The sequence below is a fragment of the Weissella sp. ESL1139 genome, from assembly GCF_058506735.1.
In genome coordinates, this window is the sequence record NZ_CP196375.1 from 1,384,115 (window position 1) to 1,441,785 (window position 57,671).

Here is a 57,671-nt window from a genome sequence, read left to right on the forward strand (position 1 = left end):
GATAACCGCAATCAATAGTGATACTGGTACTAAGATCAATGATGCTGAAAGAACAGCTTCTTGACCGACAGCTAGAGCTGAGTCCATTCCGATGTATAAGTTACGTCCTGGGAACTTCTTTTGAACCATCGTGTTAGCTGCTTCTGAAATTGGTGACAAACCTTCCATCAAAATAGCAACCATACGTGGCATCAAAATAAGAACGGCTGAGGTTGTAATTCCAAGATTCAAAATCTTGATTGAATCATATTGTGCCAAAGCACCAATAACAATTCCAATAATCAGTCCCATTACGGCTGAATCTCCGAAAACACCCAACTTCTTTTGAATTGTTTCAGGTGTCCAGTGAATATTCTTAACACCGGGAATGCGATCTAGTAACCAATTAATTGGCAAGGCCAATACGAATCCGGGTGCTGATGCACCTTGGGGGAATGAAATACCTTCCAACCCATAGTGCTTTTGAATCGTTGGGGCAGCCAAATCAGCTAAGAAGTAAATCCACATTGCGTGAACAATCATCGTGAATAGACCTAATCCAAAATTATGTGTAGCTGCGTAAACCAATGAACCTGAAAAGGCAATGTGCCAGTAGTTCCACAAGTCGACATCCAATGTTTTCGTTAAGCCAATTACTAGTAGCACAACGTTCAAGGCCACACCAATTGGAATGGCTAAACTTCCTAATGTTGTTCCGTATGAAATAGCTGATGCTGCTGGCCAACCAACATCAATAGAATTCAATGATAAGCCGAAGTGCTTAACCATTGCTTGTGCTGCGGGTCCTAAGTTATCAGTTAGTAAACCAATAATTAGGTTCAAACCAGTAAATCCAATTCCAACCATCAATGCGGCTTTAAAGGCTTTACCTGGCTTAATCCGTAAAACTAATCCAAAAACAAATAGTAATAGTGGTAAAAATACGGTTGGACCAGCATCCAATAACCAGTTTATTACTGCCATGATTTTTCTCCTTTTATGCTATTCCGGCATCTTCTAAAATTTTCACAACCGCATCAGCATCTGTTGCGGCTAATAATTGCTGTATTTTTGTTTCATCTTGAATTAATGCAACTAATGTTTGTAACATATCTAATTGAGCATGAGCTTCCTTCAAAGCAAGCATAAAAATAAATTTAACTTGAATTTTAGCGCCATCCCCCATTTGTAAAAACTCAACCGGTTCACGCAATCGCATGAAACCAATTTGATCATAATTAACGTGCTCTGCATCAGTATGCGGCATTGCGATGCCAATACTATCAGTAGCCAAGCCCGTTGGAAAATCAACTTCACGTTTCAAAAGCGCTGGTTTATAAGTATCCTTAACCACCCCACTTTCAAATAATTGATCAGCGACTTTCCCTAAAGCATCCTGACCATCTTTTGCTACTGCATCTAACAGAATAACTTTATCTGATAACATGCTCGTTCACCTCCTTGATTAAGGTATTTAATTCTTCTTGTGACGATACTTGTTTTAATTTAGCTAACACTGGTTCAACTAATAAATTAGTTAATAATGCAACTAATTGTTCATCTGGTTGCACACTATCGATAATTAAAATCAATACAATTTGTTGCTGATTGGTTATCAAAAACAGTCCTTGTATCGCAACATTTGGTAATTCAACGTGAGGCATAAAAATATCAGTCGCAATCATTGTGCTGCCTAACTTTTCCCGTGCGCGCATCGTTGCTTGCACATCTGCTGTCACTAAATCAAAATGTTGTGCTACCAATTGTGCCATTGCAGTGGCTTCTGGGATTTCGTTCACTGATAGAAAATCAATTTTAACCATATAGCATTTCCTCCACTCGTCGCCGGTCACCTTCGTTAAACAAGGCACTGACTTGAATGACTGGGGATGCCGGTTGAAAATGAATTGCAACTGTCGAAATGACTAAATCAACTTGTTCATACTGCTTTAAATTCATTTCATACTCACGAGCTGAAACCGTCCCGACAATTTCAAAATCTGGAAATGTCCGTCGTACCCGGCTCTGCAATAACTGTGCAGTTCCAACACCAGTTGAACACATCAACAAGACGCGTTTACGAGCACTTGCTTCTTCCAAAGCACGTACCACATACAAAGTTAGAAAACCAACTTCATCCTCCGAAACCCGATAATTAGTACCAGCTAAAATTGTTTTAACTTGATCAAATGTCTCTTGATAACTGAAACGAATATCATTCAATAACGGATTAACAATTAATATGTCCTCTTTCATGCGGTGAATCATCGGCCGAACATGGCCAATCAACGCTGTTTTCAGATTTTCAATATTAACGTGGTCCGGTAATGATAATGCATCAACCAAATAATTAACTAACTGACGCGCTTCATCTTCTTGACTATTATCAAGTGTCCGGTCATAACGTAAACCAACTAAATATAAAACAAGATTATCAACTTCTTGTGTATTGATTGCCACATGGGCATACTCACTAATATTATTAATTACTTGTCGGGCAACACGTAATAACAATTCATCGTATTGAACACTTACTAGTTCATCAACGACGACCTCACTATTATGTTGTCGAACACGATTCAATAAAATGTAGAGATGTGAAAAAATATTAACAGTATAGGGATCCAATATTTCAACATCGAGCTCTTTTTCAATCAACGTCATTTGTGAACTAATAAATGTCTTATCCCGTTCGGTGATATTTGGAAAGATACCCGCTAACCCTTCAACAACTTGTTGTGTAACGGTATTTTCTAACAAATAATAATTCAACGCCTTGCGAACTTGTGCTTCTGTACCAACAACTTTATTACTACCAGCAGATCGATCAATACTGATATGAAACTGTGAAAACACCTTATTTAAAGCATTTAAATCACGTTGTAGTGTTGATTCAGAAATATACAACTTCTCCAAGAGACGCCAAGTACTTAAACTATGTGGAAATGAATGCAATAAATTAATTGCTAAATCAATTTGCCGTTGTTCATCTTGTTCGGTGGTAGCTGTCGAAACCTTGTTCTCGAGCAAGCGATAGCCACGACCTCTTTGTGATTCAACAATCAAGTCTGGTTGATTTAATTTATTAATTGTGCGATACACTGTCTTTTTTGACACATTAAAAGTCTGTGAAATAGTTTGGGCATCAACAAAATCAGCTTGTTGTCCTAAAAACATCAATATTTTATTATCTAAATTATTGCTGCTCATTCTTTCACTTCCTTTCTACACTGATTATTATAGCCTCATTTATTGTAAGCGGTTTCTTATAAAATGACCATAGCAATGGCCATTTACTCAGTCCGTTGCAATATCTACCATATTCACAACATCTGTTGTAAAATATGGCTAATCATATTTATACGGAAAGGGATTCTAATGGGAAAATTACAGTATATTAGTAGAGCTGCAAAAGTTGCCGCTCCCTTTGTGATTAAAGCGGCACCAGCAATCATGGATCAGATTAATAAAATCAATGCCCAACAAAAGGAAAAGAAAAAAGATTATATCAAAATTCCTGACGTTGTCTCATTGCCTGTTGATGAAGCAACTGAAGTATTAACCAAATACCATTTCAACTATTCATTAATTAAGTTACCGGCAGACAAAAAATATGCGATGCAACTTGCAAATACGATTGTGAAAATGACGCCTAAAGGTGGTTCAAATGTTGATCCAACGACCTTTATTAAAATCTACTACTTGGATGAAGTTGCCATTGATCAGAGTTTACAAGACCATCAGGCAACTATGAATGAAAAATCAGCCAAAAAAGCCAAGCATAAAGAACAAATTAAAAAAGTAGCTGGTAAAGCAAACGTATTTTCAAAGCACTAAAAAAATTCCTAGATACATCATGTGGTGTACCTAGGAATTTTTGCCTTAAAAAAGGCCGATACCAAAGTACCGACCTTATAAAATTAAAGCAATTAAGCCTTAAAAGCTTCATCAATTGCCTTGTATTCTTCATCTGACAACTTAACGTCTAATGACTTAGCCAAATCCTTAGCTTGCTCAGCATTACGAGCACCAGGAATAACCAAACCAATACCAGGATTTGCCATGTACCATGCTAAAACAACATGCGTCATTGAAGCATCATGCTTAGCAGCAATGTCCTTGATGACATCAAGTCCCTTAATAACTTGATCAAACTTTGCATCATCTAGACGATCAAACTTTGCACGATCTTCAACACCGTAACGTCCAGTCAACAAACCTGACTCTAGTGGGAAATATGGCACAAACTTGATACCATTTTCCTTCAAATAATCAAAGCGTTCTGCTTCCTCATCACGATGAGCCAAGCTGTAGTAGTCTTCATCAAAATCAACCTTACCACTGGCATTAGCTTCCTTTAATTGATCAAAGCTGAAGTTTGAAACACCAATCGCACGAATTTTACCTTCTTGCTTCAACTTATCCAAAGCTTCCACAGCAGCTAGCTTATCTGAATCATCATCTGGAAAGTGAATAAAGAAGATATCAATATAATCTGTCTTCAAGCGCTTCAATGATTCTTCAACTGTCTTAACCAAGAATTCAGGACTGTTATCTGGCTCTAAATCGTTATCAGGATTTTGAGCACCCTTCGTTGCAATAATAATCTTACTACGGTCGTAATCTTGGATAACATCCCCAATGATTTCCTCAGAACGACCAACCCCATATACGTAAGCTGTATCAATGACGTTAATACCTGCGTCTAATGCAGCACGAACTAAGTCATAACCATCTTGTTCATCTAAGTTATCAAATAGATTATGACCACCAACTTTGTTTGTTCCTAAGGCTAACTTATTTGCAAATTCTAATGTCATATTAGTACTCCCTCAAATTTTTAATTGTGAAATATAGCTACATTTCAGTTTTATGATAACATACTTTTCTAAAGTTAGTAAAAAGCAACGCCTAGCCCAATTAGTCACACTTATTCATATAATACTGACTAAGTCTGACTACTGTACTCTCCAATGAACGTATACCGGTTTTTTCTAACATAACGGCAATTAGCATATATTTGTAATGTTCTTTATTCAAACAATAACTAACATTTTTAGGCCAAGATAACCACGGTAAAACATTTTTTTCACTCCGTTCACCATGGCCGTACACATACTGTGTTAGCCATAAACTAACCACCTTTGTCGCAATAAGTTGCTTAATAAATTTATCGCGATACTTAGCAAATTTTATAATCGTACCATCCAATAAAATCACGCATGTCTGTTTTCCCCGTGTTTGGACGTCTTTGATATGGCGGACATTAATCCAAGTAGTTGGACCAGCTTTGTAACTTGTAACTGGCACAAAACCATGATTTTGCATCACCCAACTCCGCATTTGCCCACGAAATTCAGCCGGCAATAACCGATAGCAAGCTTCAATCTGTTCATCACGTGCATAGCCAGTCTTTGCTTCAAGTTTTGCGATAATCCGACTGGTCGAATCCAAATTCACTGCTGTACTACCATCAATATAATATAACTGTGATCGTACTTGCTGATTCTGATTATGCACAGCAACAATTAACATGGTGTCATGTAGGCAAACGTCACTATCACTAGCCATGTCGGTAACCTCATCTGTACTATAACCCTTATCCGATATTGTAATAATCTTTGGCATTATCTAGCCTCCAATAAAATTATTTTAGGCATAACGACTTGCATGAATCGTCTGCTGTAATAATTTTAATCGGCGATTGTAAGTTGCACGATGTATTTTTAATCGATCACAACGATTCGTAACCAAATCATCTGGGTAATGAACAAAATCCAATAATAATTGGTGTAAAACTAAATGCTGTGGGCGCTGACGAATACCTTTTTCAAAGCTTAAAACCCATTCAAGATGCGCAAAATGGTTTTGCTCATCAATATTCTCAATCACCTCGCCCGCAAACTCATGCCGTAATGAATAACGTTGATTAACCTTCTGTAAATCACGCAAACGCCATAATAACCATTTAAATAATTGTGGGTTATGTTGGGTTGCTAATGCTTCACCAGCTAATAAGCGCTTTAAAATCAGTAAGCGTAATTCTTGACGATAATCTTCATAATTTTCATTACGGCGATAAATACCACCAGCTTTTAAAACACCACCAATCATTAATTCGTAACCAGCCAATGCTGTATCGCATGACTTTATCATCTTTAATTCCTCCAGTTGTTTGATGACGTTACCATATCATCAACCGCTGGGCTGCATGACCAGCCGAATTAGCGATTCTACCAGCATATTTTAAATTAACTTGTTATTACCACGATTATTCAGCCGTTACGACCAGATTTTTAGGCATTTTTTATGCGAAAAAGGGGTAGACACCAATAATTGTCTTAATTTTTAATGCGAATTGACATATATCATCGTCAAAATTCACATATTAAGACCATTCTTCAACAGCTTCGATACTGTAGTTTTCGCTACCACTCAACAACTGCGATACACAGCAACGTTGTTCTAATTCTGGTAGCAATCCTTTAGTTTGTACCAAAGTGAATCCAGGCACACGAACTTGTGCATGCACCAAGAATTCAAAGCGACCACCCTTACCTTTAACGTAAGCAATCTTAGCGTGAGCTTGTGGCTTCAAATCCAGCTTACGCGCCTTTAATAGTGCTTCCATTGTTGCTACCAAACACGTACACAAAGACATCCCCAGCAACTGTTCTGGGTTGGTACCTGGTCGATCATCCAACGGACTACTTGTTTCTACTTTAATACCATCTGCAACATAAGCATGTCCCAATAACCCTTCATCATTATAGGTATTTGTGGTATACAACGCTTGATCCCAACGAACATCATTTTTCATTTTTCTGTCTCCTTAAAGTCTATTCACATTAATTGTAAGCGTTTTCTAAATAAGTGCAATCAGTAACCCTTACGCTAATAAAAAAATAATAAATTTATTTAACCACCTTACTATTTAGGGTCACTTCATGTCATAATAATAGCTATGAAATAAATTAATATTGGGAGATTGATATGCTAAGTATGAATGAGCTAATACAACAATTACAAGACATCAAGGCGGCTTCATCAGAAGTGACAAAGGTTCCTGGTGCAAAAACGATTTATCTAGGTGCCGGTTGGTTTTCCGATCAACAAATCGACACCCTACTTGCTTCATATAAAGCATTAAATAATAATTCAACTATCAGCTACGTCCACGTCCCTTTGCTTAACCAATTCGGTGGTCAAGCCTTTGACGAAAATGGTGACTTCGACCCTGATTTTGAATGGGCTGTCGCAACGTACAACGCTGACATTACTGCCATTCAAAATTCTGATGTCACTTTGGGTGTTATCACAGCTGGTAATGAAGATAGTGGTACTGCCTTTGAATTAGGTTACGCCAATGCACTTGGTCGCCCAACGGTTGCCTTCTTTGATGGTGATTGGAATGCCAAGCCAATCAATTTGATGCCAGCCATTGGACCATCATCTTACGTGCGTTCAACCGATGAGTTAGCAACCTTCGACTTTATGAGCATTGCCTCACGTATTTACGAAGGAAAAATTATTTAATTAAATTATGGCACAAAAAAATCGTGAAGTTGAATTTTATCAACTCCACGATTTTTTATATCGCAATTATTCTATTATTAATCGTCACCCTTCAAGATGTAACGGTTGATCAAGAATGCGACAATTGAACCTACAAGTGGTGCAAAGATGTAGACCCATAGTTGTTGTAATGCCAAACCACCAGCGAAGATAGCTGGGAAGATTGAACGAACTGGGTTCATTGATGCACCAGTTAAGTTACCAGCAACGAAAACCAATAGCGCGATGGTCAAACCAACTGCGATAGGTGATTGTAGGTTGTAAGTATCTGTCTTTGAATCATTCAAGACCAAGATAACTAGCAACAATACTGTCGTCAAGATAACCTCAACTAGGAATGCAGTCCCGGCAGAAATATTTGGGAACACTGTTGAGTTCAAGTGGTTCTTTGCAACTTCAGTAGACCACTTCAAACCTGATCCATCTAGGTAAGCAGCGTATACGAACTTCAATACGAAACCACCGATTAAACCACCAATTAATTGAGAAACAACATAGATTACTGCTTCAGCAGCACCCATTGTCTTGTTCAAGAATTGCATGAATGTTACGGCTGGGTTAAAGTGTGCTCCTGATAATGGTCCAAACGCATAAACCAAAACTGCTAGCAAAACACCCCATCCAATTGATGGTCCCAATAAGTTGTCATAGCCACCACTCATGATGACCAATGCTGGTCCGAAAAAGACTAGCAACGCACTTCCAAACATTTCACCAAAGATTTTCTTCTTCATTTTTTTTACCCCTCAACGGCATCATTAACCATGCTCAAGAATGCAGCTGGTTCAAGAGATGCTCGTCCTATTAATAACCCATCTATATCTTCTAAGCCAAGGATTTCTTTTGAATTTTCAGGCGTAACTGAGCCACCGTATTGGATACGAATCTTATCAGCAACTTCTTGTGTAAACAAGATTGCCAATGAAGTACGGATAACACGTGCAGCATGTTCAATTACTTCCAGTGAAGGAGCTTCACTTGCACCGATTGCCCAAGCCGGTTCATAAGCAATTACAATGTTTTCAGCTCGTGCACGGTCGACACCAGCTAGCCCAACTGCAATTTCTGTCAAAGGAGCCATGTCTTCATCATCTGGATTATAACGTGTTGCGTCCTCGGCAATTGCGACGATTGGCACTAATCCATTACGAAGAGATGCAGTTACCTTTAATCCAACTGATCCATTAGTCTCTTTAAACATCTTACGACGCTCATAGTGACCAATAATTGAACCTGAAACTTCAATGTCAGCCAAAGCTGCTGGTGATGTTTCACCAGTATAAGAACCTTCATCAGCCCAGTGAATATTTTCAGCGAATACATCTACGGGGATGTCTAATTCTTTACTTTGCTTAACCATTTCATGTAGGTAAATATCCTGTGCAGCAATACCTACTTGAACCTTTTTTGGATCAGGCAATTGCCCTTGGATTTCTTGTAAGAAATCGTAAACCTCGGCTACTTTTTTGTTTGTTTTCCAATTTCCAACAATTAAGGGAACTCTCTCTGACATTTTACTTTGCCTCCTCTTTCAACGCTTTCAATTCTGCTTCATCGCGTAAACGTGTGTACTCTTCAGTCATTGCTTGCTTTGTCTCATCAGACCATTCAAGAATCTTAGCCATTTCGTCGATGACAGGCTCTTCAAGACGCTCTAAATCTTCTGACTTAAACAATAGATAGTTTGTACGACGCAAGAAGTAATCAATTGGACGCAAAACAAATTCTTTATCAATTGCATAATGCAACATACTTGTCTCGGCTACAGACAACTTAGGTGCTGAAACGCCTGTCTTAATGTATTCGATTATTTCAGGTGTGTTAGAACCATACAAGTTGGCAATTTCCTTAGCCTTAACATCATTTACTTCATACTTTTCTAATTCTTCAGCATACTTCTCAAGTTCTTCATCAACATTATTTGGATCAAAATGACCACCTGATACAGGATAACTAGTTGAATCAACTGGTGTAATTTCCTTACCAAACTTGTCTGCGAAGATCTTAGCTAATTCAGTCATTGTCTCTGATGCCATCAAACGGTAGTCAGTTAACTTACCACCTGATACGTTGACAATGCCGTTTTCTGACTTAACTTGGAATCCACGTGACACACTTGATGCACTCTTACCACCACTTGTTAGGGTATCCAATTGGTCATCAATTTCTTGACGGTCAATTTCATCGTTAAAGTACTTGTTTAGATTTTCATCTAATTCGTGTAATGTCTCATCAGAAGCTGACTTCTTAGTAGTGTTACCGTTGTAATCGCCACCACCACCAATTAGTGGACGCAATCCAGCCCAACTTGATTGAATATCATCAATCGTAATGTTGGCATTAGGGAATCGATTATTAATGGCAGTTAAAAGATAATCGACATCGGCTTGCTCAACCTTTGGATGCAAGTAATCACCCTTGTAGTCAGTATCAGTTGTTCCAAAGTACGTCTTATTAGCACGTGGAATAACGAATAACATACGACCATCGTGGAAACCAGAATCAAAGTATAGCGTGTTTGGTACTGGCAAACGATCTTGATTAATAACTAGGTGAACACCCTTAGTTGGACGAATTGTATCCTTAGTTGTTTCATCAGCAAGTTCAGTAATGGTATCGTGCCATGGACCAGCTGCGTTAATGACAACCTTACCTTGGATATCAAAGATTTCTTTAGTAAAGACATCTTCAACACTAACCTTCTTACCCTTGCCTTCTTCAACAACAGAAGTTGCCTTTAAGTGACTTACTGCAACCGCACCATCACTAACAGCCTGCTTGATGTTTTCAATCGTCAAACGTGCGTCATTGTTTTGGTAATCTAAGTAAATTGCCAAACCAGCCAAACCAGTGTGATCTAACATTGGTAGATAATCACGAGCTTCTTCAGCTGACAATAGACGGTGAACGAACGGACTATCAGCAGGAACTTCAGCCAACTTATCATAAATTTCCATTGCAATTTCAGCACTCATAGGTGTGAATGTTGCTTCTTCTTCATCATAAAGTGGCATCAACATGTGTGATGGACGTGGAATATGAGGTGCAATTTGTTGAACACGAGCGCGTTCACTAACAGTATCAGCGACAACATCTACATCAAATGTCTTTAGGTAACGGATACCACCGTGCACAAGCTTTGTTGAACGGCTACTTGTTCCTTCGGCAAAGTCTTGCATATCGATAATGGCTGTCCGCAACCCTGATGCAGCTGCTTGTAGCGCAATACCTGCTCCAGTAATTCCGGCACCTATAATAACAACATCAAAATCTGTATCTTTTAAATTTTGAATCGCTGCTATTCGCTGATCACTCTTAAATTGCATTATTTTGTACCTCTCTCCTTTGGCTTGAAGACACGAGTTGCTTCAACAGCCTTAGTCCAACCATCGTATAGCTCGTCAGCACTTGCTTCGGCCATCTCTGGGTTAAACTCTGTTGGTTGTTCAACCATTGACTTCAATTCATCTGTATCCTTCCAGAAGCCAACTGCTAATCCAGCTAAGAATGCTGAACCAATAGCAGTTGTCTCAACGTTAGCTGCACGTAACACGTCCGTTTGTAGCAAATCTGATTGGAATTGCATTAGGTAGTTGTTACGTGAAGCACCACCGTCAACGTGCAACTTAGCAATATCAATACCAGTATCACTGTGCATTGCGTCAACCACGTCACGGCTTTGGTAAGCTAGTGATTGCAATGTTGCCTTAACAAAGTCTTCACGTGTAGTTCCACGAGTCAAACCGAATACGGCACCACGAGCTTCTGAATCCCAGTATGGTGCACCTAATCCAGTAAAGGCTGGTACAACATATACTTCGTCTTCGTCTTCAGAAGCATAAGCCATCTCTTCACTTTCTGGACTTTGTTCGATGACACGCATACCATCACGCAACCATTGCAATGCTGAACCAGCAACGAAGACTGATCCTTCAAGTGCGTAAGTTACCTTACCATCCATTCCATAAGCAATGGTTGTTAATAGACCATTCTTTGAAATCATTGGTTCTTCACCAGTGTTCATAACAACGAAGGCACCAGTTCCATAAGTGTTCTTAACATCACCCTTGTTAAGAGCTAATTGACCGAACAAAGCTGATTGTTGGTCACCGGCGATTCCGGCAATTGGTACTTCAGCTCCGAAGAAGTGAACAGGAATAGCTGTTCCATAAACTTCTGATGATTGGTGAACCTCAGGCAACATCTGTGATGGGATGTTCAATAGATCTAATAGTTCTTGATCCCACTTCAAGTCCATGATGTTGAACATCATTGTACGTGATGCGTTAGTGTAATCAGTAACGTGAACTTGACCACCAGTTAGCTTCCATACCAACCATGTATCAATGGTACCGAATAGCAACTCACCGTTTTCAGCACGGCTTTGAGCACCACTTACTTGATCCAAGATAAAGCGAATCTTAGTACCTGAGAAGTAAGCATCTGGAATCAATCCTGTCTTTGATTGAATCATATCTTGGTAACCATCAGCAATTAACTTTTCAGCAATTGGTGCGGTTTGACGTGATTGCCAAACAACAGCGTTGTAAATTGGCAAACCTGTTTGCTTATCCCAAACAACTGTCGTCTCACGTTGATTAGTAATACCAACTCCAACAATATCTGTAGGTGCAATACCTGATTGAATCAAAGCTGTTGCGATAACAGCTTGAACGTCGATCCAAATTTCATTGGCATCTTGCTCAACCCAACCTGGTTCTGGATAAACCATAGTAATTTCACGTTGTGCTGAAGCAATTACCTTACCTTGCTTGTCATAAATGACAGCACGTGTACTAGTGGTTCCCTCATCAATTGATAGAATATACTGTGACATAATAATATCCCCCCATTGGATAAATAAATCTGCTTATTAAAACTACATTTAAAAACATTTAAAATGAAAGCGGTTTCTTTCAACACATAAAGTGTATAACGAATACAAAAAATTCACAATGCTTATTTTTTCTTCAAATTAGCATATTACAAAATTCACAAAATCTTCTTATTTTGATTCGTCACTACTATTTTTTAACTGATTAATAATCTAACTCGGTTGCCTTAGCATGCCAACAAACATTGCTTATACCGCCGCATGAAATATTTTTACATTTTTTATCAGCTCTTTTTTCATAGAATGTAAGTAATTAACAAATGAAGATAATCTTTTTTCACAAAAACATTTTTTCACAAATCCTTTTTTTAGGACAAATCGTTTAAATACATATTTTTTATTTTATTTTCACCAAAAAATTTGATGTTTTTACAAAACAAATAGTTTCTATTAAATATTGATTTATGTAAAATCAACAATATTTACTAAAAAACCGCAGTAGTTTTCGCCTACTGCGGTTTCAATATTGTCATTTTCTTACTATATAGTAGCTTTTATTCTATTATCCCAAAAAGCTGGTAATTTTATCAGCGTCCAGATCCTTCAAAATAGCTACTGTTAAGTCTACAGCATGTTGATAATCATCCAATGATGTCCAATTATATGCCGTATGCTCATAACGAACGGGAATACCAATCACAATTGTTGGCGCACCATTCCAATATTCAATAGCGGCACCGTTCACACCACCACCTGTTCGAACTGAACGTGTATAAGGAATTTCATTCTCATCAGCAATTTTAGCTGCATATTGCTCAAACAATGGATTCGCAATAAATGATGTATCCATATCACGCAACATTGGCCCACGCTTTAAACCTGTTTGAATTAACCAGTCTTCCTCAAAGGTATCATCACATGGACAACCTTCAAACACAATTGACAAATCTGGTGAAATCTTATTAGCAGTTACCTTGGCACCACGTGTTCCGACTTCTTCTTGTGTTGATAATGCGACGGCTACATCAACATCTAAAGTTGCACCATGCACTTGATCCAACACATCAACTAAAGCGGCTGATCCAACACGATTGTCAAAGTCTTTACCAAAGAACAATCGCGTTGATGGGTAATATTCACAATCGACATCAGGGAATATTGGACAACCCGTATCAATTTTGAAGTCATGCAATGTTTCATCACGACTAGTTGATCCAACATCAATTGACATTTCAGCAATCTTTGGCACTTGCTTCTTCTCTTCCTCGGTCATAAAGTGCGGTGGCTTACTAGCAACCACCCCTTTGATATATTGACCATCCTTGTTACGCACTCGCACACGAGTCGTTGGTACGTTAGTTGGTGCCCAACCTCCCAAAGTCACAAACTTGATTAACCCATTTGGTCGAATCGCTTGTGTAATGAAGCCAACCGAATCCGCATGTGCATCAATTTGCACAACTGGTCGCTGTCCATTATTTTCTGGTCGCTCAACATAACTATTGAAAATACCATCACGGGTTACTTTTCCATACGGTGTTGCCCGCTTTTCAAAATATTGCGCCACTTCAGTTTCAAATCCTGGCACGCCATTTAAATTGGAAAAGTCTTTAATAAGTTCAATTTGTTCTGGTTCTTTCAAAATATCTCCCCCTATTTATACCCCTATAAATTTATTTGTCAGCTAAATAAGCTGTCTTGTAACTATAATGACCATTAACTTGATTGTAGTTAACTCCCTTCAAACGTGGATTAACTAGGTCTTCATTGTTGGTCTGATAAATTGGTGTAACAACTTGATCCTTCATCAAAATCTTCTCAGCCTTTACCAAATCATCCCAACGCGCCTGCTTGTTAGCCGCATTCTTATTTAGAGAATCGTCAATCGCTTGGTCATATGCATCATTTTTCCAACCGGTGTGATTTTGCGCACTATCACTTGGGAAAATCTGCAAGAAGGTATATGGATCCGCAAAATCTGCTGACCAACCTTGGAATGAAATATCAAAGTTTCCTTCATTAACTGATGCAATACGACTCTTTTGTGGGACCTTTTGCAAAGTTAAGTCCAGTTTTGGTAGATTCTTCTTTAATTGATCTTGAATGAAGACAGCAACTTGTTCAGAAGCACTGGCGTCGGCCGTGATCATCTTAACGTTAATCTTATCCTTACCAACCTCCTTTAGACCCTCAGCAAATAATTTCTTCGCTAACTTTGGCTTATACTCGGCCGTATTTGGTACCTTTGAGACTTTGTAAAAGTCTTTACCGGTCTTTGGATCCGATGCAATCTTGCGAGGCACGAAACCATTAGATGGCTGTGAACCATTCTTTAAGATTCTTGATGTTAATTGTTTACGATTAATTGATAATGAAATGGCCTTACGAATCTTAGCATTCTCTAGTCCCGTATTGTTCTTCAAATTGTATTGCAAATATGATGTTGCGGCCAAATCACGATTAACAACATCTTTATTCTTTGATAATTGTTGGGCTTGCTCACCCACCAAAGTCATTTGATCTAACTTCTTTGTTTGATACAAATTATAAGCAGTTGATGGATCTTTAACGACTGAATACTCAATCTTATCTAGCTTGACATGCTTCTTATCCCAATAATTAGGATTCTTCTTTAATGTCCAGCTAGTCGTTGAACCCGACCAACCCTGGCTAACAAAAGGTCCGTTATACAATGTCGTCTTTGATGACGTACCATACTTATCACCTTGTTGTTCAACGAACTTTTGGTTTAATGGTGCTAATGTTTCACGCGCTAGAATCATTTTGAAATATTCTTGCGGTGCAACTAATTTAACCTGTAATTCATATTTACCCAGTGCTTTAACGCCTAAAGTGCTGGGGTCCTTTTTACCGTCCTGGATATCTTTAGCATTTTGAATGTTATCAAATAAGTACGCATATTCACTCGCTGTCTTAGGATCAACAGCACGTTTCCATGAAAACTCGAAATCTGCCGCGGTAATCGGATCACCGTTACTCCACTTAGCATCTTTACGAATATCAATGGTATAAGTCTTTTTGTCTTCAGAAATGCTGGTCTTCTGCGCCAACGCTTTTTTAGGTTGTCCCTTACTATCGTAAACATATAGTCCTTCAGTAACATTGTCTAACTGAGTAAACGCATTTAGCTCAGTAGCTTTTGCCACATCCAGTGAAGAAATTTCCGTATTTGAATATGTACGAATGACTTGCTTTGTTTTTGCGTCTATCGTCTGCGTAGTAAAACTAATCCCACCAATCATGGCTGTTGTTAAAACAGCCACTTTCACCCCTAATTTATTAATGCCCATATTGATGCCCCCTAATCATTTAGTAACTACTCATAACTAAACTACATTAAAATTGGATTAAATAATTATAATAAATCGATTATATATGACAATTTTCATTAACGCAAGTATCACAATTGTAATTCGTGATTTCTATATAAAACCCTTAATATATTTCTTTAATTAACATTTAAAAAAAGGTATTATAATTAAATTTGTAAGGCGTATTTTAATTTTTAATACAATAAGGAGACGTGCATGTCAAAATTTGATTTATCGTTTGTAAAAGGTTTAACTATTGAAGAAAAAGCCAGATTAGTGAGTGGTCAAGATTTTTGGTTCACAGCATCTAATAAAAAGCGTAATATCCCATCAATCATGGTGACAGATGGACCTTCTGGGTTACGTAAGCAAGCTGAAGGGGCTGATGCTTTAGGATTAAATCAAAGTGTCGAAGCCATTGATTTTCCAGCTGCTGCACTAACCGCAAGTTCGTTTAATGTTGATATGTTACATCAATTAGGAAAACATCTTGGTACCGCATCTAAAGCAGAAAACGTTTCTGTTCTACTTGGACCAGGTGTTAACATCAAACGTTCGCCATTGGCTGGTCGTAATTTTGAATACTTCTCCGAAGATCCTTACCTAGCTGGTGAATTAGGTACAGCCTATGTTAAAGGTGTTCAACAACAAGGCGTTGGTGTCAGTGTAAAGCACTTTGCCGGTAATAATCGTGAAAGCCAACGTTTTACATCATCATCAAATATTGATGAACGGTCATTACGAGAAATTTATTTAGCTGCTTTTGAAAAGATTGTTAAAGAAGCCCAACCGGCTACATTGATGTGCTCATATAACGCTATCAACGGTAAATTAAGTTCACAAAATTTCCGCTTACTAACACAAATTCTACGTAACGAATGGGGATTTGAAGGCCTTGTGATGTCTGATTGGGGCGCTGTTGCCGACATCATTGCTGCACTAAAAGCCGGATTAGATTTGGAAATGCCCGGTAATGGTGATTATTCCGTTGATCGGATTGTGACAGCCGTACGTAACGGTGACTTAGAAGAATCTGTCCTAAATACAGCTGTTTTGCGTGTACTCCACCTAGTTGAAAAATTCCATATCGCAGCCGATAATGACAGCACATATGATAAGGATGCACAACATGAGTTTGCCCGCAAATTAGCAGCTGATAGTATTGTACTATTGAAAAACGATACATCAGTTTTGCCACTACAAAAAGAGGACAAAGTTGCTCTTATTGGTGAATTAGCTGAAACACCACGTTACCAAGGTGGTGGAAGTTCGCACGTTAATGCTTATAAGGTTGTCACACCATTACAAGCAGCAAAAGATAGCCAACAAGATGTTCGTTATGAACAAGGTTATCGCATTACTGACACAGTTAGTGATGCAGAACTTGAAAGCGCTGCGGTTGCTACTGCTAAAAACAGTGATAAAGTCATTGTATTTGCTGGTGTTCCTGAACGTGACGAATCAGAAGGGTTTGATAAGAAAACCATTGATTTGCCTGATAACCAGATTGCACTTATCAAAAAGTTAGCTGCCGTTAATGAACATGTCATTGTTGTCTTGCAAAACGGTTCAGCTATTACAATGCCATGGCAAGACGATGTGCAAGCTATTGTTGAAACATACTTAGCTGGTGAAGCAGTCGGTGAAGCCACTTGGGATATCCTAACTGGTCAAACTAATCCATCTGGAAAGTTAGCTGAAACCTTCCCAATTAAGATTCAAGACACACCAACTTACGGTACCTTTGCTGTCAGTCGTCGTGAAGAAAATTATCATGAAGGTATCTTTGTTGGTTACCGTTATTATGATTTGAAAGAACGTGAAGTTAACTATCCATTTGGTTATGGATTAAGCTACACAACATTCAAGTATGATGATTTAGATATCGATAGTAATAAAGATGCCGTTACGGTCTCATTTAACTTAGCCAATACAGGTAAAGTGGCCGGACAAGAAATCGCGCAACTTTATATTAATAATCAAGCGAGTGATGTCGAAACAGCTGTTAATTCATTACAAGCATTTAAGAAAATTGCCCTTGAACCAGGCGAAACAAAACGGGTAACATTCGAATTAGAGTCACGTAATTTTGCTTGGTATGATGTACAACGCAGTGCTTGGACAATCGATAACGGTGATTATATTATCAACATTGGTAGTTCATCTCGCGATATCAAACTTAGCGAACATGTTAATGTCACATTAGGTGCTGATATTCTAGCTCCGATAACTGGTGATACTTATATTAGTGATGTCGTTAAGCGAACTGACGTGCAAGACGCCATTAAAGAATCTGGTTTAGATAAGACCATCGATTACATGATTAGTGGTGATAATATAGAAGTATTCTCAAACATGCCTCTTCGTGCACTAATCATGGTTGGTGCAGATCCAACACAATTGGATAACTTTTTATCACTTGTAAATAAATAATAATTAGGCGTTATTAACGCACTAAAACTTAAAACGCTCGTAGGATAGTTTGGAACTATCTTACGAGCGCTTTTATATTCTATTTATTTTGGAAAATCAAACGTTAACTTAGCTTTGGGATTTGTTGTTGAAACCAGGTTACGATAAAAGTCTTTCGTTGATTGTTGCAACAAATCATTATACTTTACAACGTACTTTTGCTTTGACTTCGAATCTAATACCTTATTAATCATCTCTGTTTCATCAATATCTTTTGTAAACGAACTAAACACACCATTATGCTCATCTAATACTTTAAAGTTTGGATGATTATAGCCGATAAAAATGAACTTTTTAATCGCTATATTATAGGTGTTATCACCTGTTGCAGTAACCTTAACATCTTTACCATCAACACCTAGTTGAGCATCAAACGAAGCCTGCATAATTTTTTGTCGATTCGTTCCGAAAATATTTTGTCCAAATAACTGAGTAGACCGTTTCTCATTCAGAATCTCAGATAAACCTAGATTCACCATGACAACTTTCTTTTCTTTCGTCAATGATCGAACAGTCAATGTTTCTTGTGATACTTTTTTCGTCTTGGGAGCCAGACTACTATGTGTATTATTGTGAACAACACGATATGACACGAAAGCTACCGTTCCTGCGACAATTACACTAATAATAATTCCTACTATAATGCCAAATATAACTGGCCTTCTAATAAATCTTTTCCGCAACTAAATTCACCCATTTCTAATCTCATTCAATTCATTATATAAAAATTGGTGAATAAAAGCATCTTTTGTATGCCAAAATTGGGACTGATTTATTGCAAATACTCACGAGCAATTTCTTGATAAGCATCAATCAAATGCAAGTAACTACTAATCGTTGTGTACTCATTAAGTTGGTGAGTCACCGCATCCCCATCAGGTCCAAGAATAACCGTTGGCAAACCAACATTATTCTTCACAAACACACTGGCATCTGTTGCACCGTTCATGGTAATCAAATCAACCTTACGATCATCAAAGAACTTTTGAGCAGACTTTTGAACCGTTTGAATAAAGTCATTATCCTTAGCTGATTCAACTGGCTCAAAATTATGAATGATTTCTAGCTTAAGCTCAGCATCATATAAATCATTTAATTGATCAATTGTTTCTTGAATACGTTGAATAACTTTGGCATTATCAAATACTTGGGTTGGACGAATATTACCACGTAATTCAGCTTGTGCTGGAATGGTGTTAACCTGCTCCCCACCTTTAATAACTGTAATACTGTGTTGTACCTTGCCTAGATATGGGTCTTCAGGTGCATCATCAAACAAGCTTTTTTCTAGATTAATGTAATTTACCAACCCTTGAATGGCATTAATACCACGCTCTGGTGTTGAACTGTGCGCCGCTTTACCGGTACTTGTAATTCTGTAATTGAAACTACCTGAATGGGCAAAAATAACCTGACCGTCAGTTGCTTCACCAATTACCAAGGCATCCGCATCGTCAATTGCGTGTTGTTCATTCAAACGATAAGCACCTTGCGCACCATATTCCTCACCAGTAGTAATAATCAAACGTAACGTACCATTCAACTCGACATCGGGATTTTCATGTAATTCAATGGCCGCAATCACCTCAGCTGCCAAACCACTCTTCATGTCCGCTGCACCACGTCCATATAGCTTGTCGCCATCAATGTAAGCTTCAAATGGATTGTGCTCCCATGCTGATTCATTATCGATAGCGACCGTATCTTGGTGACCAGAGAATACAAGAATCTTACCTTCCCCTTCTGGTTTACCAATCTTGGCTTGTAAGTTGGCACGATTCTCCCCAAATTCATCAATGTTTGCTTCAATCCCATGATCAGCTAACAATTGCTTTAAATACTTAGCAACTTCAATTTCATTACCATTAACCGTGTTGATATGAATTAAATCTTGTACAATCTTGATTTTCTCTGCTTTTTCCATAATAAATGCATCCCCTAATTCTAAATATTGACAATTAAAACAATTAAAAAAGCTTCCACACCTTTTAAACAAAAGGGTGAAAGCTTCACTGTACCACCTTAAATTTGTACTTTTCTCACGAAAAGCACCTTAATAACTTATATCATGCATAAGTCAGACGATAACGTGTCCCTCCGTAATAGTTACTTGCATAACTATTAGTACTCCAAGCTCATTTTCATTCTTATTAACTTGTGGTTTTCTCAACAACCAACCTTCTCTGTACAAGTTAATTAAAAATTACTCTACTCTTCACAGTCTATTTCTAATTATTATTTAATAAAAATGGTACTCGGTTTGATGGGGTTTTGCAAGGGGAATAAGTAACTACTAAGATAATTTCTATCAGAATTCACAAGAATCATAATGATTGGCCAAAGCTTTTTTATCAGGATAGTTTTTTACATCTTCTGGTAGATACAAGGTTACACCATCAAATTTATTGTATACTGTACTTTTTAACTCTGGTGACAGCTCAACAATATATTTATCATTAATACGAATCAATTTTTTATCAAACATCAAGTGTAGATCACTTCGCAATAAAAGACCATTATTAATTACATTCGTTTCTGTACCTTTGTATGGAAATATATGTGCCGCTTCCAACACTGGTTCCACATTAACACCAGATATAGCACACTTCTTATTATACGCATCAAGTAATTCATTACGAAACTTTGTTTGTCCTTGGCGGATTATTATTGACCTTTTTTGTTTTTCCCTTGCATCAACAATATTATCAAAGTCTAATTCTTCACTAAAAGAATTAACATTACCTTTATACAAATGGTTCTTTATTTCTTGTGAGTTTGTATTGGTATTAATTAGTCTATCATCATTAGCAATCTGAATAATAAAAAATCCTTCATACCAATATAAAACCATGCCAATTAGAAATTTATATACATTTCTAGTCCCTTGTTTTTCTTTTTGTTGTATAACCACCCCGATTGGTATGTTTTTATTTTTATTATTCATCAATGCTATGTTTTCAGTAACATTACTCCTTTCATAATAAATACTATGAACGTTTGATGAATCATTTTTACTTTCTGATTTTTGATGGTATAAGAAGAGTCCTGTGCCATCTTTATATTCAATTACACTTGAATCTTTGTATGTACCTTTGATTGTCTGCTTAACAGATATAACAAAATTAGTATCTTTAGGTTTGAATATTCCGGCTGCCGGACTGACTATTTGATTACCCATATTAGTCTTCGAATTTATTGGTAGCATTTGTACTGTATTATGATTATTATAAAACATCTCTTTGTGTTTCATTTAGTTCAGAAAAATAGTTACGTATATCTTCCATAATTTCATCTCGTTTTCCAAAATAATAGTACTTATATTGTATACCCTATTTTGTTAACACCATTAACTTTTCTCGTAACTCATCATTAACTGCATAAACGTATAGACCGTGCACACCACGAGTCAGTAGGACATTAACAACATTTTTCAAATACTTCTTATTTTCTTCAGTGTTATAAGTACCTCCTACTTTGCGCATTTTTTGTTTATCTTTTGATTTATCAGCATCAATATCCAATGAATTTGTTTTCTCATTCCATATCACTGATGGTCCTAAAATTACGCCGACATAGTTCAGATCAATACCTTGAACTGTATAATCACTCCCAATTTCATTAATACTCTCTGGAATTTCCTGCCAAGGAATGTTATGCTTTTGGGCTTGTTTAACTTCAGGTAGTTGTAGATTCCATGGCATTGCTACATCTCCATAAGTAACATTATGATAATTTTCACCATTATCAGGCTTACCGCTTTGGGTATATCTCCAATCATAAGTTGCCACAAAGCGACTTAACCTATATTTTTCATTTCTATCTTCAACTGCTTTTTTAAATTCTTCAGCATTATCAAAAAACTGAATATCATAATTATCATCATTAGGTACCTGAATTATTGAATCTTCTTTTTGATGTGCAAAATTTTCAATCCAATCGATTGTTTGTTTATTAGCATGTATACGCCATTGTTCATCTAAACTAACGGTAATCGTATTTTCACCATTAACAATTGATTCTAGTTCATAATTATCTGATATTTTAGATCTGGCAGACGTTAGCTGTTTTGGATCATAAATTAATACCAACACCTTAGCTAATTTATGCAATGCAGCTAGATCAGGTTCCCATTTACTTGTTTTAGTATGACTATAATTTCCACTCCATAATAAATGTGCTTCATCAACCAATAAGACATCTACCTTCTTGCCTTGGTCTATAAATTTTGAAACAGCCATCACATCATTTTTTTCATCCATGTTCAACTTTTTAGCTATTTGTTTATAAACACGTAGTTGCTGCTCATGTCGTACTAACAAAGTCACAGATTTATGATTGGCTACATCTTCCGTCGACTTTTTCCAAAGATCATAAAACAGCTTTGACATTAAAACCGTTTTACCCGAGCCAGCTAATCCTTCAATTTTTATAACAGCATTTTCTTGTGTATTTGCTAAAGTAGTTTCTATTTTTTTATCAATGATTTCTTTAGCTTTTAATTGCTTATTACTCAACGACTTAAAAGGACTATTAGCAAATAGAGCAGAATTACGAACTTCTTCTAAACTTGAAACAATATCTTGTTTATGTAACTTTTCCCAAATTTTTGGAAATAACCCTAGCCGATATGCATTTCGTTCATAAAAATCTGCAGATAAGCCATTATTCCGACCATTGTAAATTTTAGAAAATTTGTCATCCCCTAATAAAGAATCCATAAACATTTGTTCTAATTCTAGAGTAGCGGACTTATTAAATTTTGAATGACCTATAATAAATAGCTCTTCTTTTTGATCATCAGAATCAATTTTAATAGCGTTCAATTTATCATTTGATGCATCTAAATGCTCATTTGTTCTTCGAACAATAGAACTAGCTTCACCAACATAGGCCAATTGTTTCGTTTCATTACTATACTCATTTTTCTTTTTCCCAATTCCTAAATACAAAGTTGGAAATTTAGTTAATATTGAATTTGATGCTCGACTTTGGAAGTCATTTATCCCTTCTATAGAATAATCAATTGCTTTTATTTCTAAGTTATCATCAGTCAAAAAGCCAAACATTGCTAATATTTCTTCAGCATTGAAGTCTAATATTTCAAAATACTTTGCTAATAAATCATTAGAAATCGCTCTTTTACCAGTTTCCCAATTTTGTACAGCTTGTCTCGTAACATTTAATTTATATGCAATATAATCCTGGGTTAGGCCCAAGTTTTCTCGCTTTGTTTTTATTAAATTATGTAGTTCCATAATTTAATTATCGCAAAACAAAAAAATATACAAAGCAACAATATGTTGCTTTGTATATAACCGTTTATCCTTTAATAGATTATTTATACACACTAATCAGCTTCTGCAATTCCTGTTGTGCAGCAGTATCCTGTGAAACAGCAAAATCATGATCAGTATTAAATCCGTGTGCATTACCATCATCATTATATTCACCAAAGCCAGTAGTCAAACCAACTTGACCATCATCAATTTTTAGTTCATAGACTTTACCATTGTCACCAAGAATATACTTGGTAATTGGCATTGTTAAATCTGCCTTTTGACCATAACCACCTGCAATTGAATCAACAATATCATCTTGACGACCAGTAGAACCATCTTGCAAAGTCATAAATACTACCCCACCAATTGCATGAATAGGGAATGCATCGCGACCTGGATTGTTTTCATCCTGTACTTGTATCTCACCATCTGGTGTATTGGCGTACCAATCACCATGACCAGCAGCACCATGATCAAAGTAGTAATCAGTAACTGCCATGTTACCTACACTTGCCCGACCATCAGCCCAGTCTAAGAAAGCCTCATTAACTTGCTGCTTTTGGTCATCTGTTAGTGTTACCGCCTTATTGTTATCAACGGACGATGCCGAACTTGATGATGCTGAACTAGATGAAGCTTCCGTATTTGACGACTCATCAGCTTTTGATTCACTTTTTTGCGTATCTTCTTTTTTACTATTAGCCTTACTCTTCTGATCAGCACTATCTAGCTTTTTAGACATTGATTGGTTTTTAGCTTGTTCAGTTTTTAATTCTTTATCTTGAGACTGTTGATGCACATAAACACCTCCGCCACCTACTGCCAAAACTGCTAAAACACCAATTGTACCAATCCAAACTCCCTTACTCATATAATTTCACTCCCTTTACTTATGTATGTCTTACTAATTAATAAGATGAATCATCCCCATCTGAATCATCTAGTCCTTCTTCTCTCGCCTCATCTAATGCTTCTTTCTCTTCTAAGTCCTCATGCAACATAATTTCACTTGCAATATAAGGCAAAACATCATCAGAAGCATCATTTTTAGATGTAAGCGTTATTGTCACATCATTCGCAGCAACCGTTTGTTTAGCTAATTGAATTAATGCATAACCAAAAACAAGTGTTTTAGACAAATCCATTAACTCACCTGTCTGGTAATGTGGAAATGAATCAATTGCTTGATAACCTACAAAGATGTAACAGAAATAGCCCATTATATACATCCAAGGTACGAAATCATCTAAAAAAATATATATTTTCCTTTTTAACTTTTTCAACAAGTATCCCTCTTTCTAAGAAAACATCGCGTTACTTGTTCTGTCATTTATATTAATTATATCACTGTTATATTTATTCTTTATTAGAACTAAACCAATACAAAAAAAATCCAAACTAACTTTTATCAATTAATTCTTTAAAGGATGTGATTTTAATTGTTTAGAACTGTATGTTAAACATTATCTTACCAACTTACATAAATCGCTAAATTATTATTACACTTTCTTTGAAAAAAGAGATTCCTCAACTTCAGTCGGTAAATTTCCCATGAAATAATTTTCAATTTGATCCCAGAACCATTCTGTATAGTTTAATACTTTTTCTTTTGAATTATTGCCAACAGCTTTATGAGTAAACAAATATTTTTGCATTTCTACACCAATTCTATGTTTTAACAATACATCATTCAAAATATTATTTTGATAATTTTGATCTTGTTTAATAGCCTGTTCTACTGGGTAAACAGAATTAATTCTAATATATATTTGTGGATTATATCCTCCCAAAGTGGTAAAGTTTAAACCTATAGTTTGATCAAATGCTTCTCCAATTCCTAATACAATAATTTCTTCATCCAAAGATTCTTTAGAATTACGATAATGAAAAATTCTAGCCTCTTCGTCTCCTAAAATATAATTGTATTTTGGATGATATAATCTTCCTATCACTTGCATGACAAAATCGGCAAAAATATCTCCTGATCGCTGTACTTTATATAAACTTTTATTGCTTGCAGGCCGTTCACGTAATACGATTGAATTTTTTAATTTTTGATATTCAAAAGTTGCATTAATTAATACTTGTGCCACACTTCGAGCCTTAAATTCATCACTAATTTTAAGAGAACCACGTAAATAATTTGACAACTCTTTTACATCAAATTGCTTTTCTTTACGTTGCATAATATCGAGGAAATTCTGATAGACTTCTAAAACTTTTTTATAGCCTGCTACTCTATCATTATTATTTTTATCAAAACTAAACTGGACCCCACTAGCAAAATTCAGCAAACTGAAAACATTGGCATGTTTCATTGATTTTCTCTCATCTGGAGTATTAATTTTATATTTAAACTGTGGAAATGACATTGTTTTATAAAAATCTTCCCATATTCCTGATAAATCTACTGAAAATAATTTTGTATATCCTTCACCCTTTAAATTATTTTCAAATTTAAAATAGTTATTTAAACTTGAATACTCCAATTTTTGAACAGTTTCATCATCAACCAATATAAACTCTTTTCCAAATATGCTTCTAGGCCTTGCAACAAAAGGTGAATAACCCAATTTTCTACTTGATGAAAAATCTTTTTCTATCATTAGCAAGGCCGTTTTCACTTTATTATCAAGACTATCATCATCATCTATATCACTTGAAAAAATATATTTAAAATCATCTGCATTCACCACAAGATTACGATTTTGACCTTTTGCTCTATAAATGTCTAATATTTTTTGCATTACACCTTGAATTTGTGTTTTCTTAATAGCACTCATTCCTTGTAATTGTTTAACAACATTAAAATCTTGAGGTAAATAATCTAAGCATCCATAACCCTTACTAACTATTTTATGATCACGAGCCACTCTTCCAATTTCTTGTATATAATCAATTACATTACCAGTAGGACTATAATGATAAACATTTGTTATATCAGGAATATCAATTCCCATTCCAAAAGCTTTTGTAGCTAATACGAACTTCAAGTCTCCATTTTTATATTCTTCAAGTACTGTATCTTTTTCTTCTTTAGTCAAAGTTCCATAATATTTTCCTGTCTTTTCTGCTAACTCTGGATTATTAGATTCTAAATCTCTATAAAAATCATTTAATAACTTAATAGTTGGAAAATACATCAATGACTTCTGATTATTTTTATATGCTAACTGCAAATGTTTCCTAGCCAAAACTTTTTTTGTTTTGCGATAATCTCCATCCTCTTTTGTAGAAGATTGAATTTTCATAAAGATATCATCACGTTTAACTAATCCAAAATAAGCAATAGGCCGAATCATATTTAAACTATTTCGTGTATCAGCATACATATCTTCACGACCACCGTAAATCGCTGTTGCAGTAAATGTTACAATTGGAAATTGATACTCTTTTCTTAATTTTTGTAAATAAATTCCTAAATACCAATAATCCGCACGAAATGACTTTCCCCATGTAGTTACAATATGAGCTTCATCTACAATCACCATTGAAATTTTTCTATTGCCTATTAACATCTTAATATCACTACGTGACTGCAATGTTTCAGGTGAAAGATACAGCATATTAATATCACCATGTGCAACTTTTTTTAAGATCTTTTCTTTCTCAAAAGGAGGTGTATTCCCATTAATTGTTTCAGCATTGTTAACACCTTTAGATTTCATATTATCTACTTGATCATTCATCAATCCAATCAATGGGGAGATTACTAATACTAACGGTTTCTCATCACTATGTTGTTCAGTCAAATACAAAGTTGGGATTTGAAACATAACTGATTTTCCTGATCCTGTAGAAGCAGTTATATAAATATCTCTAAATTCATCACCATTTCTAGCATGTTCAGCTTGTTGAACGATAGCATCAATTATTTGCGCTTGGGAAATTTTTATTACTTTCTTATCTCGTTTTTCGATACTAGCATACATATTCAAATCTCGAAAATCGCTATATCCCCATACATCTTTTAAAATTTTACGATATTCGTCAATCAGTTCAATATTTTGTCGCTTAATAGATTCAGTAGAAAACGTTATTAACCAATTAGGATGTAAATTCTTTAATACTGTAATTCTCTCATGATATTGATTTGGTATTTCATCTATTGATCTAATAACAAAATTTACTTGTTTAGAAAAATCATTTTTAAGTTCAAAATCCAAAAAATTCATTTCTTCTTCATCTAGAGCTATATTAATTTTAGAGTTTGGCTTATCTATAGTATGTATTGCTATTTTATTTTCTACATCATAAAAATCATATTGCTTATAAGAACTCCAAAAATCTTCTCTGTAACTTACAAAATAATAGCCACTATTTTTCGAAAAATTTATAGAACCGTAAAAAGTATTAATTCTAGCAACTGTTTGATTATCTTGTCCTACTAATTCTATATCTTCGTGCAAATATAGCAAATCAAATACTTTTTTAATATCAAATAATGTATTATTATATGGATAAAGTTTATTATATAAGTTGTTTTTTAAAACAATGATATCATTTGGATAAATCATGCTAATTGCCATTTTTTCAGAAATCAAACTAAATTCTTCCGGACGAATCATATAATAGTCATTTTGCTGACCAAGATGTCCCATAATTTCGGGAATAATCGATTTAATCTTTTCATCAATGTCAATTAAATCTAACTTTTGATCAATTGGTTCCATCAACCAATTGTTTAACTCAGAATCATCAAACCCTACAGTTATTACTAATGGTTTTTTTAACTTATACTTATCTATTAGACTTTCAATTTTTTTATTTACTGTTGTCATCATATTTACCTACTATTTTTTTCTTTGAATTCTTTGATATCATTATGATTCTTTAACTTTTTTAACGTTTTAGCTTCAATTTGTCGAATTCTTTCCCTAGTAACCCCAAAAATTTGTCCTACTTGTTCTAAAGTGTGTTCTTCTCCATTTTCTAAACCGAATCTAAGCCGGATAATTTCAGAATCACGCTCACTCAATTCTGATAATACGGATTCAATTTTTTGGGAAATTTCTTTATCAGCTATTATTTCAAATTCATCTCTTTCTGCTTCTATTGGTAATAGATCCCCTAGTGTTGATGTTCCTTCTTCTGAACCAGTTGGCAAATCTAAAGATATAAAATTTCCTCCATAAATTTTTCTAATCTTTTTATACTCTATTACCATGTCGTCCCTATCAAAACTTGTTGTCGCAAATGTCTTGTAACCATTTGCAATTTTCATTACCAACTTTTGATTAGCAACATACAAATTTTCCAACGCACTATCATCTTTTTCATTTTGATATTTATCTAAATATTCAATATTGTTTTTAAAACTAGCAACTTCATGAAAATCATTCATTTCAGCTTTAAAACTATCAGAACTTAATAATTCATCTAAATCTTGAAAATCATCATCAACATCTATTTGAATATCATTTTCTTTTTTAAATACTTTTTTATATATACCTTTTTCTACAAATTCTATCTCGTTTAAGTCCCGTAAAGTTTGTAATACTTGTCTAATTTTTGCTTTCACATTCATATTATTTGGGTGTGCTACTGATAAATCACGACTAAAAAGATAGAGATCTGAAATCGAAAAATTAGTTGGTAACCCTTTAATTAATTCACGTATATCTTCGTCCCATGAATTTTTTTGCGTAAATAAATATTCCCCAAATTCTGGCACTACATCTCTTTCAATTTGTAGTTTCAAGCCTCTTATCTCTGTATATAATTCATATATTTCTGATATGCTATATCTTAACCTAATAACAAAATCGTTTATTAAAGATTGTAAAATCTTAGTACCAAAACGTATATTATTATTTACGTAATTGATAATTTCATCCAACTCCCCATTCATAATATTCCCCACTCTATCTTTAAAACTTATTTTTCATTGACATAAATTTTAATTTTGTACTATTCATCCTATATCATTAATTATAGCAATATTTTTAATAATTAAAGAAAAAATAAGTCGATATTATTTATTAATGTATTGCAACAAAAAAACTCCCAAGCTGGCAAAACCAACTTGGGAGTTTTTCATTTGTACGGATCTTGAACAACCCAACAAAGTGTAATAGTAAATATTAACGCTTTGAGAATTGTGAAGCCTTACGAGCTTTCTTAAGACCTGGCTTCTTACGTTCCTTCTTACGAGGGTCACGAGTAAGTAGACCGGCCTTCTTTAATGAAGCACGGAAGTCAGGATCAACTGTCAATAGGGCACGTGAAATACCGTGACGGATTGCACCAGCTTGACCTGAGAAACCTCCACCATTTACGTTAACAACAACGTCGTAGTTTCCTAGAGTTTCAGTAACGTTAAATGGTTGCACCATAACCTCACGCAAATTAGCGAAAGGAATGTATTCTTCTGATGAAAGACCGTTAATCGTGATTGCACCGTTACCAGGTACTAAACGTACACGGGCAACAGAGTTCTTACGACGGCCAGTTCCAGCATATTGTACTTGAGCCATGATTAAACTATTCTCCTTTCGTTAAATTAAATAAGGTTAGTGATGTCCAACACTTCAGGGTTTTGAGCTTGGTGTGTGTGCTCTGAACCAGCAAACACATGTAGCTTCAAACCTTGTTGGTGACCAAGAGTACCCTTTGGCAACATACCTTGAACTGAAAGTTCGATCAAACGTTGTGGGTTCTTCTCGCGCAAGTCACCTGCTTGACGCATCTTCAAACCACCTGGGTGATTTGAGTGGTGGTAATAAATTTTGTTAGAAGCTTTCTTACCAGTCAAAGCGACTTTACCGGCGTTGATAACGATAACGTTATCACCAGTGTCTACGTTTGGTGTGTAAGTTGGCTTGTTCTTACCACGCAAGATTGAAGCAACGACAGTTGACAAACGTCCTAATGCAATATCAGTTGCATCAACGATGTACCACTTGCGATCGATCTCACCTGGCTTTGCCATATAAGTTGTACGCATGGAAAATTTCCTCCAGTTTTCTGTTTGTTTACTTTACCAATAATTAAAAAGTCGTACCAGGACATTCCCATTGTGGTTGGTAAACAATACCGAGTACTATATTATCCCGTTTCGGATAATTAGTCAATGGAATAGTTCTGGTGACGACATATTTTTTTAATATTTAACTTCCATTAGATATAAGCCTTGGGCCGGAGCAGTGAATTGTGCTTGTTGCCGATCCTTCACTTCGAATAACCGTTTAATATCGTCAACTGGTCGAATACCGTTACCAATTTCTAATAGGACGCCGACCATAATCCGAATTTGGTTATATAAAAAGCCATTCCCTGAGAATTCAAACCAGATTTCTTCTTCTTCTGGTTTAACCCACATTTTAGCTGAGTAAACCGTTCTGACGGTTGTCTTTTGTTGGTAACCTGAAGCAACAAAACTTAGCCAATCATGTTCACCAACATAATCACCAATCGCCTGTTGCATTAATTCAGGATTCAAGCGCCGATGCCAATGACCGGTATAATTCCGTTTAAATGGGTCGATATATTCGGTCGTTGAGAAACGATAAAAGTACGTTTTATCATGAGCATTAAATTGCGCATGAAAGTCATCAGACACCTTTTCAACTTTTTTAATACCAATATCATAAGGAAGCATCGTTGAGAGGCCCTTACGCACCGCATCAGCCGGAATATCAAACGGTAAATCGAAATGGGCTACTTGACCCTTTGCGTGCACACGCGCGTCTGTACGGCCCGACCCTTGCACGCGAATATGTTCAGCAGGATACTTAGCCATCTTGTTCACAACGGCTTCCATTTCAGCTTGAACTGTTCGTTTGTTTGGTTGCACTTGCCAACCATAAAAATCCGTTCCATCATAAGCAATGGTTGCTTTATAACGTGGCATGTTACATCCTTTCTACATCATCCATCGTGTTGCAACCAATAATGCTGCAAAGACAACGAAACCAATCATCGCAATCGTATCTTGTTTATGCCATGTTAGCACACGATATTTCGTTCGTGAATCACCGCCACGGTAACCGCGTGCTTCCATTGCATCCCCTAACTCTATCGCACGTTTAATCGCATTCACAAAAAGTGGGATTAACAATGGCACAAATGATTTAATTCGCGCCATCAAGCCACCTTCGTTAAAACGCACACCACGCGCACGTTGCGCATTCATAATGCTTTGCGCTTCATCCATTAAAGTTGGTACAAATCGTAGTGCAATCGATAACATCAACGCCAATTCAGAAACTGGCAAGCCAATCTTTTTAAACGGCTTTAGCAAACTTTCCATACCATCGGCTACTGCTAGTGGTTGTGTCGTTAACGTTAGAATTGTTGAAAACATGATAATCAGCATAAAACGGACAAAGACAACAATACTGTTAATGACACCATCAGTCGTAATTCGAATAAACCACCAATGAATTAATTCATCACCAGTTTGCACGAAGAATAATTGCAATAACGTCGTAATCAGCATCAACAAAATCAATGGTTTCACACCACGAATAAATACGCCAACACCAAGACCCGTTAACAAAATTGCAAATAACGTAAAGGCAGTTGCTAAGACGTACCCAATAACATTGTTGGCTAAGAAGACCACAAAAATAAAGGCGATGCTTAATACCAACTTAGTCCGGGCATCCAATCTATGAATCCAAGAGTTGCCAGGCATATAACGGCCAATAATCATATTGCTAAACATGATCTACCTCCCCATTAATCCGCGCTGCTAATTGGTCAGCTAACTGATCAATGTCCAAGACGTCATGTAATTGCACCCCTTTACCAGCAAGTGCATCAGCAAACTGCTTAGCTGCTGGCACATCCAACTGCTTTTCATGTAACCAGTCTTCATCGGCAAATATCTCGGCTGGTGTCCCTGACTTAACAACAGTACCATGTTCAAAAACCACGACATGATCGGCGTATTGGGCTACATATTCCATTTGATGAGTAATTAACACTACTGTCATATGCTTTTCATGCTGCAAATCAATAAATAATTGCATTAATTCACGTTGCCCTTTAGGGTCTAAGCCAGCTGTTGGTTCATCTAGAATCAATAAATCTGGCTCCATCGCAATCACACCAGCAATAGCCACACGACGCATTTGACCACCAGACAATTCAAATGGTGAACGCTCATACAAGGTTGGATCAATACCGACCTTTTGTAACGCCACCTCTGCTGAGGCTCGAGCGACATCTTCAGAAGCGCCAAAGTTTTTTGGACCAAACATAACGTCTTTTAATACGGTTTGTTCAAATAACTGTGCTTCAGGGAATTGAAAGACAAGACCAATATGCGAACGCACTTCATTCAATTCTTTTAACTTCGTTTCTGGCGTAATAACCTGTTCGCCAATTGTGACTGTACCAGACGTTGGTAACACCAAACCATCTAAATTCTGAACCATGGTTGATTTACCCGAACCAGTATGCCCGATGACTGCTGTTAATTGACCTTCTGGAATATCAAATGTAACGTCGTGTAAACCTGGCGTTGCAAACGGTGTATTCAATTGATAGGTAAAGCCTACTTGGTTGAAATTGATTGCCATAACCATGTCACCAGCCCTTCTGTCGTCAAATATTCTTCAGGAACCGCGATACCGCGTTCCCGTAATTTTTCCTTTAATTGCTCAGCAAAAGGTACTGCTAACCCAAAGCGACGTAATTGACCAGCATTCGCAAATATTTCTGCTGGTAATCCCGTTTCAACGAGTTCACCATCGTTAATCACCATAACACGGTCAGCACTGGCAGCTTCATCAATATCATGGGTAATCGAAATAACCGTTAATGCATCCCCCATACGTGCCTTCAATTCACGTACTAGCGTAATCATCTCACGACGTCCTTTAGGATCTAACATGGCGGTTGCTTCATCCAAAATCAAGATTTTAGGTTGTAATGCTAATACTGAAGCAATGGCCACCCGTTGTTTTTGGCCACCAGATAAACGAGCTGGTTCACGGTCTGAAAATGGCATCATTTGCACTTCTTCTAAGGCAGCATCCACACGCTTAATCATTTCATCACGTGGCACACCACGGTTTTCCATTCCAAAGGCAACATCATCAGCTACGGTTGCCCCAACAAATTGATTATCAGGATTTTGGAAAACCATCCCCACCATATCGCGGATATCCCACATGTGTTCTTCATCGGCAACAATGCCGTTAATTGTAATTTCACCTTTAGTAGGTGCTAATAGATAATTTAATAATTTTGCAAAAGTTGATTTACCGGATCCATTATGCCCGATAACTGCGACCCATTCACCTTGATCGATTGTCAATGACAAATCATGTAAGGCTAGCGCGTCACTATTTGGATATGCGTAATCTACATGCGACAACGATATAATTGGCGTCATGTCTGCGCCTCCTTTTTATTTTCTCATAACTATTATCATAACAAATTAATAGTCAATATGCTTTGAAATGTGCAATTTAATCTTATTTTAGCAAGCATTATCCAGTTTGACACGTGTTATTCACCCGGCTAGAATAAAATTATTATTTAATCGTTTAAATTGGGCTTGTCCTAATCCATAAGGAGACCATTATGTCAGATATTGACCTTAGCCATTCAGCAGATTATCGTAACGTAACCGATTTTTATAAAGGCAAAACAGATGATGAAATTCGAGCTGCCCTTGATATGCAACGTGGCAATATGATTTCAATCATGCAAAATTTAAGTCATGACTTTAACAAAGCTTCAGCCGTTCGTAATAGCAATGCATTTGGTATGCGAAAATTGATCTTCTTAAATCCTGAAAATCCAGCAATTCCTGATGCTAAAGAAGGCATCAAAAAATGGGACCGTCGTGGTTCATTGGGTACTCAAAATTATGAGCACATTGAACATCGTCGCATTATTGATTATCCAGCTATCTTTGAGCAGTTACACCAAGAAGGTTATACAATTTACGCCATTGATAATACACCAGGTTATAATCCACAATCACTTTATACGATGCAATTCCCAGCTAAGTCAGCCTTCCTATTTGGTGAAGAAAAGCTTGGCCTTGCTGATGATTTAATTAACGCAGCTGATGCAATGGTTTATATTCCCCAATATGGAAGCGTGCGATCAATTAATGTCGGAGTAGCGCATGGTATCATCGCTGCCTTTTACGCCTCACAACATCAATAATATTTTAATATGAGCAAACAAAAAATCACTGATGACTTATTTTGTCATCAGTGATTTTATTTGTTTTAATTACTTACGCATATCATTGTAGCGTGAACGTGCTCTACCATACCATGAGTTGGCCAAAGAACGTTCTAGCATTGGTGATACCCAGTAGTCCAAACCGATTGTACGTCCTGAACCGTTCATTAATGCTAAGGTTGCAAATGGAATCAACAAAGCAGCAACAGTCACACCTGATCCAGCAAATACCATTACCAAACCAAAGATGAAACCAATAAATGATGCTAGCGAAGTCAACAAACCAAAGGCGATTAACCAACCGATGATTGTTGCAAGTACACCAGTACCACCACCTAGAGTAGAACCAAGTGAAATCCAGGTAATTCCCATGACAATACGCAAAGGTACTGACCAAAGAACGTTACCAACACGTGAAGTCCAACCAAAGAATGGGTTACGTCCGTTTGGTGTACGGAAGAATTCATCCAATGTGTATTGGAACATGTGGTAACCACTTGAAATTTGCATGAAGAAGTAGAAGTTGATAATGTGCTTGAACATATTAGCAAGGAAACCAGTTATTGACCAACCTTCTTTACCTAACTTCATGTTACCAATTTGTTGAACAACACCTACAGTGTAGTGTGAACCAATTGATACGGCAAATCCTTGGTAGTGACCCTTAAATTCATGACGTTCACCAGTTTGACCAGTTACATCATAAACAATATTAGGAACAAGTGTGTTGGCAGCTGATTCTCCACCTTCAACAGTTTGTGGTGTCCATCCAGCACGTGGGTTATCAGGATCTGCCAAAGCAGGTTCTTGGTAAGCAGCCACGTCACCAGCAACATAAATGTCTTCTTCGCCCAAAGCACGTGAGTACTCATCAGCTAAGAAACGGCCACCAGGTCCTTGTTGCAAGCCCCACTTAGCACCTTGTGGCTTAGCCTTAACACCGGCAGTCCATACCAAGGTATCAGTAGGAATCTCAGTACCATCCTTCAAGATAGCAGCGTGCTCTTTAACTTCAACAACACCAGCTGACTTACGCAAGTTGATACCATGATTAACCATGTATTGCTCACCCTTATCAGCCAACTTACGATCTGAAATCATGTTCAAAATAGTTGGTGCAGCTTCAATAACTTCCAACTTGATTTCTGATTCATCCAAGTTGTTAGCACGTGCTAATTCATGACGTTGGTCAATCAATTCACCAGCTAACTCAACACCAGTAAATCCAGAACCAACGATTGCGATAGTCAACTTAGCAGCACGCAACTTTGGATCTGATTCCATAGCACCTTCACGGATGATATTTTCAATACGTGAACGTAGACGAATAGCTTCTTCGAATGACCATAGTGTGTAACCATATTCTTCAACACCTGGTGTACCGAAGGTGTTTGTCGTACCACCAGTTGCGATAACTAGCTTCTCATATGTAAATTCACCTTCTGAAGTCTTAACAACCTTGTCATCCTTGTCGATATCCTCAACAGTAGCTGTGACAATCTTTACATTTGATTCGTGCTTAAATAGCGTTCCCAAATCAAATTGTACGTGCTTAGGTTCAACACGCTTTGTAGCAACTTCGTGCAATTCAGTCATATAAGTCATAAATGAATGACGATCAATCAAAACGATTTGATAGTCAGTATTCTTCAACTTTTTAGCTAACTTACGAGTAGCAAATACCCCAGAAAAGCCAGCTCCTAGTACAACAATGTTCTTACTAGACATTTAACTAATCTCCTCAATAAAAATTTCTAAAAATAAACAAATAAATCCAATGATACATTGTATCGTTGAACTCTTTTTTGTAAATGTTAGCACCTAACTACCTATTAATAGCTTGCCCAAGTGATAACATCCCGACAACTCTATTATAGCAACTTTTAAAGAAAACAATCACAAAAATGTCACATTTTTTTAAATTATTTTGGAAATTCTTTACGAAAAAAAGTACATCAATCAGAAATCATTCCCGATTAACGTACTTAGATTTTATTCTTTAGCTAACATACCATCATGAATTTTATCAATGTTCCACTTTACCATGTCGTAGTAAGTGTCACCCTTAGTTCCCTTCTTAGCCAATGAATCAGTATAAATCTTTGAATAGATTGGTAAACCAGTTTCCTTAGATACTTGCTTCATTGACTTTGGTGATACTGAGCTTTCCACAAACAATGATTTCACATCAGATTCATCGATTTTTGCGAGTACTTGTTTCATTTGTTCAGGCGTTCCTTGGGCTTCAGTATTAATTTCCCAGATAAATGCTGGCTTAATACCATATGCCTTTGAGAAGTACTTAAAAGCACCTTCTGAAGTCACTAACAAACGTTGTGATTCAGGAATATCAGCAAACTTGTTTTGCGCTTCTTTATGCAAATTTTCCAACTTCTTAACGTATGCATCTGTACGCTTTTGGTATAACTTTGCATGCTTAGGATCCTTATCCTTAAGCACTTGGTTAATGAGCTTAACATACTTTACACCATTACTTAAGTCTAACCAAGCATGTGGATCAGTTTCGTTTTCTTTACCAGACTCAGTTAAATACATCGGCTTAACATGCTTTGACGCAGCAAAAACTTCTTTGTCATTGCGCTTATTAGCTGTCTTCGTCAATTTATTAAACCAACCACTACCACCAGTTTCTAAGTTCAATCCATTATGGAACAAAACATCCGCTTCAGTTGCGGCAGCAATGTCATTCGTCGTTGGATCATATTCGTGAGGGTCGGTCCCACGTTTCACAATACTGTAAACCTTAACTTGCTTACCACCGACGTTTTCCACCATATCTTCTAAAATAGAATTTGTGGTTACAACGCGTAATTTTTCACTTTTTGTATTTGATTGGTCATCACGACTACTTACAAACCAAACAACTCCTCCGATAGCAACTAACATCGCTGCGATGGCAACACTAATCTTCTTTAACATGTTTCACTCCTAGTTTGGTAATAATGCCTTGCTTTGGGGCAAAGATAAATGAGAACAAAAATATAATGGCTGCAACTAATACAATTGCAGGACCTGAAGCCCAATTCATTGTATATGATAGGTACAAACCTGTAATGGCTGCAATCGTACTAATCGTTGCCGACAACACCAGCATAACGGACAAACGATTAGTCCACAAAAATGCAGTAGCTGCTGGTGTAATCAACATTGCAACAATCAAGATAATACCAACTGTTTGTAATGCAGAAACAGTTACCAGCGTCAAAACTAACATCAATCCATAATGAATAATACTGGTATTTAAACCATATGACTTAGCAAATGTTTCATCAAATGAGGTGATTTGTAATTCTTTGAAAAACATAACCACAAAAACAATCACGATAGCTAGAACAATAACGGTTGAAACCAAATCACTATCTGAAACTGCTAACACATTTCCAAATAAGATGTGGTGCAAATTAGTTGAAGACTCAGCCATTGAAATCAAAATAAATCCTAACGCGAAAAACGCTGAGAAAACAATTCCAATTGCTGTATCGTTTTTCAACTTACTATGTGCAGCAACAAATCCAATCAACAAAGCAGCCATAATGCCGAATGCGGTTGCCCCAACCATTAGATTAATACCTAACATGTATGCAACTGCAACACCAGGTAACACTGAATGTGAAATGGCATCACCCATTAATGACATACCACGTAAAATGATAAAACTTCCAATAATACCAGACATAATGCCGACCATAATTGATGCAAGTAAGGCACTTTGTAAGAAATTATAGTGTCCTAATGCGTGCATAAATTCTACTAAGCTTGCCATACTAAGCACCTGCCTTATCATTAAACAAAACGGCACTCAAGTCTGCAGAAAATGCCTTTTGTATATTCTCTTGTGTATATACTGAAGCAACTGTCCCACTTGCAATTACCCCATGATTCATAATTAATAAATCATCAAAGTATGATGTAACTTTATTTAGATCGTGGTGCACAACAATAATAGCTTTACCATCATCACGCCAACCACGCAAAACATTCATGATTTCCTCTTCAGACTTTACGTCAATTCCAACGAATGGCTCATCTAAAATAACCACATCTGCTTGTTGCACAATGGCACGAGCCACAAACACACGTTGTAATTGTCCTCCTGATAACTCACCAATTTGACGATTTTCAAATTCAATTAGATTAACTTGCCGTAGCGCATCTCTCGCAGCGGCTTTTTCTTTACGACCAGGGCTTTTGAATAATCCTAACTTACCGTATGTACCAGTTAGAACCACCTCAAAAACGCTGATGGGAAACGTTAAATCTAAAGCAGCTCGTTGTTCAACATAAGCAATTTTCTGTCGAACTCGTGATACTGCAACACCATCCAAAGTTGATTGACCCGAATGACGTACTAATCCTAACGCACCTTTAATCAATGTTGATTTTCCAGCACCATTAGGACCGATAATGCCAGTAATTTTACCAGGGGCAAAATCTACTGATAACTCCTTAAATACAGGCACATTGCTGTAAGCGACTGTTAAGTCGTTGATTTGCAGCATAAATATTTCTCCTATTCAATATTTTATTAACTAAAACTATCTTTTTAGCTAACTTAATAATCATAATAAATTCCATGAGACTAATCAATATATTTTGCGAAATGAAAATTAACTGTAATTACATTTCGCAATTGTAAATATTTACTTTACAAACCGTTATTTTAGCAAATAAAAAACCGATATATTTTACATACCGGTTAAATTAATTATTTAATTATTTAATTTGCTAACTCTTTATAAGTTTGACGTGAAAGTTTTTCAATTAAGTTGATACCTGACTGTTGGGTCTCATCACCATTGGTTAAGACTGCAATCACGTAATCCACTTTCTTATTTTTCACATGACCAAGGCTGTTCACAATCCAGCTACCATCATCATCTGGCAACCAGCCATTCTTTAATGCAATATCTGCTTTCTTAGGCACACCAGCACTAACACCCCAACTTTGGTCTTTCTCAATGTTGCTCATTAATTTTTGGGCATATTGTTGTGAATCGCCATTTAACACCTTACTCTGATAGAAAATATTACGTAAGAGTTTAATCTGATCGGGTGCCGTCGTTTTTGAATCACCCCAGGCAGCGGTATTCATTTTGGAATCATTCATGCCAAGTTTATCGAATACATTATCTGGTGCTTGATAACCACCCATTTGGTACAACAAACTAGTGGTAGAATCATTATCACTAGCCTGAATCATATTAGTTGCAAGTGCTTGCTCATTATCCGTTAATGGTGTATCTGACTCTTGATGCTCAGATAATAGTTCAGCTAAGACACTGACTTTAATCGCACTAGCGGTCGAAAATGTATCTGTGTTACTGTGACGAGTCTGAATTAACTTATCGGTTTTGTTATTGTAAACAGCAATATCGACGTTAACTGATTTTCCTTTCAAAGTATTTCGCCAATCTTTTTGTAAATTCTTCTTATGATGATTATGCACCAAACCAATTTTTGGTCCAACCGTATCCACTATTTTATCGCGTTGTGACCAAGCAATCGCAAAAACGATTAGTGTCACCACACCGACAATAATAATAGCAAGTCTTTTTGATTTTAAAATTTGCGTATGTTCTCTATTTTCACGCAATCCTCTACGTTGTTTATTTGCCATAGATAATAGTATACGACACTAACCTGTATACGATATTAACAAATTATTTTAATTTGTTTAAATCTACTTAATTAATTTAAATAATCGACATTATCTAGAATTCAAGACATAGGGCCACAACACCACTCCAAAAAATTTCCGTTTCAATATAAATAGGCATTGTAACAATTTCTTGCAAAGAAAAGAATTTGATTTTACGTCGCTTATTCGTTGCCATATTATAAACATTTACACTATTCCGATAATTATCTTGTCTTTTAATCTGAATAACACGGTTCATATCGATTGATTCAATTAGCGTTTGTTCAATACTATGTAATAACATGCTCAACTCAGTTACACCATGAACGTCAGACCAACGCTCAAAATCCCATACTTGGTCTTCAAATTCCCAATCAAATATTTCACTATGAACACCACTATAAATTGCATTTACAATTTCTGGTATTGATCGTAGACCCGTAAAATATGATAAAACACAACACTGATCATCTAACGTTGTTATCATTTGTGCTTCGTTCTGTTCTTCACTTGATAGCGGTGACCATTCAATATGATAATAAGTTGGCTTACCCTCAATTGGATAAACGTTAATCTGTGTAATATTCTGACCCTTACTTAGCACAGTTTGAATATCTTTATTAGTTTGAACCACAAAGCTATGCAATTGTGTTGGTTTAAAAATTAATGAAAAATGAACTGCTAAAAGCAGTATCATCATCTGGCCACTCATTATACAAATCATAATCATAACTACTGCTATTCATACTAAACGTTAATTGACCAATGGACTATCTGGTTCCTGCCCAATTGGCAATATTTTTTCTTTTTTGACATCAATACTCCCCCAAAAAATAAGCAAATACGATAAGACTGTACGACTTCATTTTAAAAGAAAACAAAAAAATAAGCTACCTGTGTAAACACAAATAGCTTATTTTAGTCAATTTAAACCTTATTAAAGGTTAAAATTATTTAACGTTAACTACGGCACCAGCTTCTTCAAGCTTTGCCTTCAAGTCGTTAGCGTCGTCTTCTGAAAGACCTTCCTTGATAACTGAAGGTGCATCGTCAACAAGACCCTTAGCGTCCTTCAATCCCAAACCAGTTGCTTCACGAACTGCCTTGATAACCTTAACCTTAGCTGTACCAGCTGAAGTCAATTCAACATCAAATTCAGTCTTAGCAGCGGCAGCATCACCACCAGCAGCACCAGCAGCTGCAACAGGGGCAGCGGCTGAAACACCAAATTCTTCTTCGATAGCTGAAACCAAGTCAGCCAAGTCCATGATCGTAGCTTCCTTCAATGAAGCAATGATTGAATCTTTATCAAATGCCATGATAATTAATCTCCTCTTATATTTGCTTTAATTGCAATTTTAATTTTATAGGGCGTTGCCCTTTAAGATACGAATCTAAGCCGTTGTTTAGGCCTCTGATTCTTCCTTTGCGTCTGATACAGCTTTAACTGCATAGGCAAAGTTGCGAACAGGTGCTTGCAATGTTGACAACAACATTGATAGCAAACCTTCGCGATCTGGTAGTGCAGCGTACTTATTGATTTCATCAATAGATACGATGTTACCATCGATGAATCCACCCTTGATTTCCAAGGCGTCGATATCATCAGCGTACTTCTTCAATACGCGGGCAGGTGCGATTGCATCATCATTTGAGAATGCAACGGCTGAAGGACCAGCAAACAAATCGTTTAACTCAGTCAAATCAGCAGCTTCAGTAGCGCGAACCAAGACTTTGTTCTTGATAACACGTAGCTCAACACCTTCTCCACGCAATTCAGCACGCAAGTTGTTTGATTGCTCAACAGTCAATCCACGTACGTCAGCAACAACGGCAGACGTTGCGTTCTTGAACTTGTCAGCAACTTCGGCAACTTGTTGTGCTTTAACAGCAATGGTTGCTTCACTCATGGTATATTGTTCCTCCTGTTTAGATTTTGATTCTTACCAAAAGACCCCCAGTACATGCTGCACCGGGGGTCAAAAGTCGCTTTCGCGTTTTTTCACTTCCTCGGCGGGATATTAAGTCTTACGACACCTGCGTCTTAGGTAGAATCGATTTATTACCTCAACTACTTTAACAGGTAGTCGAGAAAGTGTCAACACTCACTTACTATTTTCGAAAATCTAATTATAGTGAAGCGATGTCAATGTTCACAGCAGGACCAAATGTTGAAGCGATTGATACGTGTTGTACGTATGTTCCCTTAACAGCAGATGGACGTGAACGCAAGATAACATTAGCCAATGACTTAATGTTTCCTGCAAGCTTGTCAGCATCGAATGATACCTTACCAACTGGTACAGCAACGTTTCCGTCACGATCAGTACGGTAAGTAACCTTACCTGACTTAGCTTCTGAAACGGCCTTAGCAACGTCGAACGTTACAGTACCCGTCTTAGGGTTAGGCATCAAGCCCTTAGGTCCCAAGACACGTCCAACACGTCCAACTTGTGCCATCATATCTGGTGTTGCAACAGCAACATCAAAATCTAACCAGCCACCTTGGATACGTTGTACCAAGTCAGCGGCACCAACAACGTCAGCACCAGCTTCTTCAGCTTCTTTAGCCTTATCACCTTGCGCAAAGACAACAACAGTTTGGTCTTTACCAGTACCGTTAGGCAAAACAACGGCACCACGCAATTGTTGATCAGCTTGACGCGTATCAACGTTTAAGTTAAATGCAATTTCAACAGTTGCATCAAACTTGGCAAAGTCAATATCCTTTACCAATGCAGCAGCTTCTTCAACAGTGTACAACTTGTCACTGTCAACTTTTTCAGCAGCTGCTAAATAATTCTTACCATACTTAGCCATGGTAGCTATTCCTCCTTGCAAATGCGGTCAAACGGTCATTGACCTCCCGCTTGATCTTGCTTAGTTTCCTACGCGATCCGTACTTACTTATTAATTAGCCTTCAACAGTGAAGCCCATTGAACGAGCAGTACCTTCGATCATGCGAACAGCTGCATCTACGTCAGCTGCGTTTAGATCTTGCATCTTAGTTTCTGCAATCTCACGAACTTGAGCTGCAGTAACTGTTGCGACCTTCTTCGTGTTAGGCTCACCAGAACCCTTTTCAACACCAGCGGCCTTCTTCAAAAGAACAGCTGCTGGAGGAGTCTTGGTAATGAACTCGAATGAACGATCTTCATACACAGTAATAACTACAGGGATTAGCAAACCACCTTGATCAGCAGTACGAGCATTAAACTCCTTTGCGAATCCCATGATGTTAACACCAGCTTGACCTAGAGCAGGTCCAACTGGAGGTGCAGGTGTAGCCTTACCGGCTGGAATCTGCAACTTAACAATACTTGAAACTTTCTTAGCCACGATTGTTTCCTCCTTCGTGTTTGTGGTGTAAATGGCGCGTTTCGATTTACGCCTCCCACATATGTGCCTAATAACAACACATACCATATTATAGTAACAAAACACTTACCACTTGGCAAGTAAAGTCTTCAAAATTTATTGAACAGGCTTAACGTCGCTAAATGAAATTTGTGTTGGCGTGTCACGACCAAAGATATTGATTAAAACAGTCACTTCTTGATGCTCATCATCAATTTCCGTAACCGTAACACCTTCTTGACCAGCAAAACTACCTGACACAACATCAACCAAGTCACCAACTTCAACATCTAGATGTTCAACTTGACGTTCAACTAAGTTCATACGTGCCAACATATCGTCAACTTCTTCAGGAAGCAATGGCACTGGCTTTGATCCACCACCGTGAGAACCCAAGAATCCAGTAACACCTGGGGTATTACGGACAACATACCAAGCTTCGTCAGTCATAATCATTTCGACTAAAGCGTAGCCAGGAAAGTCGTTTTCCTTAACAATCTTTGTCTCACCATCTTTTTCAACTTCGATTTCTTGTTCTGGTACCAAGACACGGAAAATATAATCCGTCATCCCCATTGTTTCAATACGTGATTCCAAATTTGACTTTACGCGATTTTCATATCCTGCATATGTATGCAAAACATACCATTGCTTATCGAATGACTCAGTTGCCATGATTGCCTCCTCAGACTATTTGACATAAATTTTTGTAAATTAAAAACCCTCAATTAATGAGGGCTTTATCTGCTAATTCATGCTTACAGTATAGCGCATTTTGTTTACTTAGACAACCAAGTAATTCCTTGTTCAAATACCCAGTCAGCAGAACCAAAAATAATGGCGAATGCTAATCCGGTTACAACAACAATTGTTGTATTATGGATATTTTCATTAAATGTTGGCCAAGTTACCTTGTGCATTTCTTCTTTAACACTTGATAAAAACTTCATCTATATAAACCTCTGCTTAATTCTTACATTGTTTCTCGATGTAAAGTGTGCTTATCGCAATACTTGCAATACTTATTTACCTGTAAACGGTCAACACGCGTTGGCTTTTTAGTAACCATATAATTACGTGAACCACACACACTACATGCCAAAGCGACTTTCTTTGTTGCCATATGGCGTTACCGCTCTTTCTTAATTTGATTTTATGACTAAAAGTTTAGCACTTTTGCTATTAAACGGCTAGTTTTTTCTGATTTCACTACGATAAAATAACTGCCACTTACGACGTACACCATAACACCAGGAACGTGAACGTTTAATGATCTTGGCTGCTTCAACCATACTATAACCCTGGATTAGTAAAAACGCTAATTCACGTTCTTTAATAGGTAGTTGATGATACCACGTCATGATAAATGGGATTAACCCATTTGCGACGTGTTCATATTTCTCAAAAACTTGTTGGGCTTCATATGGCGCAATTGTTTCTTTTAATACTGGAACTTGAAAATCACAAACCCGATACTCATTGCGCCATAACTGCACCACATGCGTCTGTAATGATCGTCGATAATATAGCGTTAATGCAGCCCACGTTTGATGGCGTAATAATCTGAGTGTCTTGTGCAAGACCACCCGACATTCTTGTTGCCAATCATTCGGTTGTGGTCGTACGCGCTGTTGGGCAAACATTTTCCAAACGAGGCCTTCAAACTGACTTAAAATCATTTCAAACGCCTGTTCATCCCCAGCTTGTGCTTTAACAATTAGTTGTGTTTGATCCACCGTCTCGTATCCTTTCTTACTACTGTAAGAAAAGCATACGGGAGGATTACCCACTTGCCAGAATTATGTTTAGCCCAATAACAACTAACATTTAGCATTATGCCAATTAAACACCTATTTTATGATAATGGATGGCGACTATTATAACCTTGATAGATTAGCAAGCTAGCGGCAACTGAAGCGTTTAGACTTTGCACATGGCCAATCATTGGAATTGCTAATGTTTCATCAACTGATTTCTTTAGTAATGGTGAAATACCCTTACCTTCATTACCAATGATTAACGCAGTCGCACCCTTGGCATCCCAATGACGGTAATCTTTACCGTTCATATCAGTACCAAACACCCATACACCACGTTCTTTTAACTGTTCAACCGTTTGAACTAAGTTAGTTACTCGCGCAACTGGCACATGCTCAATCGCACCAGTTGACGTTTTAGCAACCACTGATGTTAGTTGTACGGCACGACGCTTTGGAATAATGATGCCATGAACACCGGCGGCATCCGCTGTTCGCATGATTGATCCCAAATTGTGTGGATCTTCGATTGAATCAAGCACTAAGAAGAAAGGTGCTTCGTCTTTTTCGGCAGCTTTGGCAAACAAATCATCAATTGTTGCATATGCATATGCTGCAATTGATAACACCACGCCTTGATGGTTTTCACCATTGGTCAATTCATCAAGTTTAGCTTTTGGTGCGTCTTGCATAATCAAGCCGCGTTTTTTAGCTAGTGCGCTTACCTCATTACGAACCTTATCAGCTAGACCATTTTGTAACCAAACTTTATTGATTTCAGTCTTTCCCTTTAAGGCTTCAACGGCGGCGTGATGACCGAAGACAAATTCGACTTGTTCTTCAGGTGCATCATAACCTGCTTTTGGAGTTCGTTGACGACGTTGCTTGTGTCCTGCTGATCGTTTGTTATTTTGTTGTCCCATGATTTACTGTTCGCCCACTTTCCACTTGTTTATAAATCCATGAAATAATTTCTTCTAAACGTTCTGTTTGACCACTTGCACCTAAATAACCCATCACGGCCTCAAAGCCCGTTGAAATGCGGTAAGTCACGACATCGGTGTTTTTTGCTTTTGTATGTGAATTCGCATTGCGACCACGTTTGAAATATTTTTGCTCAGTTTCAGTATAGATATTATCAGCTTCAATCAAAGCATATAAAGCGGCATGCGCTTTTGCTGAAACATACTTTTTTGATTCACGTTGTAACTTTGCTGGTTTCGTAATGCTCTTAGCTAAGAGATGATGACGAATATAAACTTCGTATACCGCATCCCCATAATAGGCCAAATCCAAACCATTTAATTGTTCATAATTTATCTTTTCATTCATGCTTCCTATCATAACATTTTATCTCCTAAAATTGGATAGAAAGTATTAAATAACATCTTTATGTCAGTGTTTGATGCCAATCTTCAATCATCTGCAATTCATCAGCCGTGATATTATCTGTTTCCTGGGCAACTTGAATTAAGCTAGAAAAATTAGTTAATGATGCAAAACTAGTTTGGGCATCCGCGAAGTTTTGCTTAGCAGCTGGTAATTCATATGAAAAAATTGAGACAACACCGATAACATTACCCGTCTCAGCCCGCGTTGCTTTCACTGCACCTAGTACTGAACCACCAGTTGAAATCAAATCGTCAATCAAAACTACTTTTTGACCATCATTGATAGCACCTTCAATTTGCTTACCCGTTCCATGATCTTTAGGCTTGGCGCGGACATATATTAATGGTAGATTCATAGCTTCCGCAACCCAGGCGGCGTGTGGAATGCCGGCGGTTGCAACACCACCAATGACTTCAACGTCTGGATATTGCGTCTTAATCAATTCAACGAGACCATCAATGACAATTTGACGTTCTTCAGGAAATGAAATGATTTTACGGTTATCAGTATAAATTGGGCTCTTAATACCAGATGCCCACGTAAATGGATCATTAGGTTGTAATTTAACGGCTGCAATATCTAACAAAGCAGTTGCAACAGCTGTTCGATAATTTGTCATAGTTACTCCTCGTTAAAATCATGAATAATTTGCTTATAAGCTGCCACTGGATCAGTTGCCTGCGTAATTGAACGACCAACGACAATCCCATTGGCACCCTTTTGACGAGCTTGTTGCGGGGTCATCACCCGATTTTGATCACCTTTAGCATCCCCAGTCAAGCGAATACCGGGCGTGATAGATAGAAAGCCACTACGGGTTGCATCATGAATCATTTCAGTTTCAAATGCCGAAGAAATCACTCCTGCCATACCAGCATGTTCAGCTAATTGGGCTAAATGCACCACAGATTCATTTAGAGAAACAGCTAATTGCTGTGTCGTTTGCAATTCAGTTTCAGAAAATGATGTTAATTGGGTAATAGCCAATAATTTCGTATTTTGCTGGGCACTATCAATAGCATCTTTAGCGGCTAGCATCATTTGCTCACCACCAGCTGCATGTAAGGTTAAATAATCAATCCGTAATTGGGCTAAATTTTTGACGGCTTGGCCAACTGTATGTGGAATATCGTATAACTTTAAATCCAAGAAAACGGTATAGCCACGTTCTTTTAAAGTCGATACAAAAGTTGGCCCTTCACGATAGAACAATTCCATCCCCACTTTAACCGCTAAAGGTTGGTCGACCGGAAATTGCTCTAAAAATGCCAAGGTTGTTGGCACATCCGCAAAGTCTAAGGCAATAAATACAGGTTTGTTATCAGACATCATTACTCCTTATCCAAATTCGTCATTGCTTGCCATTCTGCTTCATTTGCTGGCAAAGCATGCAATGCGGTTGTCACTTCAGCAACTGTTGCAAAATGGTATTTATCCAAAGCGGCTGGTAATGCTTTAATCAATTTTGGTAAGAACAAGGGATCAGTTTTATTCATCACCCCGACTTGTACTGCTGAAGCGCCAGCTAACATTAATTCAAGGGCATCATAAATTGACGTAACCCCGCCAACACCAATGATTGGAATATTGACCACTGAAGCAGCTTCCCAAATAAATTCAACTGCTAATGGATGAATGGCTTCTCCCGACAAACCGCCTTTACCACGGTACAAACGAGCCGAACGACTCATCAAATCTAAGCTCATCCCCACCAAAGTGTTGACCATCGTCAAACCATCGGCACCCGCTTGTTCGGCTGCAATTGCTAGTGGCTTAATATCAGTAACATTTGGTGACAATTTTGCATAAATAGGTTTCGTCGTAGCTGTCCGAACAGCGCTCACTACTGATGAAACCCCCTCAGTAGTGACACCAAAGGCGCGACCACCTTCATCGACATTTGGGCAAGATAGATTTAATTCAATCGCGTTAATGCCTGGCATTCGTTCGATTGTAGTTGCTAGTTGCGTGAACTCAGCAACTGTTTCACCTGAAATGGATAACATTTTCGGTAAATCAGGTAACTTTTGATCTAATTCTGGCATAAAGTCATTTTTAACCGCTTCAATCCCTGGATTAGCTAAACCAACGGAGTTAAGCACGCCAGCTTTGGTATCAATTACCCAAGGTTGTGGGTTACCTTTGCGTGGCTTCACAGTCGTTGTTTTTAGTACCAATGCCCCTAATTCATTTAGGTCAAAATCAGCCATGTGATCAAGACCGTAATAAAATGAACCCGATGATGGCATAAACGGATTCTTAAGTTCTAAACCAGGTAATGAAATTGCAAGACGGTTCTTATCCATGAGTAGCATCTCCTTTATTTTATGAAGGGTTAACAGTAAATGATTGTGATTCTAATACACTCAACAATGCTCGGACAGTATCGAATGCTGTAAACAATGGCACAGCATTTTCAATGGCAGCGTTACGAATTCGACGACTATCGTTAACCGTGGCAACGTCTTGATGTGTTGAGTTAATGACTAATTGTAATTCACCTTTACTTAGTGAAGTCACTGCATTATGAGTCGTTTCATTAATTTTATCGAGAATAGCGACACGCAAGCCGTTTTCTTGGAAGTATTCACCTGTACCGGCAGTTGCAAATAATTGGAAACCTAATTCGTTAAAGCGCTTAGCTAAGGTCAATGCTTCGGCTTTATCTTCATCAGCGATGGTGAAAAGTACGTTACCATCGTGCGGAATCTGTGTACCGGCAGCAACGAAAGCTTTATACAACGCCTTTTCAAAGGTCTTATCAGAACCCATTACCTCACCAGTTGACTTCATTTCAGGTCCTAATAGTGAGTCAACGGCTGGCAACTTCGTAAATGAGAAGATTGGGGCTTTCACATGCACCATCTCTGATTCGGGTACCAAACCAGTTTCAAAGCCCATATCAGCTAATTTTTCACCTAACATAATGCGGGTTGCCAATTGCGCCAACTTAAGATGGGTGACTTTTGAAATAAATGGTACGGTTCGTGATGCACGTGGATTCACTTCGATAACATATGCAGTGTTGTCATGAATAACAAATTGCACATTCATCAAGCCGATAGTCTTCAAACTTTTGGCCAAAGCAATTGAATCGGTCACGATTTCCTCACGCACCTTATCTGATAAAGTTTGGGTTGGATAAACTGACATTGAATCACCTGAGTGCACGCCGGCACGTTCGATGTGTTCCATAATTCCTGGAATCACAACAGTTTCACCGTCTGACAGCACATCAACTTCAGCTTCTGAACCAACTAAGTATGAATCGATTAGTACTGGGTGATCATGTGAGACCTTAACGGCACGCCCCATGTAATCACGCAATTCCGTTTCATTATTAACAATTTCCATAGCGCGACCACCTAAGACGTATGATGGGCGTACTAAAACTGGATAACCAATTTCATACGCTGCTGCTAAAGCACCATCAACCGTTGTTGCGGTCTTACCAATTGGTTGCGCCAAAGCCAGTTGCTTGATAACTTGGTCAAATTCTTCACGATCTTCAGCTCGATTCAAATCAGTGACACTCGTTCCCAAGATATTCACACCGGCATCGGCTAGTGGTTCAGCAAGATTAATCGCTGTTTGACCACCGAATTGGACAACCACACCCATTGGTTGTTCTAGATTAATAACGTTTAACACATCTTCTAAGGTTAGTGGTTCGAAATATAATTTATCAGATACTGAAAAATCAGTTGAAACCGTTTCGGGATTTGAATTCATGATAATAGCTTCATAGCCGGCTGCTTGAATTGCTTTAACCGCATGGACTGTTGCGTAGTCAAATTCCACACCCTGACCAATGCGGATAGGTCCTGAACCAAGGACTAAGACACTTGGCTTTTTTGTCACAACAGATTCATTCTGCATTTCATAAGTTGCGTAATAATAAGGTGTTTGTGACTCAAACTCAGCGGCGACCGTATCAACCATCTTGTAGACTGGACTAATGGCGGCATCCGTTCTTAATGATGTAACTGCTTGGGCATGCCAGCCCCAAATATCAGCAATCGTTTGATCCGCAAAACCATTCTTTTTCGCCGTCAACAAGACCGTTTCATCCCCAACATGCGCAGCCAAATCCTGCTCAATCTCGATAATGTGCAACACCTTATCTAAGAAGAAATAATCAATCTTTGTGCGTTCATGAATAGCATCAACGGAAACACCACGGCGCAACAATTCACTAATCATGAAGAGACGGTCATCACGAGCAGGCATCAAGTCATCAAGTAGTTGTTCGGTACTAATTTCTGGGAAATTAATGTCTCGCAAACCAGTCGCACCAATTTCAAGTGAACGCACCGCTTTATTCATCGCTTCTTCGATATTACGACCGATAGCCATTACTTCCCCAGTTGCTTTCATTTGCGTCCCAAGATGACGATCAGCGGTCGCAAACTTATCAAATGGCCAACGTGGAATCTTAACCACCACGTAATCCAAAGCTGGTTCGAAGGCCGCTTTAGTCGTTCCGGTAACTGGATTAATAATTTCATCCAAGGTTAAGCCAACTGCAATTTTGGCCGCCATCTTGGCGATTGGATAACCCGTTGCTTTTGAAGCTAATGCTGATGAACGTGACACACGTGGATTCACTTCGATAATGTCATAGTTAAATGAGTTCGGATCCAAGGCCATTTGAATATTAACCCCACCCTCAATCTTTAGGGCACGAATAATTTTCAAAGCGGCATCACGCATCATCTGTAGTTCGCGGTCAGCCAAGGTTTGTACCGGTGCGACCACAATTGAATCACCGGTGTGAATACCAACCGGATCAAAGTTTTCCATTGATGCAACAATCAACGCATTATCTGCGGCATCACGCATTACTTCGAATTCAATTTCTTTATAACCGGCAATTGATTGTTCAATCAATACTTGTGTGACTGGTGATAATTCAAGACCATTCGCAGCAATTTCTTTTAATTCAGCTTCATCGTTGGCGATACCACCACCGGTACCACCTAATGTATAAGCTGGACGCACAATCACTGGGTAACCACTTTGATTGGCAAAATCCAAAGCTTGCTCAACCGTAACCGCAATCATTGATTCTGGAACCGGTTCATTTAAACGATTCATCAAATTCTTAAAAGCTTCACGGTCTTCAGCTTCTTCAATGGCTGTTAATTTTGTTCCTAATAAGATAATACCTAGTTCATCTAAAATACCAGCTTCAGCTAATTCTTTGGCCATATTTAAACCAGTTTGACCACCTAAAGTAGGCAAAATAGCATCGGGACGTTCTTTACGTAAGATACGTGCTAAAAATTCAAATGATAGTGGCTCAATGTAGACTTCATCAGCCGTTTCACTATCTGTCATAATCGTAGCGGGATTTGAATTCACAAGCACTACTTCATAGCCTTCTTCTTTCAAAGACATCGCAGCTTGGGTTCCTGAATAATCAAATTCGGCAGCTTGACCAATAATAATTGGACCTGAACCAATCACTAAAATTTTGTGGATATCTGTACGTCTAGGCATGTTGTAGTTGTCCTTTCTTGTTTGTAGCGATCATTGCAAGGAAATCATCAAAAAGATATTCGGCATCATGTGGACCCGGTGCAGCATCCGGATGGAATTGTACTGAAAAGGCAGCATGGTCTTTTAAGCGTAGTCCTTCAACTGTGTGGTCATTGATTTCTTCATGCGTAATTTCAAGATTGGTATCGGCAATTGATTCTGCTGAAACTGCGTAACCATGATTTTGTGAAGTGAAATCAATTTGATCTTTAACTAAATTTCGAACCGCATGATTGAAACCGCGGTGACCGAACTTTAACTTAAAGGTCGTTGCGCCATTAGCCAAAGCAAACAACTGATGACCAAGGCAAATACCCATTAATGGCATTTTTTCTTCTAATTCACGAATAACCGGTAAGATGTGGGCCACGTTTTGTGGATCACCAGGACCATTTGATAGCAAAACACCATCTGGATCCATATCTAATATTGTTTGCGCATCAACGTCGGCTGGGAAAACCATAACGTTCACACCGCGCTTTGCTAAAGAACGCAAAATTGAATTTTTCAAGCCAAAATCAATTAAGGCGATTGAAAGACCTTCCGTTGGATTAACGTACGTTGTTTTTGTCGTCATCTTGGCAACTTCATCAGTAGCGGCCGTTGTTGCCTGTAATTGCGCAACGGTATCATCGCTAACCTCATCAACAATCACAGCGCGCATCACGCCGTGTTCACGAATTTCTTTTGTCAATGCGCGGGTGTCGATATCAGTGATACCTGGTAAATCCATTTTTTCAGCCCATTCTGAAATTGACATTTGTTGACGCCAATTCGAAGGACGACGAGCAATTTCATGGGCAACAATTGCATTTGCTGTTGGCTTTAATGATTCATAATCATCACGATTAATACCGTAATTACCAATTAATGGATACGTAAACGTTAAAATTTGTCCTGAATAAGAAATATCAGTTAATGATTCTTGATAACCAGTCATCCCGGTATTAAAAACCAATTCGCCCTCAACTGGTTTTGTTGAACCGAATCCTTCACCTGTATAAATTGACCCATTTTCTAAAACTAGATACCGTTGCATGTTCTCCTCCTATGCTTCGTAAACAATCTCACCATCAACCATTGTTAATACTGTTTGTCCATAAACTGTTGCGCCAATAAAGGGCGTATTTTGTCCTTTAGAAGCAAATTCATCTGCCGTAATTTTATGAGCATGCCTAATGTCAAATAATGCCAAATCGGCTGGTTCACCAACTGCAACTTGTTGTGCCCCGGTTAAGCCAAAAGCCAGTTGTGGTTGCACAACCATCCAATTTAATAATTGACTCAAAGTCGCAATCCCTGATTTAATTAAGTGGGTGTATAACAATTGGAAACTTGTTTCAATTCCCGTAATGCCAAATGCAGCGCCAATAAACGAACCTTCTTTTTCTGCCAAACTGTGCGGTGCATGATCCGTTGCGACCATGTCAATTGTGCCGTCAAGTAGTCCTGCGATAACTGCCATGCGGTCATCAGGGGTTCGTAGTGGTGGATTCATCTTGAAAAAAGCGTTATCACCGGTAATGTGTGTCTCATCGAGTAATAAATGATGTGGCGAAACTTCAGCGGTCACATTCACGCCATGCGCTTTTGCTAAACGTACCAATTCAACTGACTCTTTCGTTGATAAATGAGCAACATGATAATGTACGCCACTGGCTTTTGCCAAAACTAGATCACGCGCTAATTGTGATGACTCACCTAATGAATCCATCCCCGGCAAGTTCAGTTCTTTAGAACGCTTGCCCAAATTCATGACACCGCCATTAATCAAGGAATTGTCCTCAACATGGGCAACTAAGGGGCGGTCAACTGCTGCGGCTGCTTTCATTGCCGTCAACATAGTTGCTGCTGTTTGAACCCCTTTACCATCATTTGTGAAGGCAATTGCCCCAGCTTTAGCCAAGGCTGCAATATCACTCACATCTTCGGTAGTTAAATCTGTTGAGATAGCTGCGTATTGTTCTAAGTGAACCAGACTGTTTTCAGCATTGTTTGCTTGAACGATTTGCAAATTTTCGAGGGTATCAGGAACTGGATTCAAGTTTGGCATTGCCAAAACCGTAGTAAAGCCACCGCGGGCTGCTGCCTTTGATCCTGTGGCTACCGTTTCTTTATATGCAAAGCCGGGTTCGCGAAAATGTACGTGGACATCAACTAACCCGGGTGTGATTAACGCCCCTTGGGCATCAATGACACGGTCAGCTGTTTTTTCAATATTGTCAGAAACTTCAGCGATTTTATCATCGACAATTAAAATATCTTGCCGGATTAATTGATTATTCGTTACGATTTTTTGTGCGTTTTTAATTAAAGTTGATGTCATGCGTCATCCTCCATTAATGCAGTTAGAATTGCCATGCGGGCATAAACCCCATTAGCCATTTGCGTAAAAATACGTGATTTGTCAGCTTCTACCAATTCATCAGCAATTTCAATACCACGGTTAACTGGTGCAGGATGCATAATAATTGCATCATCCTTTAACTGGTTGTAGCGTTGCTGATTCAAACCAAATTGGTCATGGTAGTCTGCTTCAGAAAATGTTGCATTATCTTGTTCTGCCAAGCGTTCATGTTGGACGCGTAGCAACATCAAAACATCGAGTTTATCTAAGTCATGGTCTAATGCTTCATAAGTACCATATTGATCAAAGTCAGCCGGATACCAATTGGCTGGTCCTGAAAAACTAATCGTGGCGCCTAAACGTTGTAAAATTTCAGCATTTGAACGGGCAACTCGTGAATGTGATAGGTCACCAACAATGCGGACGTTTAAACCTTCGAAGTGACCGAACTGTTCATAGATTGTCATCAAATCTAACAAACTTTGCGATGGATGTTGACCATTGCCATCCCCTGCATTAACTAATTGCGGCATCAATTTTGAATGTTCTGCAATTAAAGGTGCATACCAGTCATTAATACTATGACGTAAAACGACAACATCAACGCCAATTGCCCCAAGCGTCTTTAAAGTATCGCTCAATGACTCCCCCTTTTGCGTTGAACTTGTTTGGGGATTTACTTGAATAGGTTGCCAACCTAATTTTGATTCAGCCATTTGAAAGCTGCTAGCTGTGCGGGTTGAATTTTCAAAAAATAAATTAGCGACATGCTTGGCCTTTTGTGGTGTTGCTAATTGATCATTTTTATAAGCCAAACTTGTTTGAATCAAGTTCATAATTTCTTGTGTTGTTAAATCATTTAAATTCACAAAGTTTCGCATGGTATCTCCTTATTATTCACACAAAAAAAACCTTACGAATCCAGCGATTCATAAGGCTTGCTTGTTTATGATAGTAAAATCCACCCACTGTAGGTATTTGCCATCAACTTGAGCATCCTTTGTTAGCCTCACTGGACTACATTAAAGGTTATTCTTGACTGGCATTAATATACCACGTTTATCATGTTAGGTAAACAGTTTACTTGTTAGTAAAATACTGTTAAAACGTTTAACGTACTGATTTAAACAGTATTAAAAAATTCATCTTTTATTGATCAACAACATCATTCATTGTAATAACACCCACGACTTCATCATCATCCGTGACAACCAAGTTGGAAATGTTATGCGACGCCATCTTCTTCCAAGCGGCACGATTACGTTTATTAACGTCAATCGTAATAAAGCCGTTCGTCATGTAGTCAGCGGCTGTCGAACTCTTAACCTTTGGCACATCTAACATCTTCTTACGAATGTCACCATCAGTAACGATACCGACAAACTCGTCATTTTCTTTGACCAACGTCATACCAACACCCGCATTACTGATTTGATAAATCACATCATTCAATGGCGTATCAGTCTGAACGAATGGTACATCGGTATGCATAACGTTCTTAACAGTTTGCAACAACAACTTTCCAATTGAACCACCGGGATGGTATTGGGCGAAGTCTTTCTTGGTAAACTTCTTTTCCTTTTGGACGGCAATCAATAACGCATCACCGACAACCAAGGTTGCAGTTGTTGAATTTGTTGGCGCTAACTTCGTCATGTCAGCTTCGGATGCCACGTCAACAATTAATGACTTCTTAGTATTCTTAGCTAAGGTTGAGTCAGAAGCACCTGTCAACGCAATACTCTGAAGGTCATCCCCAAAGATTTCCTTTAAAGCAAAGAAAGTCTGCAAAACTTCTTCAGTCTCACCACTATTAGAAACAAAAACAACCACATCATTTTCAGCCACACGACCTAAATCACCGTGAAAGGCATTTCCAGCGTCGATAAAGAAACTAGGAACACCAATTGATGAAAACGAAGCTGATATCTTTTCAGCAATGATTCCTGATTTACCAATGGCGATAAAAATCAAACGACCAGTCATCCCTAAAATATCTTCAACAACTTGGTCAAAACTCTCATCTAATTGATCGCGCACCTTTTCTAGCGTTTCAATTTCAGTATCAAAGGTGGCACGGGCGTCTTTATAATAAGTCTTCATCTGCATACACCGCCTTACTGTCAAGATGTTCGTGGAACAACCTGTTAGCCTCTTCTAGGATTGGGCGTGCTTTCGATAGATATAGTTGACTATCCTGATCAGAAATAGCCTTAGGTGGGTTAGGATGGACTTCAGCGAAGATACCATCAATTCCAATTGATAATGCTGCACGCATCAATGGAAAGATGTATTCACGATTTCCACCAGAATGGTTACCATAACCACTTGGAATTTGCACTGAGTGGGTTGCATCGTAAATGACTGGATAACCAGTTTCACGCATTTGAATCAAGCTCGTCATATCAACTACTAACTGGTGGTAACCAAACATCGTACCACGTTCAGTAACTAAAATATGCTCATTGTCTTGTGAAGCAACCTTGTTTACCGCACTCTGAATATCTTCAGGAGCCATAAACTGAGCCTTCTTAATATTTACGACGCGTCCTGTCTTAGCAGCAGCTAGCAATAAATCAGTCTGACGACTCAAGTAAGCTGGAATCTGTAACACATCTGCGACTTCGGCAACTGGTGCACACTGGTAAGACTCGTGAACATCAGTCACAATTGGTACATTATACTTTTCTTTAATCTTACGTAGAATTTCAAGTCCGGTTTCCATTCCAGAACCACGGTCAGATGAGATAGCGCTACGGTTAGCCTTATCAAAAGATGACTTAAACACATAGTTAATTCCCAAATCATCGGTAATTTTCTTTAATTCCTCAACAACTTCAGCACAAGTTTCATATGATTCAATGGCACATGGGCCGGCTAGTAAAGTTAAACGATCGTCCTTAAAGCCATAATCATGAAACACTTCACTTATCTTTGGCATACTTCTTCCCCCGTTTCTTGACACTAGTTCACTCAATAAACTACATTAGAAAAT

At 37.8% G+C, this 57,671-nt stretch carries 57 protein-coding genes and 1 other annotated feature (1 of these 58 cut by a window edge); of the genes, 4 read left to right on the plus strand and 53 right to left on the minus strand.

The features are described 5' to 3' along the window. The 4 genes in view from ACSYSF_RS06780 to ACSYSF_RS06795 are tightly spaced (at most 13 nt apart) and all read right to left on the minus strand, a layout consistent with a single transcriptional unit that may run on beyond the window. Nucleotides 1–963: the 5' portion of a PTS galactitol transporter subunit IIC gene (locus ACSYSF_RS06780; RefSeq protein ID WP_489867271.1), read on the minus strand. It extends 384 nt beyond the left edge of the window; the window shows 963 of its 1,347 coding nt (coding positions 1–963); the start codon lies at nt 961–963; its stop codon lies off the left edge, out of view. A gap of 13 nt (nt 964–976) precedes the next feature. Next, entirely contained in the window at nt 977–1,426 is a 450-nt protein-coding gene (locus ACSYSF_RS06785; protein WP_489867272.1) for a PTS sugar transporter subunit IIA, read from the minus strand. Beyond that, complete coding sequence (locus tag ACSYSF_RS06790) at nt 1,413–1,802, minus strand: PTS sugar transporter subunit IIA (protein ID WP_489867273.1); 390 nt, start codon at nt 1,800–1,802, stop codon at nt 1,413–1,415. The genes ACSYSF_RS06785 and ACSYSF_RS06790 overlap by 14 nt, the downstream gene beginning before the upstream one ends. Continuing rightward, on the minus strand, nt 1,795–3,189 hold the full coding sequence (locus tag ACSYSF_RS06795; protein ID WP_489867274.1) for a BglG family transcription antiterminator: 1,395 nt from the start codon (nt 3,187–3,189) through the stop codon (nt 1,795–1,797). Before ACSYSF_RS06795 ends, ACSYSF_RS06790 begins: the two co-directional genes overlap by 8 nt. 168 nt (nt 3,190–3,357) lie before the next feature. Between ACSYSF_RS06795 and ACSYSF_RS06800 the strand changes: the two genes are divergently transcribed. After that, complete coding sequence (locus ACSYSF_RS06800) at nt 3,358–3,816, plus strand: PASTA domain-containing protein (protein ID WP_489867275.1); 459 nt, start codon at nt 3,358–3,360, stop codon at nt 3,814–3,816. 92 nt (nt 3,817–3,908) lie between these two features. On the opposite strand, the gene ACSYSF_RS06805 is transcribed toward ACSYSF_RS06800, so the two are convergent. From ACSYSF_RS06805 to ACSYSF_RS06820, 4 genes are all read right to left on the minus strand, one after another. Then, on the minus strand, nt 3,909–4,799 hold the full coding sequence (locus tag ACSYSF_RS06805) for an aldo/keto reductase (protein ID WP_489867276.1): 891 nt from the start codon (nt 4,797–4,799) through the stop codon (nt 3,909–3,911). A 100-nt stretch (nt 4,800–4,899) separates the two neighbouring features. Next, nucleotides 4,900–5,607, minus strand: coding sequence for a competence protein ComK (locus ACSYSF_RS06810; protein ID WP_489867277.1), 708 nt, complete (start codon nt 5,605–5,607; stop codon nt 4,900–4,902). 24 nt (nt 5,608–5,631) lie between these two features. After that, nucleotides 5,632–6,135 (minus strand): hypothetical protein, encoded by a 504-nt coding sequence (locus ACSYSF_RS06815; RefSeq protein ID WP_489867278.1) that lies wholly within the window; start codon nt 6,133–6,135, stop codon nt 5,632–5,634. A 232-nt stretch (nt 6,136–6,367) separates the two neighbouring features. Further along, on the minus strand, nt 6,368–6,799 hold the full coding sequence (locus ACSYSF_RS06820; RefSeq protein ID WP_489867279.1) for an OsmC family protein: 432 nt from the start codon (nt 6,797–6,799) through the stop codon (nt 6,368–6,370). Nucleotides 6,800–6,972: 173 nt separating this feature from the next. On the opposite strand from ACSYSF_RS06820, the gene ACSYSF_RS06825 reads away from it, so the two are divergent. Further along, nucleotides 6,973–7,515 (plus strand): nucleoside 2-deoxyribosyltransferase, encoded by a 543-nt coding sequence (locus tag ACSYSF_RS06825; RefSeq protein ID WP_489867280.1) that lies wholly within the window; start codon nt 6,973–6,975, stop codon nt 7,513–7,515. A 77-nt stretch (nt 7,516–7,592) separates the two neighbouring features. Here the strand turns inward: ACSYSF_RS06825 and ACSYSF_RS06830 are convergent, their stop codons facing one another. The 6 genes from ACSYSF_RS06830 to ACSYSF_RS06855 form a co-directional block, all read right to left on the minus strand. After that, a complete protein-coding gene (locus tag ACSYSF_RS06830; RefSeq protein ID WP_489867281.1) occupies nt 7,593–8,288 on the minus strand; it encodes an MIP/aquaporin family protein in 696 nt (231 codons plus the stop codon). 5 nt (nt 8,289–8,293) lie between these two features. After that, nucleotides 8,294–9,067, minus strand: a complete 774-nt coding sequence (tpiA, locus tag ACSYSF_RS06835; RefSeq protein ID WP_489867282.1) for a triose-phosphate isomerase — start codon at nt 9,065–9,067, stop codon at nt 8,294–8,296. 1 nt (nt 9,068) lies between these two features. Continuing rightward, nucleotides 9,069–10,880 carry an FAD-dependent oxidoreductase gene (locus ACSYSF_RS06840; protein ID WP_489867283.1) on the minus strand — a complete coding sequence of 604 codons (1,812 nt, stop codon included), beginning with the start codon at nt 10,878–10,880 and terminating at the stop codon, nt 9,069–9,071. Beyond that, entirely contained in the window at nt 10,880–12,394 is a 1,515-nt protein-coding gene (glpK, locus tag ACSYSF_RS06845; RefSeq protein WP_489867509.1) for a glycerol kinase GlpK, read from the minus strand. The genes ACSYSF_RS06840 and glpK overlap by 1 nt, the downstream gene beginning before the upstream one ends. Before the next feature lie 556 nt (nt 12,395–12,950). Next, on the minus strand, nt 12,951–14,030 hold the full coding sequence (locus tag ACSYSF_RS06850; RefSeq protein ID WP_489867284.1) for a M42 family metallopeptidase: 1,080 nt from the start codon (nt 14,028–14,030) through the stop codon (nt 12,951–12,953). A gap of 31 nt (nt 14,031–14,061) precedes the next feature. Next, nucleotides 14,062–15,699 carry a peptide ABC transporter substrate-binding protein gene (locus tag ACSYSF_RS06855; protein WP_489867285.1) on the minus strand — a complete coding sequence of 546 codons (1,638 nt, stop codon included), beginning with the start codon at nt 15,697–15,699 and terminating at the stop codon, nt 14,062–14,064. 237 nt (nt 15,700–15,936) lie between these two features. On the opposite strand from ACSYSF_RS06855, the gene ACSYSF_RS06860 reads away from it, so the two are divergent. Further along, complete coding sequence (locus tag ACSYSF_RS06860; protein ID WP_489867286.1) at nt 15,937–18,153, plus strand: glycoside hydrolase family 3 C-terminal domain-containing protein; 2,217 nt, start codon at nt 15,937–15,939, stop codon at nt 18,151–18,153. A gap of 83 nt (nt 18,154–18,236) precedes the next feature. Here the strand turns inward: ACSYSF_RS06860 and ACSYSF_RS06865 are convergent, their stop codons facing one another. The 14 genes from ACSYSF_RS06865 to ACSYSF_RS06930 form a co-directional block, all read right to left on the minus strand. Beyond that, a complete protein-coding gene (locus ACSYSF_RS06865) occupies nt 18,237–18,875 on the minus strand; it encodes a hypothetical protein (protein WP_491737224.1) in 639 nt (212 codons plus the stop codon). An 89-nt stretch (nt 18,876–18,964) separates the two neighbouring features. Then, complete coding sequence (locus ACSYSF_RS06870) at nt 18,965–20,116, minus strand: ArgE/DapE family deacylase (protein WP_489867288.1); 1,152 nt, start codon at nt 20,114–20,116, stop codon at nt 18,965–18,967. A 384-nt stretch (nt 20,117–20,500) separates the two neighbouring features. Further along, nucleotides 20,501–21,370 (minus strand): HNH endonuclease, encoded by an 870-nt coding sequence (locus ACSYSF_RS06875; protein WP_491737225.1) that lies wholly within the window; start codon nt 21,368–21,370, stop codon nt 20,501–20,503. Between the two features lie 151 nt (nt 21,371–21,521). Continuing rightward, entirely contained in the window at nt 21,522–23,447 is a 1,926-nt protein-coding gene (locus tag ACSYSF_RS06880; RefSeq protein WP_489867290.1) for a DNA/RNA helicase domain-containing protein, read from the minus strand. A gap of 79 nt (nt 23,448–23,526) precedes the next feature. Next, on the minus strand, nt 23,527–24,342 hold the full coding sequence (locus ACSYSF_RS06885; RefSeq protein ID WP_489867291.1) for a hypothetical protein: 816 nt from the start codon (nt 24,340–24,342) through the stop codon (nt 23,527–23,529). Between the two features lie 37 nt (nt 24,343–24,379). Further along, nucleotides 24,380–24,691 (minus strand): hypothetical protein, encoded by a 312-nt coding sequence (locus tag ACSYSF_RS06890; protein ID WP_489867292.1) that lies wholly within the window; start codon nt 24,689–24,691, stop codon nt 24,380–24,382. A gap of 279 nt (nt 24,692–24,970) precedes the next feature. Continuing rightward, the gene (locus ACSYSF_RS06895; protein WP_489867293.1) at nt 24,971–28,255 is read right to left on the minus strand and encodes a DEAD/DEAH box helicase; all 3,285 of its coding nucleotides are present in this window, start codon (nt 28,253–28,255) and stop codon (nt 24,971–24,973) included. Between the two features lie 2 nt (nt 28,256–28,257). Continuing rightward, nucleotides 28,258–29,322 (minus strand): sigma-70 family RNA polymerase sigma factor, encoded by a 1,065-nt coding sequence (locus ACSYSF_RS06900; RefSeq protein WP_489867294.1) that lies wholly within the window; start codon nt 29,320–29,322, stop codon nt 28,258–28,260. 232 nt (nt 29,323–29,554) lie between these two features. After that, the gene (gene rpsI, locus ACSYSF_RS06905; RefSeq protein WP_489867295.1) at nt 29,555–29,947 is read right to left on the minus strand and encodes a 30S ribosomal protein S9; all 393 of its coding nucleotides are present in this window, start codon (nt 29,945–29,947) and stop codon (nt 29,555–29,557) included. Between the two features lie 26 nt (nt 29,948–29,973). Then, complete coding sequence (gene rplM, locus ACSYSF_RS06910; protein WP_489867296.1) at nt 29,974–30,417, minus strand: 50S ribosomal protein L13; 444 nt, start codon at nt 30,415–30,417, stop codon at nt 29,974–29,976. A gap of 156 nt (nt 30,418–30,573) precedes the next feature. Further along, on the minus strand, nt 30,574–31,323 hold the full coding sequence (gene truA, locus ACSYSF_RS06915) for a tRNA pseudouridine(38-40) synthase TruA (protein WP_489867297.1): 750 nt from the start codon (nt 31,321–31,323) through the stop codon (nt 30,574–30,576). A gap of 12 nt (nt 31,324–31,335) precedes the next feature. After that, nucleotides 31,336–32,139, minus strand: a complete 804-nt coding sequence (locus ACSYSF_RS06920; protein ID WP_489867298.1) for an energy-coupling factor transporter transmembrane component T family protein — start codon at nt 32,137–32,139, stop codon at nt 31,336–31,338. Next, complete coding sequence (locus tag ACSYSF_RS06925; protein ID WP_489867299.1) at nt 32,132–32,998, minus strand: energy-coupling factor transporter ATPase; 867 nt, start codon at nt 32,996–32,998, stop codon at nt 32,132–32,134. Before ACSYSF_RS06925 ends, ACSYSF_RS06920 begins: the two co-directional genes overlap by 8 nt. Next, the gene (locus tag ACSYSF_RS06930; RefSeq protein WP_489867300.1) at nt 32,974–33,816 is read right to left on the minus strand and encodes an energy-coupling factor ABC transporter ATP-binding protein; all 843 of its coding nucleotides are present in this window, start codon (nt 33,814–33,816) and stop codon (nt 32,974–32,976) included. The genes ACSYSF_RS06925 and ACSYSF_RS06930 overlap by 25 nt, the downstream gene beginning before the upstream one ends. Nucleotides 33,817–34,007: 191 nt before the next feature. Between ACSYSF_RS06930 and ACSYSF_RS06935 the strand changes: the two genes are divergently transcribed. Continuing rightward, nucleotides 34,008–34,601, plus strand: coding sequence for a TrmH family RNA methyltransferase (locus ACSYSF_RS06935; RefSeq protein ID WP_489867301.1), 594 nt, complete (start codon nt 34,008–34,010; stop codon nt 34,599–34,601). 69 nt (nt 34,602–34,670) lie between these two features. On the opposite strand, the gene ACSYSF_RS06940 is transcribed toward ACSYSF_RS06935, so the two are convergent. The 25 genes from ACSYSF_RS06940 to kdsA form a co-directional block, all read right to left on the minus strand. Next, on the minus strand, nt 34,671–36,350 hold the full coding sequence (locus tag ACSYSF_RS06940) for an NAD(P)/FAD-dependent oxidoreductase (RefSeq protein WP_489867302.1): 1,680 nt from the start codon (nt 36,348–36,350) through the stop codon (nt 34,671–34,673). Between the two features lie 264 nt (nt 36,351–36,614). Further along, nucleotides 36,615–37,562, minus strand: coding sequence for a metal ABC transporter solute-binding protein, Zn/Mn family (locus ACSYSF_RS06945; protein WP_489867303.1), 948 nt, complete (start codon nt 37,560–37,562; stop codon nt 36,615–36,617). Beyond that, on the minus strand, nt 37,546–38,406 hold the full coding sequence (locus ACSYSF_RS06950; protein WP_489867304.1) for a metal ABC transporter permease: 861 nt from the start codon (nt 38,404–38,406) through the stop codon (nt 37,546–37,548). The genes ACSYSF_RS06945 and ACSYSF_RS06950 overlap by 17 nt, the downstream gene beginning before the upstream one ends. Nucleotide 38,407: 1 nt before the next feature. Beyond that, nucleotides 38,408–39,142 carry a metal ABC transporter ATP-binding protein gene (locus tag ACSYSF_RS06955; RefSeq protein WP_489867305.1) on the minus strand — a complete coding sequence of 245 codons (735 nt, stop codon included), beginning with the start codon at nt 39,140–39,142 and terminating at the stop codon, nt 38,408–38,410. A gap of 218 nt (nt 39,143–39,360) precedes the next feature. Continuing rightward, on the minus strand, nt 39,361–40,260 hold the full coding sequence (locus ACSYSF_RS06960; protein ID WP_489867306.1) for a serine hydrolase: 900 nt from the start codon (nt 40,258–40,260) through the stop codon (nt 39,361–39,363). A 94-nt stretch (nt 40,261–40,354) separates the two neighbouring features. Then, nucleotides 40,355–40,981 (minus strand): hypothetical protein, encoded by a 627-nt coding sequence (locus ACSYSF_RS06965; RefSeq protein ID WP_491737226.1) that lies wholly within the window; start codon nt 40,979–40,981, stop codon nt 40,355–40,357. Nucleotides 40,982–41,231: 250 nt separating this feature from the next. Next, the gene (rplL, locus tag ACSYSF_RS06970) at nt 41,232–41,600 is read right to left on the minus strand and encodes a 50S ribosomal protein L7/L12 (protein WP_489867308.1); all 369 of its coding nucleotides are present in this window, start codon (nt 41,598–41,600) and stop codon (nt 41,232–41,234) included. An 87-nt stretch (nt 41,601–41,687) separates the two neighbouring features. Next, nucleotides 41,688–42,191 (minus strand): 50S ribosomal protein L10, encoded by a 504-nt coding sequence (rplJ, locus tag ACSYSF_RS06975; RefSeq protein WP_489867309.1) that lies wholly within the window; start codon nt 42,189–42,191, stop codon nt 41,688–41,690. A gap of 29 nt (nt 42,192–42,220) precedes the next feature. Continuing rightward, nucleotides 42,221–42,348, minus strand: a sequence feature (ribosomal protein L10 leader region). Between the two features lie 63 nt (nt 42,349–42,411). Then, nucleotides 42,412–43,101: a 50S ribosomal protein L1 gene (rplA, locus tag ACSYSF_RS06980; RefSeq protein ID WP_489867310.1), complete on the minus strand. Its 690-nt coding sequence runs from the start codon at nt 43,099–43,101 to the stop codon at nt 42,412–42,414. A gap of 94 nt (nt 43,102–43,195) precedes the next feature. Beyond that, nucleotides 43,196–43,621 carry a 50S ribosomal protein L11 gene (gene rplK, locus ACSYSF_RS06985; protein WP_004560217.1) on the minus strand — a complete coding sequence of 142 codons (426 nt, stop codon included), beginning with the start codon at nt 43,619–43,621 and terminating at the stop codon, nt 43,196–43,198. A 135-nt stretch (nt 43,622–43,756) separates the two neighbouring features. Further along, nucleotides 43,757–44,314 (minus strand): transcription termination/antitermination protein NusG, encoded by a 558-nt coding sequence (nusG, locus tag ACSYSF_RS06990; protein WP_489867311.1) that lies wholly within the window; start codon nt 44,312–44,314, stop codon nt 43,757–43,759. A gap of 104 nt (nt 44,315–44,418) precedes the next feature. Further along, nucleotides 44,419–44,589 carry a preprotein translocase subunit SecE gene (gene secE / locus ACSYSF_RS06995; protein ID WP_489867312.1) on the minus strand — a complete coding sequence of 57 codons (171 nt, stop codon included), beginning with the start codon at nt 44,587–44,589 and terminating at the stop codon, nt 44,419–44,421. A gap of 23 nt (nt 44,590–44,612) precedes the next feature. Then, nucleotides 44,613–44,762: a 50S ribosomal protein L33 gene (gene rpmG, locus ACSYSF_RS07000; protein ID WP_489867313.1), complete on the minus strand. Its 150-nt coding sequence runs from the start codon at nt 44,760–44,762 to the stop codon at nt 44,613–44,615. A 67-nt stretch (nt 44,763–44,829) separates the two neighbouring features. Next, the gene (locus ACSYSF_RS07005; protein ID WP_489867314.1) at nt 44,830–45,375 is read right to left on the minus strand and encodes an RNA polymerase sigma factor; all 546 of its coding nucleotides are present in this window, start codon (nt 45,373–45,375) and stop codon (nt 44,830–44,832) included. Nucleotides 45,376–45,494: 119 nt separating this feature from the next. Beyond that, on the minus strand, nt 45,495–46,319 hold the full coding sequence (rlmB, locus tag ACSYSF_RS07010; RefSeq protein WP_489867315.1) for a 23S rRNA (guanosine(2251)-2'-O)-methyltransferase RlmB: 825 nt from the start codon (nt 46,317–46,319) through the stop codon (nt 45,495–45,497). Continuing rightward, nucleotides 46,303–46,740 (minus strand): Mini-ribonuclease 3, encoded by a 438-nt coding sequence (locus ACSYSF_RS07015; RefSeq protein WP_491737227.1) that lies wholly within the window; start codon nt 46,738–46,740, stop codon nt 46,303–46,305. The genes rlmB and ACSYSF_RS07015 overlap by 17 nt, the downstream gene beginning before the upstream one ends. A gap of 46 nt (nt 46,741–46,786) precedes the next feature. After that, nucleotides 46,787–47,407 (minus strand): orotate phosphoribosyltransferase, encoded by a 621-nt coding sequence (gene pyrE / locus ACSYSF_RS07020; RefSeq protein ID WP_489867317.1) that lies wholly within the window; start codon nt 47,405–47,407, stop codon nt 46,787–46,789. Between the two features lie 2 nt (nt 47,408–47,409). Then, complete coding sequence (pyrF, locus tag ACSYSF_RS07025) at nt 47,410–48,117, minus strand: orotidine-5'-phosphate decarboxylase (RefSeq protein ID WP_489867318.1); 708 nt, start codon at nt 48,115–48,117, stop codon at nt 47,410–47,412. Nucleotides 48,118–48,119: 2 nt separating this feature from the next. Beyond that, nucleotides 48,120–49,094 (minus strand): dihydroorotate dehydrogenase, encoded by a 975-nt coding sequence (locus ACSYSF_RS07030; RefSeq protein ID WP_489867319.1) that lies wholly within the window; start codon nt 49,092–49,094, stop codon nt 48,120–48,122. Between the two features lie 19 nt (nt 49,095–49,113). Next, nucleotides 49,114–52,290, minus strand: a complete 3,177-nt coding sequence (carB, locus tag ACSYSF_RS07035; protein WP_489867320.1) for a carbamoyl-phosphate synthase large subunit — start codon at nt 52,288–52,290, stop codon at nt 49,114–49,116. After that, nucleotides 52,283–53,368, minus strand: coding sequence for a carbamoyl phosphate synthase small subunit (locus tag ACSYSF_RS07040; RefSeq protein ID WP_489867321.1), 1,086 nt, complete (start codon nt 53,366–53,368; stop codon nt 52,283–52,285). Before ACSYSF_RS07040 ends, carB begins: the two co-directional genes overlap by 8 nt. A gap of 9 nt (nt 53,369–53,377) precedes the next feature. Next, nucleotides 53,378–54,655: a dihydroorotase gene (gene pyrC / locus ACSYSF_RS07045; protein WP_489867322.1), complete on the minus strand. Its 1,278-nt coding sequence runs from the start codon at nt 54,653–54,655 to the stop codon at nt 53,378–53,380. Next, nucleotides 54,652–55,557, minus strand: a complete 906-nt coding sequence (locus tag ACSYSF_RS07050) for an aspartate carbamoyltransferase catalytic subunit (protein WP_489867323.1) — start codon at nt 55,555–55,557, stop codon at nt 54,652–54,654. The genes pyrC and ACSYSF_RS07050 overlap by 4 nt, the downstream gene beginning before the upstream one ends. Nucleotides 55,558–55,825: 268 nt before the next feature. After that, on the minus strand, nt 55,826–56,779 hold the full coding sequence (locus ACSYSF_RS07055) for a KpsF/GutQ family sugar-phosphate isomerase (RefSeq protein ID WP_489867324.1): 954 nt from the start codon (nt 56,777–56,779) through the stop codon (nt 55,826–55,828). After that, nucleotides 56,763–57,617 carry a 3-deoxy-8-phosphooctulonate synthase gene (gene kdsA / locus ACSYSF_RS07060; RefSeq protein WP_489867325.1) on the minus strand — a complete coding sequence of 285 codons (855 nt, stop codon included), beginning with the start codon at nt 57,615–57,617 and terminating at the stop codon, nt 56,763–56,765. The genes ACSYSF_RS07055 and kdsA overlap by 17 nt, the downstream gene beginning before the upstream one ends. Between the last annotated feature and the right edge of the window lie 54 nt (nt 57,618–57,671).

Coding starts and splice junctions, on each gene's coding strand:
- ACSYSF_RS06785 (WP_489867272.1), bottom strand. CDS start 1,426: ATGTTATCAGATAAAGTTATTCTGTTAGATGCAGTAGCAAAAGATGGT.
- ACSYSF_RS06790 (WP_489867273.1), bottom strand. CDS start 1,802: ATGGTTAAAATTGATTTTCTATCAGTGAACGAAATCCCAGAAGCCACT.
- ACSYSF_RS06795 (WP_489867274.1), bottom strand. CDS start 3,189: ATGAGCAGCAATAATTTAGATAATAAAATATTGATGTTTTTAGGACAA.
- ACSYSF_RS06800 (WP_489867275.1), top strand. CDS start 3,358: ATGGGAAAATTACAGTATATTAGTAGAGCTGCAAAAGTTGCCGCTCCC.
- ACSYSF_RS06805 (WP_489867276.1), bottom strand. CDS start 4,799: ATGACATTAGAATTTGCAAATAAGTTAGCCTTAGGAACAAACAAAGTT.
- ACSYSF_RS06810 (WP_489867277.1), bottom strand. CDS start 5,607: ATGCCAAAGATTATTACAATATCGGATAAGGGTTATAGTACAGATGAG.
- ACSYSF_RS06815 (WP_489867278.1), bottom strand. CDS start 6,135: ATGATAAAGTCATGCGATACAGCATTGGCTGGTTACGAATTAATGATT.
- ACSYSF_RS06820 (WP_489867279.1), bottom strand. CDS start 6,799: ATGAAAAATGATGTTCGTTGGGATCAAGCGTTGTATACCACAAATACC.
- ACSYSF_RS06825 (WP_489867280.1), top strand. CDS start 6,973: ATGCTAAGTATGAATGAGCTAATACAACAATTACAAGACATCAAGGCG.
- ACSYSF_RS06830 (WP_489867281.1), bottom strand. CDS start 8,288: ATGAAGAAGAAAATCTTTGGTGAAATGTTTGGAAGTGCGTTGCTAGTC.
- tpiA (WP_489867282.1), bottom strand. CDS start 9,067: ATGTCAGAGAGAGTTCCCTTAATTGTTGGAAATTGGAAAACAAACAAA.
- ACSYSF_RS06840 (WP_489867283.1), bottom strand. CDS start 10,880: ATGCAATTTAAGAGTGATCAGCGAATAGCAGCGATTCAAAATTTAAAA.
- ACSYSF_RS06855 (WP_489867285.1), bottom strand. CDS start 15,699: ATGGGCATTAATAAATTAGGGGTGAAAGTGGCTGTTTTAACAACAGCC.
- ACSYSF_RS06860 (WP_489867286.1), top strand. CDS start 15,937: ATGTCAAAATTTGATTTATCGTTTGTAAAAGGTTTAACTATTGAAGAA.
- ACSYSF_RS06870 (WP_489867288.1), bottom strand. CDS start 20,116: ATGGAAAAAGCAGAGAAAATCAAGATTGTACAAGATTTAATTCATATC.
- ACSYSF_RS06875 (WP_491737225.1), bottom strand. CDS start 21,370: ATGGGTAATCAAATAGTCAGTCCGGCAGCCGGAATATTCAAACCTAAA.
- ACSYSF_RS06880 (WP_489867290.1), bottom strand. CDS start 23,447: ATGGAACTACATAATTTAATAAAAACAAAGCGAGAAAACTTGGGCCTA.
- ACSYSF_RS06885 (WP_489867291.1), bottom strand. CDS start 24,342: ATGAGTAAGGGAGTTTGGATTGGTACAATTGGTGTTTTAGCAGTTTTG.
- ACSYSF_RS06890 (WP_489867292.1), bottom strand. CDS start 24,691: ATGGGCTATTTCTGTTACATCTTTGTAGGTTATCAAGCAATTGATTCA.
- ACSYSF_RS06895 (WP_489867293.1), bottom strand. CDS start 28,255: ATGATGACAACAGTAAATAAAAAAATTGAAAGTCTAATAGATAAGTAT.
- ACSYSF_RS06900 (WP_489867294.1), bottom strand. CDS start 29,322: ATGAATGGGGAGTTGGATGAAATTATCAATTACGTAAATAATAATATA.
- rpsI (WP_489867295.1), bottom strand. CDS start 29,947: ATGGCTCAAGTACAATATGCTGGAACTGGCCGTCGTAAGAACTCTGTT.
- rplM (WP_489867296.1), bottom strand. CDS start 30,417: ATGCGTACAACTTATATGGCAAAGCCAGGTGAGATCGATCGCAAGTGG.
- truA (WP_489867297.1), bottom strand. CDS start 31,323: ATGCCACGTTATAAAGCAACCATTGCTTATGATGGAACGGATTTTTAT.
- ACSYSF_RS06920 (WP_489867298.1), bottom strand. CDS start 32,139: ATGTTTAGCAATATGATTATTGGCCGTTATATGCCTGGCAACTCTTGG.
- ACSYSF_RS06925 (WP_489867299.1), bottom strand. CDS start 32,998: ATGGCAATCAATTTCAACCAAGTAGGCTTTACCTATCAATTGAATACA.
- ACSYSF_RS06930 (WP_489867300.1), bottom strand. CDS start 33,816: ATGACGCCAATTATATCGTTGTCGCATGTAGATTACGCATATCCAAAT.
- ACSYSF_RS06935 (WP_489867301.1), top strand. CDS start 34,008: ATGTCAGATATTGACCTTAGCCATTCAGCAGATTATCGTAACGTAACC.
- ACSYSF_RS06940 (WP_489867302.1), bottom strand. CDS start 36,350: ATGTCTAGTAAGAACATTGTTGTACTAGGAGCTGGCTTTTCTGGGGTA.
- ACSYSF_RS06945 (WP_489867303.1), bottom strand. CDS start 37,562: ATGTTAAAGAAGATTAGTGTTGCCATCGCAGCGATGTTAGTTGCTATC.
- ACSYSF_RS06950 (WP_489867304.1), bottom strand. CDS start 38,406: ATGGCAAGCTTAGTAGAATTTATGCACGCATTAGGACACTATAATTTC.
- ACSYSF_RS06955 (WP_489867305.1), bottom strand. CDS start 39,142: ATGCTGCAAATCAACGACTTAACAGTCGCTTACAGCAATGTGCCTGTA.
- ACSYSF_RS06960 (WP_489867306.1), bottom strand. CDS start 40,260: ATGGCAAATAAACAACGTAGAGGATTGCGTGAAAATAGAGAACATACG.
- ACSYSF_RS06965 (WP_491737226.1), bottom strand. CDS start 40,981: ATGATGATACTGCTTTTAGCAGTTCATTTTTCATTAATTTTTAAACCA.
- rplL (WP_489867308.1), bottom strand. CDS start 41,600: ATGGCATTTGATAAAGATTCAATCATTGCTTCATTGAAGGAAGCTACG.
- rplJ (WP_489867309.1), bottom strand. CDS start 42,191: ATGAGTGAAGCAACCATTGCTGTTAAAGCACAACAAGTTGCCGAAGTT.
- rplA (WP_489867310.1), bottom strand. CDS start 43,101: ATGGCTAAGTATGGTAAGAATTATTTAGCAGCTGCTGAAAAAGTTGAC.
- nusG (WP_489867311.1), bottom strand. CDS start 44,314: ATGGCAACTGAGTCATTCGATAAGCAATGGTATGTTTTGCATACATAT.
- secE (WP_489867312.1), bottom strand. CDS start 44,589: ATGAAGTTTTTATCAAGTGTTAAAGAAGAAATGCACAAGGTAACTTGG.
- rpmG (WP_489867313.1), bottom strand. CDS start 44,762: ATGGCAACAAAGAAAGTCGCTTTGGCATGTAGTGTGTGTGGTTCACGT.
- rlmB (WP_489867315.1), bottom strand. CDS start 46,319: ATGGGACAACAAAATAACAAACGATCAGCAGGACACAAGCAACGTCGT.
- ACSYSF_RS07015 (WP_491737227.1), bottom strand. CDS start 46,740: ATGATAGGAAGCATGAATGAAAAGATAAATTATGAACAATTAAATGGT.
- pyrE (WP_489867317.1), bottom strand. CDS start 47,407: ATGACAAATTATCGAACAGCTGTTGCAACTGCTTTGTTAGATATTGCA.
- pyrF (WP_489867318.1), bottom strand. CDS start 48,117: ATGTCTGATAACAAACCTGTATTTATTGCCTTAGACTTTGCGGATGTG.
- ACSYSF_RS07030 (WP_489867319.1), bottom strand. CDS start 49,094: ATGGATAAGAACCGTCTTGCAATTTCATTACCTGGTTTAGAACTTAAG.
- carB (WP_489867320.1), bottom strand. CDS start 52,290: ATGCCTAGACGTACAGATATCCACAAAATTTTAGTGATTGGTTCAGGT.
- ACSYSF_RS07040 (WP_489867321.1), bottom strand. CDS start 53,368: ATGCAACGGTATCTAGTTTTAGAAAATGGGTCAATTTATACAGGTGAA.
- pyrC (WP_489867322.1), bottom strand. CDS start 54,655: ATGACATCAACTTTAATTAAAAACGCACAAAAAATCGTAACGAATAAT.
- ACSYSF_RS07050 (WP_489867323.1), bottom strand. CDS start 55,557: ATGCGAAACTTTGTGAATTTAAATGATTTAACAACACAAGAAATTATG.
- ACSYSF_RS07055 (WP_489867324.1), bottom strand. CDS start 56,779: ATGAAGACTTATTATAAAGACGCCCGTGCCACCTTTGATACTGAAATT.
- kdsA (WP_489867325.1), bottom strand. CDS start 57,617: ATGCCAAAGATAAGTGAAGTGTTTCATGATTATGGCTTTAAGGACGAT.